Source organism: Sphingomonas sp. GW822-FHT03G08, assembly GCF_058801135.1.
In genome coordinates this window covers 1,026,579-1,080,895 of sequence record NZ_JBXAMZ010000002.1, presented here as the reverse complement: position 1 = coordinate 1,080,895, position 54,317 = coordinate 1,026,579, and the positions used below count along the sequence as shown (strand labels likewise).

Sequence of the window (54,317 nt, the reverse complement as noted above, 5' to 3'; positions counted from 1 at the left end):
GAAGGTGATCATCTGTCCGGAAAGCGTGAGGGGCAGAAGCCGGCTCATCCGGTTCCACAGCGCATTGCCGACGATCGAGGCGAACACCGCCACGCCGGCCGATACCGCGACGAACAGCGCCCAGTCACCCGCGCCATGGCCGCGCACGCCCAGCAGCAGTGCGAGCGGGATCAACGCCAGGCTCTGCACGCCGGTGGCGATGCCGATCAGCAGGCTCCAGTCGTGCGAGGACACGGTCTTCACCCGGGCCAGCATATGGTTGTTGTACACTGCATAGGCGCCCCAGGACGCGAGCGCGCCGATCGCGCAGAGCAGGCCGGCGAGCTGGGCGCTGACCGGGCGGGTCGAGGGCAGGAACAGCGCCTGCCAGCCGATGCAGACCGCGCCGGCGGCGCAAAGCAGCAGCGAAGGGGCGAGCCGGGCGAGCGGCACCGCGTCCTTCGCCCGGCTGCCGACGATGGTCACGACGACAGGAAGGAAGCCGATCACCAGCGCGGTGATCGCCGCACCGCCGAGCTGCACCGAGCTGGCAAGGAGGATATAGTAGAGCGTGTTGCCGGAGAGCGCGAGCCAGGCGAGCGCGCGCCACTCCCCTGCCCCCAGCATGGCGGCGAGGCCGCGCCAGCGCGGGGCGATCAGCGCGGCGGAGATCAGGCCATAGGCAAGGTAGCGGCCGATGGTCAGCTCGAGCGGGCCGAAGGCGCGGGCCAGTTCGGGCGCGAGGAACACCAGCCCCCAGAGCGCGCCGGCAGCGGCTCCGCACAGCACGCCCAGCACCAGTGATCCGCGTTCATTCGGCATGCGCATTCCCTTCGGGAACGGGGAATATCATCATCATAGCGGGCTGAGCGCTCTTGATTAGTCGTCCGGATGCAACAAAAACTCGCCATATGGCAGGCGAACAGGACAAATCCCCACGAGCGCTCGACTCGTTCGATCGGGCGATCCTTCGACTCGTGCAGGCGGACAACAAGATGCCGCAGCGCAGGATCGGCGAGGCGGTGAATCTGTCGGCGGCGGCGGTGCAGCGGCGGATCGCGGCGATGGAGACGTCGGGCGTGATCGCGCGCAACGTGGCGATCGTCGATCCCGACGCGGTACCGCTCACCATCACCTCGATCGTCGAGGTGCAGCTGATCAACGAGCATGCGCCGACGGTGGAACTGGCGCGGCGGATGTTCCTCGACACGCCCGAGGTGCAGCAATGCTATTACGTCACCGGCGGGGTGAGCTTCATGCTGGTGATCGTGACGTCGGACATGCGTGCCTATTCGGCGCTGACCAAAAGGCTGTTCGCGGAGAAGGAATTCATCGCCAGCTATCGCTCGCTGATCGCGCTCGACCGGGTGAAGGCGGATACGAGCATCATCATTCCGTGATTTCCTGGGCTGTTCCCCGACGAAAGCCGGGGAACAAGCAGGCTTCACGCCGCCTCGGCCTGGCCTTCCCCGCCGCCCAGCGCGACCGCCTCGATCCAGCAATCGACCTGGCCGGCGATCTTCCGGAGCAGGCCGGCATGGAGGTGGGTGACGTCGGCCATCTCGTCCGGTCCGGCGATGTCGGCGACATCGAGCACCCAGAGATGCTCCGGATTCTCGCGCGCGGCCTTGCGCCACAGCGCGTTGAGGCGGCGGCAGCGCTCAGGGCTGAGATTGTGGGTGAGACGATACTTGCCCTCGGGCGCGTCCTCGGGCGGCAGGACGACCAGCATCCGGCGCTCTTGCTCGATCAGCATGATCAGCATCCGGACGAGGCAGGTCTCGTACAGGCCGATATCGACCAGCGGCCAGCGATCGCCCCAACGGCCGCCCAGATAGTCGACCGCGGCGCCATAGACGAGGAAGGGCGGGAAATCCTGGTCGCGCCAACTGCCGTCGTCCATCATCGCCATCGCGAAGACGCGCGGGTGGTGATCGAACTCGATCGCCGGACGGAAGCGGCTGTAATGCGCGATACCGCCGGACTGGCAATCGAACATGACCCGCACCGCCGGCTCGGCCAGCAATTGCGGCGCCTGTTCGGCGAGGATCGCGGCGCGGACCTGCGGATCGTGGAAGTCGGCATCGGCGATCCAGTCCGGCTCGGTACGGTCGAAGCGGCCGTCCCAGGCGCTGGTGTCGATCGCCGGCCATTTCTCGCGGACCTTGGACAGCGCATAAGCTTCCAGGCCCATATGCATGATCCGGCACGAGAATGTGAAATGGGCGAGCTTCTCCGCGGCGCGATCGACCATGACGAAGCCGACCAGCCCGTGGCGGCCATAGGCATCCCAGGCGAAGATCGACCAGCTGTCGAAGCGGACGACATCGATGATGTCCGCCTCCAGCCGCGCCTGCTCGACGCGCGAGCCGGTATAGTTGAGCTGGTTCGAGCGGTTGATCAGGTCGGTGATGCGGGGCGCGAAATCGAGATTGTCCATGAGATAGGGCGCGCTCGCCTGGAGGCCGCAGCTGCGCAGGAACTCATGGTTGGAGAGCGCGGGCACCGCGGCGCGATCGGCCTTGCGGCGCTCCATCATCCGGTAACGCTCGACGCGGCTCTTGGAAGGCGGGGTGAGCGCGAGCAGGCCGGCGAGGTGATCATCGGCATCCGATAGCGTGATCTCGAGCAGCTGGATCTCGGGGATCGCATGGGCGACTTCGCGCAGGTTCGCCGGGTTGTCGTCGACGAACAGCACATCGGCGGGGCGCAGCTGCATGTCGGCGATGATCGCGCGGATCGCCTCCGGCTTGGGGGTGAAGGCGATATGGGGGAAGACGAACTCGTCCCACAGGCCGAGCTCGCGCAGTTTCGCCTCGGCGGTGGCGTGGTCGTTCTTCGAGCAGATCGAGGAGACGACGCCCCGCGCGTTGAAGGCGCGGACCAGCTCGGCACGGTGCCGGTGCAGCTGTACGGCGTCGCCATCGGCCAGCGTGCCGGACCAGAGCGTGTCGTCGAGGTCCCAGATGATGAGCTTGAGCATCCTTCATTTTAGGATGCTCGGAGGCTCAGCGGGTCACAGCAGCCCCTGCTCGCGATACCAGGCTGCGGTGGCGGCGAGGCCGGCGGGGGTTTCGACCTGCGGCATCCAGAGATTGGCGGGCGGGCGGCGGCTCGAATCGATCACCCAGTCCTGGTGGCAGAAATAGGCGACGCGGTCGGGGGTGAGCTTGGCGTTCTTGCCGCGCAGCAACCGGTCCAGATGCGCGCCGGCCATCAGCAGCGGACGCGGCAGGGCGAAGCTGGCGACGCGCTTGCCGAGCGCGGTGCCGATCGCCTGCGAGAATTGCTTGTGGCTCCAGCCGGTGGGCGTGCCGTCATCCGCGTCGAGGATCTGGTTGCAGCCATCGGTGGTGGCGAGCGCGAGCAGCAACCGGCCGAGATCACCGACCTCGATCAGCGAGATGCGGCCGCCGCGCGGCATGACGGCAAGGCCCTGTTTCGCCAGCTTGAACAGCTCGAGCATCTCGAGGTCGCCGGGGCCGTAGATGGCGGGCGGGCGGACCATCGCCCAGTCGAGGCCGGACTCCATGACGAGCTTGTCGCCTTCCGCCTTGGACCAGCCATAGGCGGAGAGCTCGGGCTCGCGCGCGGCGAGCGAGGAGACATGGACGAAGCGGCGGACGCCCCTGGCCTTGGCCGCCTCCAGCATGTTGCGGGTGCCGTCGATATTGCCGGCGGCGAAGCCGGCCTTGTCGGGCGCATTGACCACGCCGGCGACATGGATGACCGCGTCGGCGCCTTCGCACAGCTCGGCGAGGGCGGCGGTGTTGTTCAGGTCGCCCTGCACCCAGGCGATGCCGGCGCGCTCGGTCTGCGGGCGGCGCGTGAGGGCGCGGACCTGGTGGCCGGCTTCAAGGGCAAGGGCGATCAGGCGGGTGCCGACAAAGCCGGTGCCGCCGGTAAGGGCGATGGTGCTCACAGCAGCGCCATATGGCTGCGGTGGACGAGTGTCGAGCGCGGGGCATAGCCGAGCAGCTCGGCCTGATCCTCGTTGCGGCGGCCGAGGATGCGGGTGGCGTCGTCGCTCGGATATTCAGCGAGACCGCGGGCGAGCGGCCTGCCATCGGGCCCGGCGATCACGACCAGGTCGCCCCGCGCGAAATCGCCCTCGACGCGGGTAGCGCCGGCGGCGAGCAGGCTGCGGCCCTGCCCCAATGCCCTGGCCGCGCCGGCATCGACATGGATGGTGCCGTGCGCAGTGATGCCGCCGGCCAGCCAGGCCTTGCGGGCGGGGGCAGCCTTCTCGGCGACGAACAGCGTGTGCCTGGCCTCGGCCGAGAGCGGATGCGCGATCCGGCCAGAAGCGATGGCGAGATGCGCACCGGCGGCATTGGCGATGCGCGCGGCGGCGATCTTCGAGACCATGCCGCCCGATCCCATGCCCGAGGCCGAGCCCCTGTCGGCCATGTTCTCGATCGCACCGTCGATCCGCTCGACGCGCGGGATGTGGACGGCGCCGGGCAGCGCGGGATTGCGGTCGTACAGGCCATCGATGTCGGAGAGGAGCACCACGCCCCCTGCCCCGGCCGCCTGGGCGACGCGGGCGGCGAGCCGGTCATTGTCGCCGAAGCGGATCTCCTCGGTGGCGACGCTGTCATTCTCGTTGAGCACCGGCACGACGCCCAGGCCGAGCAGCCGGTCAAGCGTGGCGGCGGCATTGAGATAGCGGCGGCGATCCTCGAGGTCGCCCAGGGTGACGAGCATCTGCGCGGCGGTGAGGCCGTTCGCGCCAAGCACGTCCGCCCAGACGCGGCTCAGCTCGATCTGGCCGGTCGCCGCGGCGGCCTGCGCATCCTCGAGGCTGGCGCGCCCGCCCCGGGCAAGCTTGAGGCGCCGGGCGCCGAGCGCGATCGCGCCCGAGGAGACCACCGCGACCTGCTGCCCTTCGCGCACGCGGGCGGCGATGTCGGCGGCGATGCCCTCCAGCCATTCCCGGCGCACGCTGCCATCCGGATCGACCAGCAGGGCCGAACCGATCTTGACGACGATGCGCGGGCAGGAAGCAGGCGGGAAGAGCGACATGGGCGCCGCTATATGGCCCCCGATCCGCCACGACCAGACAGGAACGCTTGGGGCATCCGCCCCGCCAGCTATTCCTCGGTGCGCAGGAGGACCGCCTCGCCGATCATCAGGAACAGCAGGAACGGTGCCCAGGCGGCGAGGAACGGCGGATAGGCGCCGAGATTGCCCATCGCGAGCGCGAAATTGTCGGCGACGAAATAGAGGAAGCCGAGCGCCATGCCGATCACCGCGCGGACGAACAGCTTGCCCGAGCGCGCCAGGCCGAAGCCCGCGACGGCGCCGAGCAGCGGCATCAGGATCGCCGAGAGCGGGCCCGAGAGCTTGTGCCACAACGCGCCTTCCAGCGCCTCGGTCTGGCGGCCGGCGACCTGCAGGTCCCCGATCGCCTGGTAGAGCGTGCCGAACGACATGCTGTCTGCATCGACATGCGCCAGGGTGAACTGGTCCGGGCGGATATTATGGCCGATCACCACGCTGCCGACCTTGGCCTTCTGCCCGGTCGCGATGGTGAAGCGCTCGGCATTTTCGACGCGCCAGCCATCGCCATCGCGCACGCCGTGCGGCGCGGTGAGAATCCCGGTCAGCGAACGGTCCTGCCGCTCATAGACGGTGATGCCATAGAGCTGCGCGCCGTCGCCGCGCCCGCGGATCTGCTGGACCTGGATCAGGTTGTTGTCACCCTTCACCCAGACATTGCTGCGATCACCGCGATCGATCGGCAGCGGGGCGTAGTTGACCTTCTTCCACTGCTCGAGCGTGGAGGTGGCGCGCGTGACGATCCGGTCGTTGAAGGCGAAGGAGATCGCCGCCACCACCATGCCGGTGAGCAGCAGCGGCGCCAGCACCTGATGCGCCGAAAGCCCCGAGGCCTTCATCGCGATCACTTCGCTGTTCTGGTTGAGCTGGCTGAGCGTCAGGATCGAGCCGAGCAGCACCGAATAGGGCAGGAAGGTCGCGGCGATCTGCGGCACGCGCAGGCTGACATAGCGCCAGATCTCGGCATCGCCGTTGCCGGCATAGGCCAGGATCGTGTTGCTCTCGGTCAGCAGGTCGAGCGACTGGAGGATCAGCACCAGCGCACCGAGGATGGCGAAGGTGCGCGTGAGGAACATCTTCGCCATGTAGGTGGACATGGTCCGGGACGGGAAAAGGCTCAGGATCATGCCGCGGCCTCATCCCTGCGCAGCTTGCGCCGCCGCCCGGGCATGTAGCGCAGGACGAACTTGGTGAGCTTGGAGAACATCTTTTCGAGCCCGCCGATCGGCTGGCCGCCCGGCACATAGGCGATCTGATAGTACATCCACATCACCAGCGCGCAGAACAGCGAGAACGGGCCCCACAGCGCGATGATCGGATCGACGGCGCCGCTGGCCCCGAACGACTGCCCGAACTCGTTGATCTTGTGATAGGTCACGATCATCACGATCGACAGGAACACGCCGAGCGCCGAGGTCGAGCGCTTGGGGGGCACGCCGAGCGCCACCGCGAGGAACGGCAGCAGGAACATCGACACGACTTCCGCCAGGCGGAAGTGGAAGGCGGCGCGGCTGGTCTCGCGATCCTCCTCGCTCGACTGCGGATTGCGGCCGATCACCGCGAGCTCGGGCAGGGTCCGCTCGATATTCTTGCCGCCACGGGTGCGGAACTGCTCGTACTTGGGCAGCGGAATCGGCAGGTTGTGCGTGGTGAAGGTCAGCACGCGCGGCACCGGCGAGCCCTTGTCCTGATGGACGAGCGTACCGTTCTGCAGGCGGAAGATGATGACGTCGGGATCATCCGAGCGCAGGAACTGGCCGCTCTGCGCGGTGACCGCGACCGGCGTGCCGTCCTTCGTCATCATCTGCACGAAGATGCCCGAGAGCTTGCGGCCCTCGTCCTTGCTCTCCTCGATGCGCATGGTCATCTTGGCGCCGAAGCTGGTGAACTCGCCCACCTTGATCGAGGCACCGAGCGCGCCCGAGCGCAGCTCGAAGCGGAGCTGCTCGTAATTGTAGCGCGACCAGGGCTGGACGAAGCCGACGATCGCCAGGTTCAGCGCCGCCAGCGCCAGCGCATACATGAAAGGCACCTTGAGCAGGCGGGTATAGCTGATCCCCACCGCGCGCAGCACGTCGAGCTCCGACGAGGTGGCAAGGCGGCGGAAGGCGAGCAGACAGCCCAGCATCAGGCCGATCGGGATGCCGAGTCCGAGATATTCGGGAAGCAGGTTGGCGAGCATCCGCCAGACGACGCTGACCGGGCCGCCCTCGGTTGCGACGAACTCGAACAGCCGCAGCATGCGGTCGAGCACCAGCAGCATTGCCGAGATCAGCAATGTCGAGATCAGGGGCACCGCGATCAGCCGCGCCATGTACCGATCGATCGAGTTCATCTGCGCGCGACGGTTGCCTTGGTTTCTTCTCGCCGGCGCATGCGAGCGCCGCCTCCATGAACCGAAAGCCTATACCTCCGGTTCCCGGCAGCGCCAGCAGGAAAGTTGCGCGTCAGTAGCGCGAGGACGGATTCCTGGGCGTCACATCGGCACCTTTCGGATCGAGCTTGCCTCTGTCGGGATCGATCATCGGTGCGGCCGCCGCCGACTGGGCCTGGCGCTGGCGCATCTGCTCGACCTGGCGCTGCCCTTCGGCATAGCCCGGCCGGGCACGCAGCTGGCGATCGAAATCGAGGAAACGCTCGACCGAGCTCACTGCCCTGCCATTCTCGATCTGGACGATGAACTCGTCGAGCACCTTCTCCATCGCCGCGCGGACCTGCGGGTTGTAATTGGCCATGGCGGCCCTGCCCTTGAAGTCCGCATCGAAGGAAAGCTTCGTCTTGCGGCCGTCCTCCAGCGGCTCGAAGCGCAGCCTGAGGTGGATCGCCTCCGCCCCGTCATTGCTGACGCGATAATCGATCTCCTTCGAATCGACGCTTGTCACCTTGGGCCAGCTCACGCCCTTTTCCGGCGTCGCGCCGCCGGGGCCATAGCCGGTCCAGCTCTCCTTCGCGCCGTTCAGCACCAGGTCGAAGCCGCGCCAGGTATCGTGCGGCGTCGCATTCACCGTGCGGACGATGTCCGGCGCCTGATAGGCAGACACCGCATAATAGCCTCCGCCGCCCAGCAGCGCGCACCCGATCAACGCCTCACGGATCATTTGCCCCAATCCCCGGCCTGTTTCGGCGGCGATTGTCCCGCGCCAGCGTAAATAGTCCGTCACCATGGGGTGACGAATTTGCGACATTCGCCTATGGGCCTGCGATGCATTTCCTGGACCAGGCAAAGATCTTCGTCCGCTCCGGCGCGGGCGGCCCGGGCGCCGTCAGCTTCCGGCGCGAGAAGTTCATCGAATATGGCGGCCCCGACGGCGGCAATGGCGGCAAGGGCGGCGACATCGTGTTCGAGGCCGTTGCCGGCCTCAATACGCTGATCGACTTCCGCTACACCCAGCATTTCCGTGCGCCGCGCGGCCATGGCGGCGCGGGCTCGAACCGCACCGGCGCGGGCGGCGACGACCTTGTCATCAAGGTGCCGATCGGCACCCAGATCCTCGCCGATGACGAGGAGCGCTCGCTGCTGCTCGACCTGACCGAGGAGGGCCAGCGCGTCGTCTTCCTGCGCGGCGGCGACGGCGGCCGCGGCAATGCGAGCTACAAGACCTCGACCAACCGCGCCCCGCGCCAGCACGGCACCGGCTGGCCGAGCGAGGAAGCCTATGTCTGGCTGCGCCTGAAGCTGCTCGCCGATGCGGGTCTGGTCGGGCTGCCCAATGCCGGCAAGTCGACCTTCATCAATCAGGTGACCAACGCCCAGGCCAAGGTGGGCGCCTATGCCTTCACCACCACCCGCCCCCAGCTGGGCGTGGTGCGCCACAAGATGCAGGAATTCGTTGTCGCCGACATTCCCGGCCTGATCGAAGGCGCGGCGGAAGGCGCCGGCATCGGCGACCGGTTCCTCGGCCATATCGAGCGCTGCCGCGTACTGCTCCACCTGGTCGATGCCAATGACCCCGATGTCGCCGAGAGCTACCGGATCGTGCGCGGCGAACTCGAAGCCTATGGCGCGGGGCTGGTCGACAAGCCGGTGATCGTCGCGCTCAACAAGATCGACACGCTTGACGACGAGCTGATCGCGGCGCTTTCCGCCGAGCTGGAAGAAGCCAGCGGGAGCACGGTGATCCCGATCTCCGGCGCCAGCGGCGTCGGAGTCGACTGGGTGCTCGACAAGCTGCTCGAGGAAATCGGCGGCGAGCATGACAAGGTCGCCGAAGACGACGAGGGCGAGGAAGCGATCGAATGGTCGCCGATTTGAGGTTCTGACGCCGAAACCCTCGTCACCCCGGCCTTGAGCCGGAGTGAAATTGGAATGAATCCAAAAACGCAAAAAGGCCGGGCATCGCTGCCCGGCCTTTTCTGTTTCAGCCCGTCCGCTGGCTCAGCGGGCGCCCATCGTGCTGGCGGCGAGGCGGTGCATCAGCCCGCGCAGCGTGGGGTAGTTGGCCTTGTGATAGGCCGACGCCTCTTCCAGCGCGGTCGAGATGCGGCGGTGCGCCTCGTCCAGCGCGTGATAGGGCAGGCTCGGCAGCAGATGGTGCAGCGCGTGGTAGCGCAGGCCGACCGGCGCCCAGAGATAGGCCAGGAAACCCGGCGTCGGCACGTTGACGCTGTCGAGATACTGGGCCGTCACGGTGAGCGGCTCGCCGTCATTCTCCCAGAGATGCGCCACGAGGGTGCGGACCTGGTTGATCACCGCCACGCCGGCGACCACCGCGAGGTAGACGCCGAAGGCGTGCAGCGAGACAACACCCGTCGCCACCGCGGTGATCAGCGCGATCGAGAAGATGCACGCGCCGGCTTCCTGCCAGTACCACTGGGTGCGGAACTCGCCCTCGGGCGCACGGCGCGAGAATTTGGGGTTGATCTGCAGGCCCGAATATTTCGCGACGACGAGGCGGCGCAGCGGCGGGATCACCAGCGACAGCGGGGTGAGCACGCCGAAGCGGATCAGCATCGCCACCGGCAGCAGCATCGAGACGAGCAGGAACATCGGCAGCGTCCACGGCTTCATCAGCGCGAGCGGCAGATATTCGGGATCCTCGACCGTGCCATAGCGGGTGCGCGCATGGTGCATGGTGTGCACGCCTTCGTACATGAACGAAGGCACGAGCAGCGGCACGCCGAGGATAAGGTTCCACACCAGCCGGAAGTTCGGCAGCAGCGAATGCTTGAGGTGCGTGATCTCGTGGATGAACAGGCTGGCGCGATAGAGCGCGAGCACCGCCACCACGCCGGCGACCAGCGCCAGCGGCCAGGTCGGCGCCAGGATCGTCGCGGCGAAAGCGGCATAGCCGATGCCGGCCGAGACGAGCATGTCCGTCCAGTAGATGCGCTTGTTGGGCGTGTGCAGGTCGCGCGTCAGCTCGGCCGCCGCGCGCAGCATCGCGCGATCGTCGGGCACGCCGGAAAGCTTGATACGCGCCGATGCCGGGGCCGTTTCCAGCTCCGCATCGTCGATCTTCAGGGCAAGCGATTTCGTCATGATGTCTGCCATTTGGCGGGAGATAGTGGCTTTATGGTGGCATTCCAGGGGTCAGGTGGAGGCATCTCCCGCCCCGAAACGCCGCGCTTGACACTGGCCCCGTGGCGGAAGACTGCATTGCGCTGAATCAAACCAACAGAAGGGCTTTTCCCTTGCCCAGCGGCCCGCTCAGCATCCGTCCCGTCTCTTCCAAGCGCGACACCAAGCAGTTCATCGAGATCGCCTATCGCCTCAACGGCAACGACCCGCACTGGGTGCCGCCGCTGCGCGACGAAGTGGCGGCGACGATCAGCCCGAAGAAGAATGGCTGGTTCAGCCATGCCGAGGCGCAATATTTCCTCGCCGAGCGCGACGGGGAGACGGTGGGCCGCATCTCGGCGCACATCGACTTCCTGGCGCTGGAAATGCCGCCCGAACAGGGCTTTGGCCCGGGCACCGGCTTCTGGGGCCTGTTCGAGGCGGAAGACCAGAACGCCGCCAAGGCGCTGATCAACGCCGCCGAGGACTGGCTGCGCGGTAAGGGCATGACCAAGGCGCTCGGCCCGGTCAGCCTGTCGATCTGGGAGGAGCCCGGCCTGCTGGTGAAGGGGCATGACCACTCCCCCACCGTGCTGATGGGCCATCATCCGGCGCATTATCAGGCCTGGATCGAGGCGGCAGGCTACAAGGAAGCCAAGAAGCTGCTCACCTATGAGCTCGACGTCACTCAGCAGTTCCCGCCGCTCGTCCAGCGCATCGTCGCGGCCGGCGAGAAGAACGAGCGCATCAACGTGCGCATGGTCGACAAGTCGAAGTTCGACCAGGAAGCCGAGATCATCCTCGCCATCCTCAACGATGCATGGTCGGACAATTGGGGCTTCGTGCCGCTGACGCCGCCCGAAATCGCCGATGTGGGCAAGAAGCTGAAGCCGCTGGTGTTCAACGACCTGATCCGCATCGCCGAATATGACGGCGAGCCGGTGGCGTTCATGGTCACCCTGCCCGATCTCAACGAGCCGCTGAAACCGCTCAAGGGTTCGCTGCTCCCGTTCGGCTGGGCCAAGCTGCTGCTGTGGATGCGGCGCCCCAAGGCGCGTACCGCACGCGTGCCGCTGATGGGCGTGGTCAAGCGGCTGCAGAGCTCGCGCATGGCGAGCCAGCTGGCCTTCATGATGATCGAATATATCCGCCGCGCCGCGGTGGAGACCTATGGCGCGAGCCGGGGCGAGATCGGCTGGATCCTGGACGACAACCAGGGGATGAATGCGATCGCCAGCGCGATCGATTCCCGCATCAACCGCGAGTACGTCATTTACCAGAAGCCGCTCTGACGGCGCTGGTCCTGCACGGCCACGACCAGCCTGTTCCCGGTTGCAATGGGAACAGGCCGGTGCCGGCCTGGGGACCGGAAGAGCGCTACCCGCGGCGGCGAACGCTTACAAAGCCGCCGCGGGCGCCCTCCCTGGGCTTCAGCGCGCCTGCTTCTTCAGCTCGAGCGGGTCGACACCCTGGTCGAGCCAGTCGGCCCGGGTACGGCATTCCTGCTTCTGGATGCGCGTTCCGGTCGCAGCTTCAAGATAGATGCAGTATTTGCGGCTGTCGGCCTTCGCCGCAGCAACCTCCTGCTTTGACTTGACCGGATCATTCACGGCAGCGGCGGCGGGGGAGACGGCACCGGCGACGAGAGTTGCACCAGCCAGCAGGGCGGCTGCGGCGGAGAAAATGGACTTGCGGGTCATGATGGGGATTCCTTGGGATCGGGGGGCACGAGCGGGCGAACGGTTGAATGCGAGGGGGCGTCGCGAACCGTTCGCCGCACGGGGACGGCGGGGGCCGCTCAGTCCTTCTTGAGGGGATCCTTGCCGGTCAGCGCGATCCAGTCGGCGCGGGTGTGGCACTCGCGCTTCGGGAACATCGTGCCGGTCGACGGGCCCTGGACGCAGTACTTCTTCTGCATCGCCTTGTCGGACTGATCGTCGGACTTCTTCGGGGCTTCCTTGGCCGGATCATTGCTGCGCGCCATGGCGGGCGAAACCGCGCCGGCGACCAGGGTAACGGTGGCCGCGAAGGCCAAGCAGGCGGACTGGATGGGCTTGCTGATCATATCCTCAACTCCTCTACTTGCAGACATGACAGGCGCTCCTTCCCGCCTGTGCCCCATGCTTCGCAATCGGCGTGCCAGTTTTGAGAGTTTCGGAAATTCAATGACTTAGCCCATTATGACTAAGTGATGACGTGCTATAGCACGGTAATACACGCCAAATATTGGGATTTTCGCGGACCCGCCGTCCGGAAACGGACAATGGCACCGTCCGGAAGCGGACGCGGCGGACAGGCCGGCGTCGTCCGGAGCCGCTTGCAATGTAGGATTTCGCCTGTTTGGCTCATGCGGCCGGGCGCAGTATCGGCCGCTCTTTGACGCTGTTGGACGAATAGGATCCCGCGCACGTAACAAGGTTGCGTAGCGCGCCGTAATCCAAGGTATCCGGCCGGCCTGGAGCCGGCCAGAAACGCTTCCTGGCCTGTACTTCGTGTACTTTCGCGAGTCGGAGCCGAGCGCGTGTTGGAACTAGCGGAGCGAGACCCAGGTCGGCGCGTGGTCGCTGGCCTTTTCCCGGCCGCGATATTCCTTGTCGACACCGGCGCCCAGGAAGCGATCGGCGGCGATCGGGCTGAGCAACAGGTGATCGATGCGGAAGCCCGCATCACGCTGCCAGGCGCCCGCCTGATAGTCCCAGAAGGTCCAGATACCGCCGCTCGGATACCGGGTGCGCAGCGAATCGGTCCAGCCCTGGGCGAGCAGGGCGCGGTAGCGCTCGCGGCTCTCGGGCTGCATCAGTGCATCCTCCTGCATGGCGCGCACCGAGAAGGTGTCGTCGTCATTGGGGATGACGTTATAGTCCCCCGCCAGCACCACCGGTCGCTCCTCGGCGAGCAGCGCGCGGGCACGATCGGCCAGCCGCTCCATCCACTTGAGCTTGTAGTCGAACTTGGGACCCGGCTGGGGATTGCCGTTGGGCAAGTAGATCGAGGCGACGACCAGCTCGCCGATCTCGACTTCGATATAGCGGCTATGGACATCCTCGGGATCGCCCTCGAGCCCGCGCTGGCGCTCGATCGGCTGCTGCCCCTTGGCCAGCACCGCGACGCCGTTGAAACCTTTCTGGCCATGCCAGACCGCGCCGTAGCCGAGGGATTCGAAATCCCCCACCGGGAGCGTTTCGTCCGAGCTCTTCAGCTCCTGCAGACAGACCACATCGGGCTGCTGCTCGCGCAGATACTCGGTCAGGCGCTCCAGCCGCGCCTTGATGCCGTTGACATTGTAGGTGACGATCTTGGGCAAGGGTCTCTTCCGCCTCAGACCGAGAAGCTGGTGCCGCAGCCGCAACCGGACGCGGCATTGGGATTGATCACGGTGAAATGCGCGCCGCCGAGATTGTCGACGAAATCGACGCTCGACCCGCGCACCAGATCGAGGCTGATCGAATCGACGACCAGCTTCACCCCGTCGAGCTCCGCCACGCTGTCATCGCCTTCCACCGCATCGGCGAAGCCGAACTTGTACTGGAAGCCCGAACAGCCGCCCCCCTCGACCGAAAGGCGCAGGATCGCCGGCTTGCCCTGCTTCGTCGCGATCGCCGCGACACGGGCCGCGGCGGACGGGGTCAGGCCGATCTCGGGCTGGGTAAGCGTTGCCATGGCGTCGAGATAGGGTAGCGAGGCCCGCGAAGCAATGCATGCGGGCGGCAACCGGAGGGTCACCGCCCTGCCCGGCCTAAAGCACCCAGCCGCCATCGATGGTAAGGCTCTCGCCGGTCATGTAGCCGGCATCCGGCCCGGCCAGCCAGGCGATCAGCCCGGCAATCTCGGCCGGACGCCCCACCCGCCGCATCGGGCTCTTCTCGACGAGCATGTCGAGCGCATCGGCGGTCATGTCGGTCGCCGTCGGGCCCGGCTGGACATTGTTGACGCTGATCCCGCGCGGCGCGAGATCGAGCGCGATCCCCTTCACCATCGCCGCGACCGCTGCCTTGGTGAACTGATAGACGCTCGAGCCAGGGAAACCGGTGCGCACCGCGGTGTTGCTGCCGATCGTGATGATCCGCCCGCCCTCGGGCAGATGCGCCGCGGCAGCCTGGATCGCGAGGAAGACGCCGCGGATGTTGATCGCGATCATCTGGTCGAGCTCTTCCAGGCTGACCGTATCGACCGGGCCTAGCCGCAATATGCCGGCATTGACCACGACGGTATCGAGACCGCCGAAATGCGCCACCGCCTGCTCCACCGCCGAACGGATCGCGGCGGGATCGGCGCTGTCGGCCTGGATCGCCAGCGCCGCGCCGCCCGCTTCCCCGATCTTGCCGACCAGCGCCTCGGCCGCATCGGGCCGTGAGACATAGGTGAAGGCGACGGCATGCCCCTCCTGCGCCAGCCGCTCGACCGCGGCCGCGCCGATCCCGCGCGAGCCGCCGAACACCAGCGCGACCTTGCGCGCTGCACCTGCTTGAACGTTCATCTGGATTTCCTTTCTTGATAGATCAGTCAATAATTAGGCAAATGAAGATATTCCCGGGCGACGCGCCGCAGTCTCAGCCCTTGCGCAGGCGATCGACGGCGAACCGGGCCATGGCGGCGAGATCCTCCGAACCGGCGCCACCGCGCGCGGCGAGCTGGAGCCCGGTCATGGTCATCTGGATGAAGGTCGCGGTCTGGACAGAATCGAGACCGGGATCGATCTCCCCCGCCCCCTGCCCCTCGCGGATACGGTCGGCGATGCGCGTGCCGAGCAGGGAGCCGGCCTTGCCGCGCTGCTCGACCAGCGCCGGATCGCCGGTGCCGAACTCGCTCACCGAGCCGACGCCCATGCAGCCAAGCGCACGCTCGGCATCGTCCTGGGGCGTGAGGCCGTGCAGCAACTCGTACAGGCCCTCGATCGGCGATGCCCGGGAATCCAGCCGCCTCAGGTGCCCGCTTATCGTGCCGCGCTGATAGGCGGCCAGCGCCTCGCGATAGAGGTCCTGCTTGCCGCCAAAGGCGTTGTAGAGGCTCTGACGCCCGATCCCCATCGCCTGGATCAGATCGTCGGTGGAGGTTGCCGCAAAGCCCTTGGCCCAGAAGACGCGCATCGCCTTCTCCAGAGCCGCATCCCGATCGAATTCGCGTGGTCTCGCCATGGTCGCGACTTAAGAATTGTGGAACGATTAGTCAATAACAGATAATCGGAACCGCTATGGCGCGAAGCTGCCCCTCCGCATTGTCGCCTCGCCCTGCTCAAGCTAGCCTTCCAACCTGGGGGGCGCCGATCCGCAATCGGCCGCAAAAGGGGGAGCGTTGATGAGCGAGGCAGCCGAGCGGATCATAGACAAGTTGCTGGCCCGCTATCGCCGGGACGCCGTGCTGCTCCACCGCCCCTATCCGCCGCACACCGCGCCGCGGACCAACAGCAAGTTCGGCGGACTGCCCAGGCTGCCCGAGCATCATGAATGGCCGCGCATGCCATCGGGGGTACCGCTCCATTTCCTCGCCCAGATCGATTGCGCGGACATCGGCCATCCATCGCCGCTTCCGGAGCGCGGCGTGCTGTTCTTCTTCGGTCGAAGCGATGACGAGCAGGTCTGGTATGCGGATCGGCCGCACGAAGCCTGCCGGGTGCTATATGTCCAGGATGCGTTCGCGCTGACGCCGCCGCGTGCGGCCCCGGACGATCTTCCGCCCATCGGCGGCTTCTATCCGCCGCCCTTCGCCCGGCCCTTTCTCCGGGACGGCGAACCCGGCCCCAATCTCTATGTCGAATGGCCGATCCAGCCGCTCCGGTTCGACAGCTGGCCGGACGGCAGCGCGGTACACGAGGCGATCTCGCCTCCCTTCGACTGGGGACGGCTCAACCCGGCACGACTGTTCGGGAAGCCACGCTTTCCGGCATGGGTGGAGCGTGCCGGCGAAATCGAGGAGATTGTCGAGGAATATGACGAGGTGCTGGAGCGCAGGCGGGACGCCGAATATTACCGCGCGACGCAGGAGCCCCGGCCCGGGCAGGAATGGAACGGGCATTCGACCGCAGTCGCGCTGCAGCTCTACGGCGACGACGCTGCGCCCGATGCCTTTCCGCAGCTCTGGTCGCATGTCGATTTCTTCTGCCGGGCGCTCACCACGCAGATCGCGGCGGGCCGGACCGGTTTCGACGACCCAGCCGCTACGACCTCAGCTGCGCAGGACTGGATCGCACGGGCTCGCGGCAAGCCGGCGAGCGATACGGTGGCCGGCGCGGACCGTGCCGATTTCCGTGCCTGGATCGCATCGCTGCCCAGGCACCCAAGCTTTCCGTTCAATGGTATCGTCTCGAATTCCATCACCGAGGCGAGCGCCTCCGTCATCCGCGCCTTTGCCGGCAATCCCGAGCACGCGTCGCTGATTTCCCGGTCGACCTATGACATCATGGCGCCGCTGTTCTGCGGCGGATCCGTGTTCGGCGTCCAGTTCTCGCAGATGCTCGGCCATGCGCCTTCCGCCCAGGAAGCGCTATCCGTGAACGATCCGACCGTCTGCCTGTTGAGCCTGTCGACGGACGGCGGGCTCGGCTGGATGTTCGGTGATGTCGGCGAATGCACCTTCTGGATCACGCCCCAGGACCTGGCGCGCCGCGATTTCAGCCGAACCTGGGGGACGATCGAGGGACACTGAGATCCCCTGACCGCCTCAGAACGCCAGCCGCACCCGCCCCATCACCCGGTCTCCGCTATTGCCGAGGTCGGCAAAGGGCGAGCTGGTCGTCCGGCGGGCGAAGTCGGTGCCGACATAGTCGATACCGAGCGTGAAGGGGAACTTGTTGAACTCCAGCCCCAGCCGCCAGTCGGTATAGGTGCCGAGCGGACGCAGGCGAGCGGCGCGGAGCGGATCGTCGGTGGTACCCGAGCTGCGGCCGATCGAGGCCGAGGCGGAAAGCGGCGTCGCCGGGACGCCGGCATTGGCGGAGGCGAAGACGTAGAGATTGTCGCCGCCGATCGCGCGCTGGTCCGGCGCATAGACCGCCCCGGCACCGAGCTGGAGCGGCCCCAGCGTATAGCTGGCATGGCCGCCGAGCTCGACATAGTCCATCCGCTCGCGCGCGCCGGCGAAGACATGGGCGGTCACATGGCCGCGCAGCCGGAACGGGCCGGCGTCGGTTGCCGCGCCCAGTTCGAGATCCGCCACGGCGTCCGCACCGGCATGCCGGGTCGAATCGCGGGTGCTGACGATGCGCGCGGAGGCGTCGAGCGCGCCGAGTGCGACCAGCGCATCCGCCGATGCCGCCACGCGGCCCTCGCTCCAGCTGAGGCCGCGACGGCTCTCGTCGGTCGCGAGCTCGACGCCGCCGGACAGGTCCTGGGCATGCGCCGCACCGCCGGCCAGGGCCGGAAGCAGCGCGGCCAACGATATGAACTTGATACGCTTCACCATCATCCTCTTCAGCGGCCCGCGCCCTTCGGCTCGATCGCCGCCTTCAGCACATCCCGGTCCTCCCCGGCGACCGCCAGCAGATGCGTGCGGATCTCCTCGGCGCGGCGGGCGACTTCGCGGTTCACCGCGGTGTCACTGGCGCCGCACCAGCCGGGACGGCTGCCTGCGAGGATCGCCTTGCGATCGATACTCCGGCTCAAGCGCTGTGCCTCGCCGAAACGTGCCTCGCGATCGATGCGCAGATGCGCCCGCCAGCTGCAACGCAGTGTCGACGGAACGCCCGCCTTGGCGACCGAGCCGAGCTGGCGACGAACCAGCACGACGCGCGCGCGGTAATGCGTGTCGATGCTTTCGCCGGCATGATCGAAGCGGGCGCGATGCTCGAGGGTGGAATGGACAGGTTCCGTGGCTGCAAGCGCCAGCCCGAGCGCGAGAACGATGCTCATGGGTTCATCTCCTGCGGCGCACCGGCTCTTGGCGGCCGGCGTCTGTCAGGCGGATGGACAAGGCTTGGGGCGGGCGCAACCGGCGCGGTGCGGAGGAAACACTTCCTCACAATGCGGGGGAGGCATGCCCCCCGGGGGATGCCATTCCCTATCCTTTCGTCATTCCCGCGAAGGCGGGAATCCATTCTGGCGAGCAACAGTGAGTCTCGTTGCCACCAGCGGCAATGGATCCCCGCCTTCGCGGGGATGACGATAAGAAGGGCGAGGATGACGATGGGGAGGACAAGCAGGTCGACCGCCCCCAAAAAGAAAAGGGGGCCGCCTTCGCGGGCAGCCCCTCTTCCTCTCCTGAAATCAGGCTTACTTGTTCTTCGCCGGGCCGCCGACGCCGCCCTGGACGCGGTCCTGCACCGAGGCGAGATACTCGCCGGTCTGCAGGAAGGGGATCGGGTTCACGGCCTTGCCATCGACGCGCACCTCATAATGGAGGTGGCTGCCGGTCGAGCGGCCGGTCGAGCCCATCAGGCCGATCAGCTGACCGCGCTTCACGCGGGTGTTGTCGGCGACGAGGATCTTCGAGAGGTGGCCATAGCGCGTTTCGATGCCGCGGCCATGGTTGATCTGGACGAGGTTGCCATAACCGCCCTGGCGGCCGGCATGGCTGATGACGCCGTCGGCGGTCGCGTAGATCGGGGTACCGATCGCGCCGGGGATGTCGACGCCGGCGTGCATCGCCGCGGTGCCGCGGAACGGATCCGAGCGGACGCCATAGTTCGAGGTGAAGGTGAGCTTGTCGACCGGCTGCATCGACGGGACCGAGATCACCGTCTGCTCGAGCACGTCGAGCTTCTTCCAGGTGACGAACAGCGCGCGGAACTGGGCGTCGGCGGCTTCGGCCGAAGCGTCGCTGCCATTGGCGCCGTCATTGTCGATCGGCTCGTACGGGCCGCCCATCGCGGGGACCTTGACGTAGCGCTCGGGCGACAGGCCGAGGCGGCGGAGTTCGCCGGCGGTGCGCTGGTAGCGGGCTTCGCCGGCGGCGCGGGCCTTGCCGGCCATCGCGACCTGGCGGGCCTCGACCTGCTTGAGCGGGGCGAGGACTTCGCTGGCGACGGCGCTGGTGCGGGCCGAGGTATTGGGGAGCGGCTGCTCGATCACGGCACGATCGCCCTTGCCGGTGAGCGTGGCGCTGATCAGGGCCTGGTGCTGCTCGACGCGCGCGGCCTGGAGGCGGGCGGCCTCCTTGGCGGCGGCGACATCGGCCTGCATCTTCTCGACCTGATCGCGCATCTGGGCGACCTGCGCCTCGGGCGACGAGGGCGTGCCGGTCACGCCGCTGATCGCGATCGCGCCGACGGCGGCCTGGGCCACGCCATAGGCGGAGAACAGCACGGTGACGGTACCCACGCCTGCGAGCAGCGCCTGGGTGCGTCCGGCGATGCTGAAGCGCTTCAGGTCGCGGCCGTCATGGAAAATAAAATCGCGGGTAGTGAAGAAAGCACGGAACCGCTGAGCAGCAGTAGCGGTTTTGGTGTTCGACGCCTTGGCCATGATTCCCCGGCAAGTTCATGGAAGTCAGCACCGAAAAGCGACCCGGCGACCGTACTTCATTTATCCACTGTCGCAGCAAGCAGCCCCTCCGCCTTCTGGACGGATGGCTTTTGGCCAGATGGATCAGGTCGTCGCAAGAGGTTGGTAATATTCCCGGGACAAACCGGCTGAGTCGCGCGCCGAGTCGTTGAACGGAGGCTTAATCGCACCGCGAAAGTGACGTGCAACCAGCGCATGCCATGTTGCATGCGGGACACGGCCCAATTCGCGACAACGCGATTCGAACCAGGTGGTTCCCGCCCGGACATGGCGAATTTCATCGTTGACGATCCGTGTGAGGATGCGGGTGGTAACTGCATCATCCGCGGCGGAAAATCGCTCGATCGTGGCCGGCGTGACGTCTAGCCCGCGCGCTTCCAGCACCATCGGCACCACGGCGAGGCGGGCGAGCGAATCATGCGCGGTCTCGGCGGCGGCATCCCACAGCCCGTCATGCGCGGGCATGGCGCCGTAGAAGCTGCCGAGGCTTTTCAGCCGCCGATCGAGCAGGACGAAGTGCATCGCCTCGTCGGCGCCCACCCCCATCCAGTCATCGGTGAAGCCGCGCGGATATTCGCCGCCGAAGCGGCCTACCGCGTCGAACGCCAGGTCGATCGCGGAGAACTCGATATGGGCGAGCGCGTGGATAAGCGCGATGCGGCCGCGTTCGGAACCGCCCTTGCCGCGCTTGGGCATGCGGTTGGGCGGGAGCAACTCAGGCCGGTCCGGGCGCGCCGGGCGGTCGGGCATCGCCACATCGAAGGCGAAGGCGAGCCGGCCGAGCCGCCAGTCGCGCGCGGCGGCGCGGGCGGCCTTGACCTTGGCGGCCGGCGCCGCTGCGATGAGCACCGCGCGGCAGGCTTCGGCAACGCTGCGGGTCATGTCAGGCGCGGTCCGATCCGGGGGCACAACCCTGCGGCATCTCCGGCGCGGGAACGTCGCCGAACTGCACCGGCATCGGGAACCAGCGGTTGCGCCCCTCCCCATCGCCGGCCGGCCATTTGAGCCCGCGCACCCAGTCGAGCACCGCCTTGTCGCGCGCCGCATCGCCCTTCGAATCGAGCAGGAAGGCGTCCACCTTGCCCTCGCGGTCGATCCTCACGCAGACCAGCGCCGCCGTGTTGAGCAGCGCGCGCGGCACCGCCGGCAGGTCCTGTGCCTGGGCGGCGGTGGGCGCGAACGCCAGCGCCGCCAGCAGGGCGAGCAGCCAGCGCATCAGCGGGCCTGCATTTCCTTGATCGATTCGAGCACGTCCACGGCATGGCCAGGCACGCGCACCCGGCGCCAGGCGCGGAACAGCTTGCCTTCCTCGTCGAACAGGAAAGTCGAACGATCGATGCCCATGTAGCGCTTGCCGTAGAGCTGCTTCTCCACCCACACGCCGAACGACTCCATCGCCGCGCCCGAGGTGTCGGTGGCGAGCGGCACGGTGAGGTCGTACTTGTTGATGAACTTCTGGTGCTTGATCGGCGGATCCTTCGACACGCCCAGCACCTCGGCGCCGAGCGCGGTGAATTCCGGGATCAACGCCGAGAAGTCCTGCGCCTCGCGCGTGCAGCCCGAAGTATCGTCCTTGGGATAGAAATAGAGGACGAAGGGCTTCCCGATCTTGTCCGCCAGAGCGATCGCTTCGCCTTCGGTGCCATCGAGGCTGACCGCGGGGATCTTGTCGCCTTCTTCCAGTGCCATGTGAATCTCCTCAGGCCGCGCCGCTGACCGCAGCCCAGCAATGGCGGACCTCCTGCCGGGTCTGCTCCAGCTTCGCAACCACCTCGTCCCAGCTCTCGAGGCGGAGCGCGCGGGCGATCAGCGCCTGGGTGGGTGCGCGCGGCTCCTGCGCGTCGGGCGCGACGAGGCGCATCGTCACCAGCAACCGGGTGAGGAAATCATGCGCGGCCCGCATCGAAGGCGGCAGCAGCCCCTGCCCAGCCAGTTCGTCGATCGCCGGACCAAGGCGCGGCTCGAAGCCGGCGCGGTGGGCGAGTTGGGTGACATGGACCGCGAACTCGAGGTCGACCAGCCCGCCGGGCAGCAGCTTGGCGTCGAGCGGGCCCTGGGGCGGCTTGTGGCCGGCCATGTCGGCCCGCATCTTCGCGGCTTCGGCGGGAATGTCGCGCTCCGGCCGGGCACCGCCGAGCACTTCGTCGATGATCGCCTGAACCTTCGCCCTGGCCTGGGGTGAACCATAGACCGGCCGGGCGCGGGTGAGCGCCATATGCTCCCAGGTCCAGGCGTCCCCGCGCTGGTACTTCTCGAAACCTTCGAGCGACACGACAAGCGGGCCCTGCGCACCCGAGGGGCGCAGGCGGGTGTCGACTTCGTAGAGCGGGCCCGCAGGCGTCGGCACCGAGAGCGCGGCCGTCACGCGCTGGCCGAGCCGGTTGTAGTACATCACCGCGCCGAGCGGCTTGGCGCCGTCGCTCTCGGCCGCATAGTCGCCGGTGAAGAGATAGACGAGGTCGAGGTCCGAGGCATGGGTGAGCGCCTGCCCGCCCATCCGGCCGAGCGCGAGGATCACCAGCTCGCTCTCCGGTACCGCGCCGTGATTGCGCGCGAATTCCTCGACCGTCGCGGCAGCCAGCGTCCCGATCGCCGCCTCCGCGACGCGGGCATAGCCGGCCGAGACTTCGAGCGGATCGCTGGCCCCCGCGACGATCTGCGCGCCCAGGGCGAAGCGCTTCTCGTTGACGAAGCGGCGGACGAATTCGAGCTGGTACTGATAGTCCGAACCCGGCTCCCAGCCGCGCATGCCGGCGGCGAGCGCCTCGATGTCCGGCACGGGCTCGAGCGCGGTGGCGTCGATCAGGCCGTCGAGCAGCTCCGCGCGGCGGCCAAGCTGCTCGGCCAGCGTCGGCGCCAGCGAAAGGATCTGGCCGAGCAGCTGGGCCATGCCGGGCTGGGCTTCGAGCAGGCGGAAGAAGTTGATCGCGCTGGGCAGGCGCGAGAGCATCGCGTCGAAGCGGGTGATCGCATGGACGGTGTCGGGCGCGCGCGAGAAGGCCTGGATCAGGCCGGGCAGCACCGATTCCAGCGCCTCGCGCGCGGCGGGGGTACGCAGCGCCGGATAGGTGCCGGCGCGCCAGCCCTGGACGATCCGCGTGGCGCCGTCAGGGCGCTCGAAGCCGGCGGCGGTGAGCTGCGCCTCCAGCGGCGCGGCTTCGCTGGGCAGGCGCTGCTCCTCTTCGCCTGCCAGGCTGTCATAGATCGTGCCGACGCGCGTGACATAGGGTTTGAGCAGCGTCGTCAGCGCGCCGCCACCTTCCAGGCCGTGGAGCCGGGCGACGTTGTCGAGCGAGGTCAGGCTCTCGGGCAGCTCGTGGGTCTGGCGATCGTCGACCATCTGCAGGCGATGCTCGATCGTGCGCAGCTGGACATAGGCCGCAGTGAGGTCCGCCGCCTCGTCCGCGCCGATCCGCCCGGCCTCGGCCAGTGCGGCAAGCGCATCGCGGGTGGCGGGCGCGCGCAGCGCCGGCTCGCGGCCGCCATGGATGAGTTGGTGGATCTGGGCGAAGAACTCGACTTCGCGGATTCCGCCCCTGCCCCGCTTGAGGTCATAGCCGGGACCGAAGGCCTGGGCCTGGGAATAATGATCGCGGATGCGGCGGCTGATGTCGCGGATCTCGCGGATCGTGCCGAAATCGAGCGCGCGGCGCCACACGAACGGGCGGATCGCGTCGAGGAAATAACCGCCCAGGCCAAGATCGCCGGCGCAGGCACGAGCGCGGATGAAGGCGGCACGCTCCCACGGCAGCGCCTGGCTCTCATAATAGGAGATCGCCGCCTCGACCGGCAGCACGATCGGGGTGACTTCGGGCGAGGGCCGCAGGCGCAGGTCGACGCGCAGCACATAGCCATGCTCGTCGCGGGTCTGGAGCAGCTCGACTACGCGGCGGCCGATCCGCACCGCGGCTTCCTGCACGTCCTCACGCGGGCGGCAGGGCAAGGTCTCGGGATCGAAGATCAGGATCGGATCGATGTCCGAGGAATAGTTTAGCTCGCGGCTACCCTGTTTGCCCAGCGCGATCGCCGCGAAGCCACGCGGTTCGGCGTCCGGCGTGCGTTCGAGGATGGCCGCGCGGATCGCACGGTCCAGCGCATCATCGGCGAAATCGCTGAGCAAATGGGTGACACGGGTGAGGTCGAACCGGCCCGAGAGATCGCCCAGCGCGACGATAAGGGCCAGCCGACGACGCTCGATGCGCAGTCGCGCGCCCTCGCCCATCTCATCGGCGATGGCGGCCGCGGCAGCGCGGGGATCCGCGAGCGCGGACTCGAGGCCAGCCACCAGCGCGGCCTCACGCGTGAGCAGATGATCGAGGAACGGCGCATGCGCCCGGGCTCTCGAGATGGCGCAAAGAAGATCGGGAGGAAGATGCGTGTCAGTCACGAAATCGGTCACCTGCGAAACGGTGCGTTGCGAAAAGTCAAGCAACAAAAAGAGAACTGAATTGTTCTAGCAACATGAACCAGACGACTTCAGCCACGGCCGGCGACGCCCGCCAGCCCGCATATCGGGTCGAGGCGCCGCGCGCCAGCGACGCGATCGGGCTTGCGCTTCGCGATGCCTATGCGCGAGATCTGGGCCTGCCCGATGACATGGCGGCCATGCTCCGCCAGCTCAGCCGGGACGACCAGCGCTAGCCATCGCCCCTTTCCTCTTGGCATACCGAAAAGGCCGCGCTCCTCAGGGGAACGCGGCCTTTTCGTTGTGCTATCCCGGCGCCTGACCGTTCCCGGATTCGCCGGGGAACGGAGGGCCGAACTAGATACTGCTATTCCGACCGCGGCTCACGTTCGCGGCTGAGGTCCTCGACCTCGCCCATGATCGTATCGAGCGCGGTCTTGCCCTCGGCGGTGCCCGGCTCGATCCGCCGCGAGGGCAGCTGGCCCTCGCTCAGCAGATGCTCGAGCGCGACGCGGCCGCGCGCGACGCGGCTCTTGATGGTGCCGACCGCGACCTGGCAGATCTCGGCCGCTTCCTCATAGGCGAAGCCGCCCGCGCCGACCAGGATCAACGCCTCGCGCTGGGGCTGCGGCAGATGGAGCAGGGCGCGCTGCATGTCCGAAAGTTCGACATGGCGATCCTGACTGGCCGGTGCCGCAAGGATTCGATCCGCGACCAGATCATCCCACTCACCCTTGAACCGCGCGCGCCGCATCTGGCTCAAATAGAGGTTGCGCAGGATGATGAAGGTCCAGGCGCGCATATTCGTTCCGGCCTGGAAGCGCTTGCGCGCGGCCCATGCCTTGAGCAGCGTCTCCTGGACCAGATCGTCCGCGAGATCGCGGCTGCCCGACAGCGAGCGGCCAAAGGCGCGCAGGTGCGGGATGACCACGGCGAGCTGTTTCTTGAACTCGGGATCGGAGAGCGAGACATGCTCCTGCGGCGCCTCGGTCCCCTTGTCCTCGGGCTGTTCGGACTGGCTCATTCGTTCCCGCTTGTTTGCGTTGGTCGGCAGGCGACCGTTTCCAGAGATAGGCTTGGTGTCCGCGATTGCCAGCATATTCGCGCCGATCTTTCCGTCAGAGAAGAAGGATAATCGCGAACGCGACGATAACCAGCACCAGGCTGATGCCCAGTACATAGCGCGTCATGTGCGGCGTCGTGCCGGCGCGGGCTTCCTCGGTACTGAGGTGCACAGAGTCGTCGTTCTCAGCCATGCACCTAAAACCAACGAAAGCCGTTTTGGGTCCGTACCATATGGAACCCGCACCGGATTTTTCGTGGGACGGCTCAGGCCGGAACGGTCGCCTGGTCGAAGAACAGTGCCTGGCTGATCGTCGTCTTCACGGTTTCCCGCTGGAACGGCTTGGTGATCAGGAAGGTCGGCTCCGGACGCTCGCCGGTGAGCAGCCGCTCGGGGAAGGCGGTGATGAAGATCACCGGCACCGAGAATTCGGCGAGGATGTCCTTCACCGCATCGATGCCCGAGCTGTCATCGGCCAGCTGGATATCGGCGAGCACCAGGCCCGGACGATCCTCCATGGCCAGCGCGACGGCTTCATCGCGCGTGACCGCGACACCGGTAACGTCATGGCCAAGGTCGCGGACGATCTGCTCGAGATCCATCGCGATCAGCGGCTCGTCCTCGATGATCATCACGCGGGTGCGCGTCTGGCGCTCGATCTCGGCCACGGCTTCCGCAACGAGTTTCTGCACCTGTCCTGCTTCCTCTTCGATCAGATAGCCGGCGTCCTCGATGCTGAATCCCTCAACGGTGGTGAGCAGCAGCGCCTGGCGCGACAAGGGAGTGAGACGGGCGAGCCGCTTGCGGGCGATCGCTTCATTCTCATTGGTGGTATCCTCGATCACATCCTCTTCCTCGAGGTGCGTCGACTGCCAGATCGCCTGGAACGTGCGATACAGGCCGAGCCGCGGATCGACTTCGCGGGGGAACTGGTCCGGCGCGGCGACGATCGCCTCGAGCGCCGCGCGCACATAGCGATCGCCTTCAACCTGGCTGCCGGTGAGCGCGCGCGCATAACGGCGAAGCAGCGGAAGGTGCGGCGCGAGTTGCTGTCCAAGCGACATGGTCGAACTATTCTCCTACGGTGCGGAACGGCTTGTTTCGGCTCCGTTCCGAGCTATTGCAATCTCAATTCGTGCCACCCGAAGGAGCCCCTCCCCGGATATTGCATCGCCTGTGGAACAAACGACGGGGGAATTGGTTTCATGGCAGATGCTGCGTAGTGTCGTTGCAGGCCCACCGTGTCGATGCGACCGGTGGCATTCGTTCAGGTCCGGACGTTGCATCCGGAACAGGTCGCTTTTAGTCCGAGCCGTGACATGCGTCACGGCGCAGGGGGGAATTGGTGCATTCCGCGGATGAGAAGATGAAAAAGCCGCCCAAAAATGATGGCGGAAAGGAAACCGGTCGCCCCGGTCGCAATGTAGGCGTGGCGTTGCGCCAGGCCTATGACGAGGCCTTGGGCGAAGCCGTGCCCGACGATCTGCTCGACCTTCTGAAGAAGCTCGACTAGTCCGCAAGCATGGAGATTTCGGACGAAGAACCGCGCGCCAGGCTTCGCCCGGCCGCGGCGCTGGGGGCTATGCCGACCGGCGCCAAGGTGTTCCTCTACCTGATCCTCAGCCTGTTGCCGCTCGCGCTGATCGCGCTGTTCACGACCCTGCAGAGCACCCGTAGCGCCGATACCGACACCCGCGCCCGGCTGCGCATCGCCGCCAGCGAAGGCTCGGACGTGCTGCGCGACCTGCTGGTCAACCATGTCGGCCAGCTCTCCAATGCGCTGGAAACGCTGGAGGCGGATCCGCACGACGCTCCCGCCTGCACCCGCCTGGCCGGCACCTTCGCCACCACTTCCGGCGCGCGATTCGCGATCCGGGACGGCGAGGACCGCGTGATCTGCGGCCAGAATTTCGTTTCCGCCGCGCAGAACCAGCTCCAGCCGCGCCAAGTTCGCACCGGGCTGACCGAGGACGGGCTGACGTTGCGCATCGGCGGCCGGCGCGGTGGCAGCGCCATTGCATATTATCCCGCCGCGGCGCTCGCCTCGATCGCCCAGCCGAGCGGCTTCGTCCCCGAATATGGTGCCGCGCTGCTCCGGCACGGCGACCGGCTGGTGCTGCGCAAGCTCGAAGGCGCCGGACCGCTCGACCGGCGCGAGACGGTGGCCAACGACCTCGGGCTGGACGGGGTCGAGCTCCAGATGTCGATGCTCGGCACCCCGATCACCTCGCCGATGATCATCAACACGGTGGTGCTGGTGCTGATGTGGCTGGCGGCGGCCGCGATCAGCTGGCTGGTGGTCGATATCCTGCTGATCCGCCCGCTGCGGCGGCTGCGCGCCAGCGTGGGCACCTATCAGCCGGGCGAAGTGCTCGACATCAAGCGCTTCGGCGAGATGCCCGCCGCCGAGATCCGCGAGCTGGGCGACACGTTCCGCGAGATCAGCCGCACGGTGAAGGAGCATGAGGCGGGTCTCGCCGAGGGCCTGGTGCGCCAGACCAAGCTCACCCGCGAAGTCCATCACCGCGTCAAGAACAACCTCCAGGTGATCGCCAGCCTGATCAACTTCCACGCCCGCAGCGCGAAGAGCGACGAAGCGACCGAGGCCTATGCCTCGATCCAGCGCAGGGTCGATGCGCTCGCGGTGGTCCATCGCCACCATTATGCCGAGCTCGAGGAGAATCGCGGGCTCGACGTGCGATCGGTGATCGGCGAACTGGCGGCGAATATCCGCGCGACCGCGCCGGAACGGGCCCAGGGCCTGGGCGTGACGCTCGACATCTCCCCGGTGCTGGTCAACCAGGACGTGGCGATCGCGGTCGCCTTCCTGCTCACCGAGATCGTCGAGCTGGCGATGAACTGCCATCCCGCCGCGCAGATCCGCATCTCGATCAAGCCGATCCCCGATGACGAGCACCGGGCGCTGCTCCGGGTTTCGTCCCCGGCCCTGGTCGAGAGCCCGGCGCTCGAAACGCTGGTGGAGAGCCGCTATGGCCGGATCATCGGCGGCCTGGCCCGCCAGCTGCGCACCAAACTGCACCATGATCCGCTGACCGGCGCCTATGAGGCGGCGATCGCGATTACCGGGAAGCCTTGAGGGATTGGGGCATCTCTTCGGCTTAGCTGCGCCCCGGCGAAAGCCCGGGGGCCTGGGGTCACAGGCGATTTGGATGAGAAACCCTGGGCCCCGGCTTTCGCCGGGGAACCGAATGCGCTGGATGCCGATCAGACTGGCGTTCCGTCCCGAATCTTGATCTCGATAAATTTTTTCAAAAAAGATCGGGGGCCGTGGAACCGCTGACCGCCTGGTCCGTTTTGTACTTCGGATAGTGACCTTTTGCCCCCCCGCTCTCGCTATCCAAGACATGGGCCCGGAAGCGTCAACCCTCCCCCCCCGGTGACGCTTCCGGGCCTAAAACTTTTCGGGGCCCTTCCCTTTTTTCAGCATCTTCAACGCGTTGCTTCGCGAACGGAACGTTTGCGTGCGGATAAGCATTTCCCTTCCGACCCCAACGGGTTCGGTATCTGGAGAGTTAGGATGCGTAAGATCATCACCTGCCTCGCCCTTGCGGGCGCGGTGCTGGTTTCAGCCTGCAACACGATCGAAGGCGTTGGCCGCGACGTTTCGTCCGCCGGCGACACCGTCGCCAAGACGGCGGACGACGCCAAGTAATCCGGCAGGAAAAGAAAAGGCCCCTCCCGATCGGATCGGGAGGGGCCTTTTTTTTTGCGTCAGGCTTCGGCCGCTTCGGCCTTGTCCTCATCCTCCGTCGCGGCGGGGCGACGGCGGCGGGTGAACCAGATCGCGATCAGCGAGAGGAAATAGAGGCCGACCAGCGGGATCGCGAGCAGCAGCTGCGAGCCGACGTCCGGCGGGGTCAGCACCGCGGCGATCGCGAAGGCTGCGACCACGGCGTAGCGCCAGGCGCTCTTGAGCTGCTCATAGGAGACGATCCCCGAGCGCTCGAGCAGCATCAGCAGCACCGGCAGCAGGAAGGTGATGCCGAAGGCGAACAGGAACTGCATGACGAAATCGAGGTATTTCTCGGCGTCGGGCATCGCGGTCTGCCGCACGCCGCTGTCGCCCAGCTCGCCCTGATAGCCGAGCAGGAAGTGCAAAGCGGTGGGGATCGCGATGAAATAGGCCAGCGCCGCGCCGGCGATGAACAGCACCGGGGTGGCGAGCAGGAAGGGCAACAGCGCCCTCTTCTCCTGCCGGTACAGGCCCGGCGCGACGAACTGCCAGAGCTGGGAAGCGATCACCGGGAAGGACAGCATCATCGCCGCGAAGAAGGCGACCTTGAGCTGGACGAAGAACGCCCCGAAGATCTGGGTGAAGATCACCTGGTCCTGCCCCGCCACCGCGAGCGGATGGACGAGGAAGCCGTAGATCTCCTTCGAGAAATAGAAGGAGACGAAGAAGGTCACCAGCAGCGAGGCGACACAGTAGAACAGGCGGCGGCGCAGCTCGATCAGATGCTCGAGCAGCGGCTGCTGGGTGTCGTCGATGTCCTTCATTCGGCGGCCTCGGCAGGCGGCGCGGCCTTCTTGCGAGGCGCACGGGGCTTGGGAGCGGGCTTGGCGGCGGCTTCGTCCGCAACCTCGGGTGCAGCGGCAGCGGCCGGCTTGCGGGCGCGCTTCGGCTTGGGCGCGGGCGCCGAGACGGCGGGCGTTTCCTCGACGAACGCAGGCTGCTCGACCATCACCGGCGCGGCATCCTCCGCGACGTGATGCACTTCCGGAGCCTCAGGCGCGGGCAGCGCGGCGGGCGGATGCTCGGACATGATCCGGGCATTTTCCTCGGCCCATTGCTTCTCGAGCTCGGCGAGCTCCGCCTCGCGGACCATGTTGTCGAAGCCCGAGCGGAACTGGCGCGCGACCGCACGGGCCTTGCCGACCCATTTGCCCACGAAGCGCATCGCCTTCGGCAAGTCCTTGGGCCCGATGAAGATCAGGGCCACGATGGCGACCACGACAAACTCGGGCGCGTTGAAATCTAGCATCGATCAATTCGCCAGAAGCGGTCCCCGGCGCCCTGAGCCGGGGACGATAGGGTCAGAGCTTCTCTTCGCGCGCCGTCTCGGCTTCGCGCTGCACGGTCGGCTCGGGAGCCGCCTTGCCTTCGATGCGGGTCGCCGGCTTGTCGTCGGCGTCGTCCTCGCTCATGCCCTTCTTGAACTGCTTGATGCCCTTGGCCACGTCGCCCATCATGTTCGAGAAACGACCGCCACCGAGCAGCAGGATCGCGATCAAGCCCAGCACGAGCCAGTGCCAGATGCTACCCATACCCATAACAAATCTCCTTGATTCAGGCCCTATCTAGGCCTCGCACGCACGAGCGGCAATGGCCTACGCGGGGTCGCCCCTATTCGTCGTCTGTGACAGTTTCACTTTCGGGCTCGTCGGCGCCCTCGCTTTCGCCAAGCGCCTCGAAGGCGAGGTCGACCGGATCGAGCAGGCCGGCGGCCTTGAGATCGTCGATTCCGGGCAGATCACGCCGGCTGGCCAGGCCGAAATGGGTAAGAAAACCCTGGGTGGTGGCGTACATCAGCGGCCGCCCCGGCACTTCGCGGCGGCCGGCCGGGCGCACCCAGTTCGCTTCCATCAGCACGTCGATCGTGCCCTTGGAAATCTGCACGCCGCGGATCGCCTCGATCTCGGCGCGGGTGACCGGCTCGTGATAGGCGATGATCGCCAGCGTCTCGATGCCGGCGCGGCTGAGCTTGCGGCTCTCCTCGCGGTTGCGGCGGAGCAGATGGGCGAGATCGGCCGCGGTCTGGAAATGCCAGCGGTCGCCGCGGCGAACCAGCTCGACCCCGCGCCCGGCATAGAGCGCCTCGAGGGCCGCGAGCGCGGCGCGCACGTCCATCTCGGTGCCGACATGAGCGCGGATCTCGTCGAGGTTCATCGGGTTCTCGGAGGCGAACAGCACGGCCTCCACCGCGCGCGTGGCGGCATCTTCAGGGGTCATGCGGTCGCCTTGAGATAGAGCGGCGCGAAGGCCGATTTCTGCTTGAGTTCCACCCTGCCCTGCTTGGCGAGCTCAAGCGCGGCGACGAAGGACGAGGCCAGCGCCGACTTGGCATAGGCGCCGCTCGCGCCCTCGGGCAGGAAGGACTGGAGCGTGCTCCATTCGATCCGCGTGCCGATCAGCGAGGAGACGCGCGCGATCGCCGCTTCCAGCGTCATCACGTCGCGCTGCTGGACGACGTGCATCACCGGGCGGGTGCGCGCGCTGATCCGGCCATAGGCGGCGATCAGGTCGTAGATCTCGGCTTCGTAACGGGCCTTGCGCAGCACGCGCAGTCCTTCGGGGGCGCCGCGGAAGAAATTGTCGCGGCCGGTGCGGTCGCGCGCCATCAGCCGGGCGCCGGCCTCGCGCATAGCGTTGAGCCGCTCGAGGCGCAGCTGCAGGCGCAGCGCTAGGTCCTCGGGGCTCGGCGTCTCCTCCGGGTTGCGGGGAAGCAGCAGCGCCGACTTGAGATAGGCCAGCCAGGCGGCCATCACGAGATAGTCGGCGGCCAGCTCCAGCCGGAGCTCGCGCGCCTCGTTCACGAAGCCGAGATATTGCTCGACGAGCTGGAGGATCGAGATCTGGCGCAGATCGACCTTCTGCGTGCGGGCCAGCGCCAGCAGCAGGTCGAGCGGCCCTTCCCAGCCGTCGATATCGATCTTGAGGGTCTCGGGCGCTTCCTCGGACATGTCCCGAGCTAAGCAGAGCGCCGCGGGAAAGTCACTTCCCGATGGCCGAAGCCGGATACGCGCCGTTTCGGACCCTGTTCCGATTGACGGGCGCCGCCGCGCCGATCAGGTTCGCGGCATTCAAGAAAGATAATCGCACAGGGTCGCCCTCGTTTGTCCGGCATGGCGTTTCACGCCTTGGTTTGGGGGAAATCTGATGTCGCACGTCCGCTTCTCGCGCGCCGTGAAGGTGCTGCTGTGCCTGTCCGCCGTCGCGCTGCCCGCCTCCACGGTGAACAGCCAGGCGCTCGATCCGTCGCCGCTGGTCTATCTCAACCAGGGCACCAGCTGGAACGCCTCCACCCGCGAGGACTTCTACTGGCAGGACCAGGGATCGCAGCTGATCCCCTATAGCTGGCTCCAAGGCCTCACCACGCCCGACGGCAAGCCGTTCCTCGCCGACAAGCTGCAGCGCTATGGCTATCTCGCCGATCGCTCCGGCACGCCCGGCAACCTGCCGATCGGCTTCACCCTCACCGGCACCACCGGCAACGAAGTGGTCGGGATGAACTGCGCCGCCTGCCACACGCGCGAAATCGACGTGTCCGGCACCAGCTACCGCGTCGATGGCGGCCCGGCGCTCAGCGACTTCCAGGGCCTGCTGACCGACATGATCGATGCGGTCGGCCGCGTGCTGGAAAGCGACGCGACCTTCCGGCCCTTTGCGGTCAGCGTGCTTGGCCCCGATCCCGATCCCGCGCTGGTCAGCGAGCTCAAGGCGACGGTGCAGCTCTGGTACACGCGCGAGGACACACTGCGAGACCGCGCCTATGGCACCCCCGATATCTGGGGCCTGGGCCGGCTCGACGCGGTCAGCATGATCTTCAACCGGCTGACCGGGCTCGATATCGGCAAGGCGCCGACCTATCTGATCCCCGGCAATATCCAGCCCGCGGATGCGCCGGTACGCTATCCTTTCCTGTGGAACGCCGCGAAGCAGGACATGACGCAGTGGCCGGGTTTCGCCGACAATGGCAACGACCTGCTCGGCCTCGCCCGCAACCTGGGCGAAGTCTACGGCGTGTTCGGCACCTTCCACCCGGTCAACAAGGGCAGAGGCCGGATCGATTTCCTCGCCAACAATTCGGCCAACTTCAACGGCCTGGGCAAGCTGGAGGGATCGATCAAGCTGATCGGCGCGCCCGTCTGGCCCTGGCCGGTCGACCAGAAGCTGGCGGCGCGCGGGCAGCAGGTCTGGGCGATGTCGACCCCGGACAGCCCGAGCTGCGGCAGCTGCCACGATCAGAAGAAGGGCCAGTTCCGCTTCACCTTCTCGGAAACCTGGGCAACGCCGATCCAGAATGTCGGCACCGATACCCGCGAATGGGATATCCTGGCCCGCACCGCCGACTCAGGCTCTCTGGCTGGCGGCAAGCTGGTGCCGCCCTTCGGCACCGCGATCCCGCAAAAGACCACTTCGTTCAGCCTGCTCGGCTTCTCGGTGGTCGGCTCGATCCTGCAGAATGCCGATCCGTTCAAGGCGAGCCTGGCCGAAACGGGCGCGCTGAAGACGAGCGGGAAGCTCCCCAAGTCGCTGCAGGATCTCGCCGGTGCGTTCGGCGAGAAGCCGATGGCGGCGTCGCCCGCGGCTGCGACGGCGGTGAAGCCGGGTTCGTATGAATCGCGGGTGATGTATGGGATCTGGGCCGCCGCGCCCTATCTCCATAACGGATCGGTCCCGACGCTGGAGGACCTGCTCAAGCCCGCGGCCGAGCGGCCGGCGAGCTTCAAGATGGGCCGCGCCTATGACATCAAGCGCGTCGGCATCGCCGCCGACCAGACCGGCAGCCATGTGGTCACCACCACCGGCTGCGACCAGCTCAACTCGGGCAACAGCCGGTGCGGCCACGAATTCGGCACCAAGTTCAGCGCCGAGGATAAGGCGGCGCTGCTCGAATATCTCAAGATGCTCTGAGGTGGTGAAGACGTTCGGAACGATACTCTAGCTGTTCCCCGGCGAAGGCCGGGGCCCAGTCGCAATCTCGTTCGTGAGGCTCCTGCGCCGTCGATAGTGCGCCGAGACTGGACCCCGGCCTTCGCCGGGGAACGAAAAAAGCCAGGCCTCGGTGCCATCCAAGCCCCCTCAGGCAGACACAAGCGCCAGCAGTTCGTCCCGCTTCGCGATAAGCTCGGCGAAGTCCGTTTCCGGCTCATCCGCACCCGTCGTCGCCATCGCGCGGTCGAGCCGTTCGATGCACTCGGGCGTCGCGTCGGGGAGCAGGCCGATGATCTCGACCATCTCGTCCATCCGCGCCCAGCAATCGAGCACCACATCGCAGCCCGCCGCGAGCGCCTGGGTGGCCTTCTCGCCCGGCGTGCCGCTCAGCGCCTTCATGTCGATATCGTCGGTCATCAGCAGCCCGTCGAACCCGATGCGGCCGCGGATGATGTCGCGGATCACCGTCGGCGAGAGCGTGGCCGGGCGCTCGGCATCCCAGGCTTCGAACACGACATGGCAGGTCATGCCCATCGGCGCATCCTTGAGCGCATGGAACGGCGCGATGTCCTGCTCCAGCGCCTCGGCGCCCACCTTGACCCGCGGCAGCTCGAGATGGCTGTCGACCAGCGCGCGGCCATGCCCCGGCATGTGCTTGACGACGCCGACAACGCCGCCCCGGCGCAGCCCCTCGACACAGGCCTGGCCGAGCGCGGCGACGCGCATCGGCTCGCCGCCGAACGCGCGGTCGCCGATCGCCTTGGTCACTTCCGGCGTCACGACGTCGAGCAACGGCGCGCAATCGACGGTGACGCCGACATCGGCGAGCATCATGCCCAGCGCGTGATAATTGGCCCGTGCCGCCTCGATCGCGGAGATCGGCGCGATATCGTAGAGCTTGCCGAACACCTCGCCCGCCGGGAAGGCCGGCCATTCGGGCGGCACCATCCGGCTGACCCGGCCGCCTTCCTGGTCGATCAGGATCGGCAGATCGGCGCGGCCACTCAGTTCGCGCAGCTCCTCGGTGAGCGCGCGCATCTGCGCGCGGCTCTCGCAATTGCGCTTGAAGAAGATGTAGCCGAGCGGATCGGCATCACGGAAGAAATCGCGCTCCTCGGCCGTGAGCGACAGGCCGGAGACACCGAAGATTACTGGCTTCATGCCCCCGTCTTAGCGAAGCGCGGCGCGCCGGATAACCCCCTGTGCGGCGATCGGCCATGCCTGCGCGGCATGGCTGGGACTTAGTGATTCAGCTTCCTCGTTCCCCGGCGAAAGCCGGGGCCCCGGGTTTCTCTGCCAACTCACTTTGTTACCCTGGGCCCCGGCTTTCGCCGGGGAGCAGCTAAAGCAACGAAGTCCTTACTCCGCCCCCAGGAATCAATTCGCCACGTAGCAGCTCTCGCCCGCCACCTTGAGTTTGCCGCACAGCTCCTTGGCCTGGCTGTTCGAACCGGCGTTCACCCGCAGGCGGAACAGCGCCTTGCCGTCCTTCTCACCGCGCTCGACCGATTTGCCGAGCGGCGCGAGATAGGAGAAGCGCTTGGAAAGCCGCGCCCAGGCGACATTGGCCCCCGCTTCGTCCGGAAAGGCGCCGAGCTGGATCAGCGCGCCCGAGCCCGTGGCCTGGGGCGCGATCACCGGCACGCGCTTCGGCTGGGCGTCGGCCGCCGTCGCGCTCGAGGGGATCGCCACCTTGGCATTGCGCTCGCCGGCAAGCGTCGGTGCCTTCTCGGCGACCTTCTTGCCGTCGACCGGCGCCTCGGGCAGCGCGCTCACGTCGATGCTCGAATTGCCGCTATTGCCCTGGCTGGTGGCGAAGACGGTATCGCCCTCGCCATCCACCTTCATGCCGCCGGGCTCGTCGGGCTTGACCTTGTAGTCGCCCGCGGGCGCGGCGATCAGCTCGCCATTGCCGACCAGGCTCTTCTGCTTCTGATACCAGTAATAGCCGAACGCCCCCGCGCCGAGCACGGCGAGAAGCAGCAAGACCAGCAAAAGAATACGGCCGAAGGAAACGCCTTCGCGATAGTCTTCCTCGACCGTCTCCAGCCAGGGGAGACGGTCATCCTCGCCGAATCCGGCCTCCCCCCCACGCATGTTCATTCCCTCACATCTCCTGGACGGCCTCTACGCCCATGATGCGGAGGCCATTTCGGATAATCTGCCCGATCGAGCGCGCCAGATAAAGCCGCGCGCACGTCAGCTCTACCTGATCGACGAGAAGGAAGCGACGGCTCGCATCGTCCTTGCCGAGATTCCACAGCGAATGGAGTTCGGCGGCCAAGTCGTAGAGATAGAACGCAATTCGATGCGGCTCGCGCGCCGAGGCGGCAGCCTCGACGATACGCGGGAACTGCGCGGCGGCCTTAACCAGCTTCAACTCATTTGTATCAAGCAGAGACAGGTCGACGGTGCCGCAGGTGATCCCGGCCTCCGCGGTGCGGCGACCGAGCGACGCCACGCGGGCATGCGCATACTGGACGTAGAACACCGGATTGTCCTTCGACGCCTCGACCACCTTGGCGAAATCGAAGTCCATCTGGGCATCGGCCTTGCGGGTCAGCATGGTGAAGCGGACCACGTCCTTGCCGACTTCGTTGACCACATCGGCCAGCGTCACGAAGTTGCCGGCGCGCTTCGACATCTTCACCGGCTCGCCGTCGCGCAGCAGCCGGACCATCTGGACCAGCTTGACGTCGAACTTGGTCTCGCCGCCAGTCAGCGCCTGCACCGCGGCGACGATGCGCTTGACCGTACCCGCATGATCCGCGCCCCAGATGTCGATCAGCTGGTCGGCCGACTGCGCCTTCTGGAAGTGATAGGCGAGATCCGCGCCGAAATAGGTCCAGGCTCCGTTCGACTTCTTGATCGGGCGATCCTGATCATCGCCGAACTGCGTCGAGCGGAACAGCGGCAGCTCTACCGGCTCCCAATCCTCGGGCGTCTCGCCCTTGGGGGCCTCGAGCACGCCGTCATAGATCAGCCCGCGCTCGCGCAGCCAGGCTTCGGCCTGCTCGGGCTTGCCCGCGGCCTGCAGCTCGGCTTCCGACGAGAAGAGATCGTGATGGATGCCGAGCAGCGCGAGATCGGCGCGGATCATGTCCATCATCGCGGCGACGGCGATCTGGCGGAACAGCACCAGCCACTCGCTCTCGGGCGCGGAGACATATTTGTCGCCATAATCGGCGGCGAGCTTCGCGCCGACCGGCTTCAGATACTCGCCCGGATAGAGGCCTTCGGGGATCTCGATCGTCTCGCCCAGCGCTTCGCGGTAGCGCAGGTGCGCCGAGCGGGCGAGCACGTCGACCTGGCCGCCGGCATCGTTGACATAATATTCGCGGATCACCTTGTGCCCGGCGAATTCGAGCAGGCTGGCAAGCGCATCGCCCACGACCGCGCCGCGGCAATGGCCCATGTGCATCGGGCCGGTCGGGTTGGCCGAGACATATTCGACATTGACGGTGGTGCCGGCACCCACATGCGAGCGGCCATAATCGTCGCCCGCCTCGAGGATCGCGTTCAGCTCGCCACGCCAGGTGACGTCGGTCAGCGTCAGGTTGATGAAGCCCGGGCCCGCGATCGAGACCGCGGACACTTCATCGAGCTTCTCCAGCTCGGCGCCGATCTTCTCGGCCAGCGCGCGAGGATTGGTGCCCGCCGGCTTGGCGAGGACCATCGCGGCGTTGGTCGCCAGGTCACCATGGCTGGCATCGCGCGGCGGCTCGACGGTGATCGCACGTCGCTCCAGCCCCGCAGGCAGGTCGCCGGCGAGGACAAGCGCATCAAGGGCAAGGTTCAGATGCGCGGCGAAGCGTGCGTAAAGCGTCATTCACGGTTCCAGTGGTTGCGGAAGCGCGCGCCTTAGCGGATGCGGAGCCACGACGCCACTGTGGTGAGATGGGGTGCGCCACGGAAGTTTGCACGCCCGCGAGTTGACGGACCTTCTTCCGACCCGCCAAATGGATCGAGGCGGCGCTTCCCGTCGCCGGGACATGGTTTGGAAGAACGTGGCGGAAGCAGCCCCGGCCAGGAAGCGGCGGACACAGGCGGAGCGCACGGCGGAGACGCGGGAGGCGCTGCTCGATGCCGCGATCCGGCTGCTCTACCGCAAGGGCTATAGCGGCACATCGACCGAGGCGATCTCCGAGGAAGCCGGGGTGACGCGCGGCGCGCTGCACCATCATTTCGGCACGCGCGCCCAGCTGATGGCCGATGTGATCGGCACCGTCTACGAGCGCGAACGCCGGGCCTATGAAGAGATTGCGGCGGATACCGGCCGCGGCGCGCATATCTCCGACTGGCCGGAGATGCTCTGGGAAGTGCTGAGCCGTCCCTCGGGCCTTGCCGTGCTCGAGATTCTCCAGGCCTCGCGCAGCGATGCGGAATTGGCCGCGCTGGTCACGCCGATGCAGGCCAGGGTCGAGCAGATGTCGCTCGAAACGATCAAGCAGCAATTCGGCAACGGCGACGATGCCGGGATGCTCGCCGGGATCCGCCTGTTCGTCTGGGCCGTGCGCGGGCTGTCGATCGCGCAGGTGCTGGCGCCCAACCCGGAGGAGATGCGCAGCTCGATCGATTTCCTCAAGCGGCTGATCGACGGCGCGATCAGCGCCGGCACGATCGATTCCCGCGGCCGCCCGCTCCCGGGCTGAGCGATCAGGGCACGGGCTGCCCTTCCCGGCAGACCGCGAGGATATTGCCGAAATCCTGCGAGCCATCGTCGGTCGCGAGCATCTTCAGATGCCCAAGCCAGACGAAGCGCCGGAACACCGGGTCGCGCGAGGTGCGCTTTTCGCCGCAGGCGATCTGCGGCGCATCCCGGCGCGTGACGACATCGCGCAGCTCGGCACGCGGATCGGCCATGGAATCGAGGATAGCCGCCTCGATCGCCGATCGCGTCGGGGATGGGGAAGGAACGGGCGTGGGGACGGGCGCGGCCTCGCGCGGTGCGAGCGGCTGGATCACGACCGCGCCGGCATCCGGTGCCCTGGGCGCGCTTCTCGGCCAGGCGAAGAAGGCCCCCGCCGCTACAGCAGCCAGGATCAGAAACGCGACAATCAAGGATATCCGAGCCATGTCCCTGCCCTTGCGTGGATATGCGGGTCGGTCGCGCGCCGCCCGGACGGCGGCCCGCGACCAGGGCGATCAGGGAATGTTGGAGACCCGTCCCTGCCAGGCATTCGCGGTGAAAAACTCACCCGTCCCGGACTTGAACGCGGCCCCCGCCACGGCATCCCCCTTCAGCTGCCAGGCAAGCCAGGCCGTCGGATAGCCCAGATAGCCGTACACGCCATTGGCGCAGGCCTTGAGGAAACCGAGCAGGCCGCAACCCGGCGTGCCGGTGATGTCGTTATGGTTGGCGCCCTTCAGCAGCCCCTTGGCCTTGAGCATCGTGGAAGGCGTGGCGTTGTACCAGGCGGTCTGCGAGTTGAGCTGGGTGCCGCCGCTCTGCGTATCCGGCGCGATCAGGCTGTCGGCGGTGCCGCTGACATAGAAGATCGACCCCGATCCGCCGGTCAGCGTCGGCGTGAGCAGGCAATTGTCCGCCGGATTGCACCAGTTCTGGTTCGGCAGCTCGAACGTCACCGTGGTCTTGATCACGCCGCCCGAGTGGAACATCGCATTGGCGGCGCCGGACGCCCCCTGCGAATGCCCCGCCGCGCCGACATGCGCGAAATCGATGCGCTGGTAGAAGGGGCTGGCCGGGTTGGTATCCTGCGCCTGCATATAGGCGAGCGAATCCAGGACGGTGTTGCCATAGCCGGTCTGCTGGTCGCGTGTCGCCACCACGACGAAGCCCCAGCTCGCGAGATGCTTCAGCCAGTTGGGATAATTGTCCGCGGTGGAGCCGGTGCCGTTGGCCCACAGCACCAGCGGCAGGCGGGTGTTCAGCGAGGCGATGTTGGTCGGATAGAAGACATCGCACTGGTTGCCCTTGGAATCGCAGGCGACGGTGGAGCGCGTCTGGGTCGTCGCATAGGCGCCATTGGCGTAATATTGCGTCTCGACCGGACCGGTCGGCGCGTTGGGGACGGACTGCGCGGCCGCGGGCATGGCCGCCGCCAATGCGGTGGCCGAAACCAGCGTGATGCATATCGCTCGGGATAGTCGCTTCATCTGCCTCTCCTTGCGTTTATCGTTTTCTCCTTCGAACCGTATCGGTGGTGGCGAATGGTGCCGGGCCGAAGGGTTCGGCCGCGCGGAGTGGCGAGCAAAAGCTGGTTTTCGCGTATGGCGCACCGGCCCCCTGGGCTTCGATGCAGTGATATCCTCTCCCGATCCAGGTCTCCGCCGGTGACCAAAGGCTAGCCGCACATTTACATGCAATCAAGAATGTATGTAAGTTAAAGCGCTGCCAGACAGCCGCTAGCCCGCTCGGCCGTAGCCGACCGAACCCAAAGCACTTCATGCGAGAGAAGAGCGCCCGCCGGATCTCCGGCGAGCCGCCGGTTCAGGCGCGCAGCAGGTCCTGCAACGGCCTGGCCATCTGCACATCGGGAAACAGCTTGCGCGCCGCGGTCTGCGGCGACAGGTCGAAATGGGTGGCCAGCGTCGAGCCGATCACCGCGTCTAGCCCCAGCGTCGGCTTGAGGTCGCGGCTTTCATAGAGCGCCGCATCCGCCAGGCCCGGCCAGTCGGCAAGCACCCTGCCCCCGTTGACCGCGCCGCCCATCAGCATCGCGACCGAACCGGTGCCGTGATCGGTACCCTGGGTGCCGTTGACCTTCACCGTGCGGCCGAACTCGGTGGCGACCAGCACCACCGTGTTGCTCCACAGCGGCCCCAGCCCCGTCCTGAGCGCGCCGATCATCTGGTCGAGCCCGTTGAGCTGGCCCTGCAGCCGCCCCTTCTGCCCGGCATGGGTGTCCCAGCCGCCGGTCTCGATCATCGCGATGCGCGACCCGCCCGGCGCCGCGAGCATCTTCGCGGTGAGCGTGCCGGTGTCGGCAGCGTTCTTGCCGTTGTTCGAAGCCAGGTCGCCGGTCAGCATGCGAGTGGCGGTCGCCTGCTCCCAGATGCCGTGAAGCTGGGCGTCGCCCTGGTACATCTGGCTCACCCGGGCGAGCAGATCGTCCGAAGCGTCGGGCAGTGACGAGGGCGCATAGCTCGCCACCTCCACCGGCCCGCGCAGCGCCATCGGCACGGTCGCGGCCAACGCGATCGCCTTGTCGTCGGCGGGCAGCATGGTCAGCAGCCGGTTCAGCCAGCCGTCCTTGAGCTGATAGGCCGAGGTACCGCCGGTCTCGAGCACGTTCTGCCCATCGAAATGCGAGCGGTCGCGATAGGGCGAGGCGACGGCATGGAGGAACAGCGCCTGCTTGGCGCCGTACAGGCCCATCACATTCTTCATCGCCGGATGCAGCGCGAACATGTCGTTGAGCTTCGGCGCCGCCGCGAACTCCTCCGCCAGCGCCCCACGCTGCCCGGCATAGGCAGGATCGCCCACCGGCGCGACGGTATGCAGGCCATCCGCCGCACCGCGCTGGATGATGAAGACGAAGCGCCGGTCGGTCGCCGCGCGGGCAAAGGCGATGCGCGAGCCGAAGGCGGTGGCGAGCATGGCGGAAGCGCCCAGGCCCACGAAGTTGCGACGGGAAAGTGCGGTCATCGGATCACCTCCGCATGAATTCGGGCGAGACGAGCATCAGGGCGAGGCCCTGGCCCGGGCTCTCGGCACGCGCGATCGACTGCGTGGTCGAGGGGGTAAGCGTGCCGGGGAACAGTTCGGCGGCGCGGGCGCGGGCGTCGATCGTATCCTTGGCGCGGGCGGCCATGCGCTCGGCCGCCTCGACCCGGCGCATCACCGCGTCCGGCCCGGCCCAGGCACCGGCGACATCGTCCCAGCCCGCCGGCGATCCCGGCTTCCAGGTCGGCTGGCCGAGCTGGCCCATCAGGCCGTTCACCGCCTGGGGCTGGACCTGCTGCGTGCCGAGCGCGCGCATCGCCGAAATCGACCATTCCCAGGGCGACTTGAACTTGGCCGGCGTCGGCGACCAGCACTCCGGCGAGGCGATCAGCGCGCGGTACACGGTCGGCAGGTCGCCGCCCGAGGACAGGAAAGCCTTTTGCAGCCGCGCGACCAGCGGCGCAGGCGGATCGTCGCTGGCGAAATGGCGGGCGAGCTTGGTGGCGATATGCTTCGCCGTCGCCGGATGGGTGGCGAGATAGTCGAGCACTTCGCTCGCCTGCTCTTCGCCTTGCGCGCTCCATTGCCTGCCCAGGATCGTGCGGGTGCCCGGCTCGTGCATCCGGTCGGCGAACAGGAAGCTGCCCGGCTGGCCATCTACGGCACCGACATAGCGCGCGCCGGGCCCACGCCCGATACCCGCCACGGTGAAGCCGGTCATCGCCCGGGCAAATTCGGTGACGTCCGCCTGGGTGTAGACGCTGCGCACGCCGAGCGTGTGGAGCTCCATGATCTCCCGCGCCAGATTCTCGTTGAGGCCGCTGCGCCGCCCGCGCTGGCGCTGCGCCACTGCGCTGTTGGGGCCGACCGACACCGCCTGGTCGAGATAGAGCAGCATCGCCGGATGGCGCTCGACCGCGTTGAGCATGTCACCGAACTTGCCCATCACATGCGGGCGGATCGCCTCGAACTCCATCGTGCCCGAAAGACCGACCAGCTCGAGCTTGTCGGCGGAGACGGCGAAATGGTTCGCCCAGAAATGGACGAGCCGCTCGGCGAAGGGCGTCGGCGAGGTGATTGCGGTCAGCGCCCGGGCCGAGACCATGCCGACATAGGCCTGTTGCTGCACCCGCCGCGCTTCGCGCCGGGCGATCATCGCGGCATCCTCGCCCTGATAGACGGGCTTGGCTGCCGGGCCGCCCTGCATCGCCGGTGCCGCCGCCTGCATGTCCTGCATCGCCATGCCCTCGGCCATCGCCGGCTGCGCGCCGGCTGGTTTGGCGGGCGCCGCGGCAGCGGGTCTCGGCTTGGGGTTTTCCAGCCGGAGGAGCCGCTGGCGCTCATAGAAATCGGCAAGCTCGCTTGCGACCTGCGCGCTGGAAGCCTGGGCGGCGATCGCCTGGGGTCGCGGGTCGAAGGCTGCGATCTGCCCGGCGAGCCATTTGCGGGGATCGCTCCCTACATCCTCGCCCGGCCTGGCGCCGAGCCCGAAGCGGTTTCGCGCGATACTGGCGTCCGACATGCGACTCCCCTGTAACGGTATTTCTCCGGAATACGTCCCAAGTGTCGCAGAAGTTTGCCAGGCTTTCGGCTCGTCGCCTGCATGCACCGTTTCATCGGTTGCGTTTTCTGCAACTGGGCCCAACTTCCTTTGCGATTGATGCTTTTGCTGCGTCGCAACATAACTCGGCGCAAGAACAGAACATATTGGATGCTGATCTGGCTTCTTTATCAATAAGGAGAAAGATCGTGACGAAGTTCCTTTTCGCGGCTGTCGCCGCCACTCTCGCCTTCACCGCCCCCGCCGCGATCGCCGGCGAGCGCAGCTTCACCCATGAAGGCGTGACCTACACCTATTCGGTCACCAGCAAGGACAAGGTCCAGGTGCTCGAAGGCCGCACCAACAAGGGTGGCGAATTCCGCCTGAACGTGAAGAACGGCTGGGTCGACGGTTACGTCAACGACACCCGCGTCTCGTTCCGCGCGCCGAAGGACAAGAGCGGCGCGGTCCTGGCCGCACGCTGAGCTAGCCCCCTCCCTCTGGGGCTGAAGAAAGGCCGGGGCGGCAACGCTCCGGCCTTTTCTTGTGTTCAGAACCCTTCGGGCAGGTCGATCGTGCCGACCAGCTGCTTGTAGCGGGCGATGGCGTAGCGATCGGTCATGCCGGCGATGAAGTCGGCGATGTGGCGGCTGCGCGCGGGTTCCGCCTCGGGCAGCGCCCCGGCCCATTCGGCCGGCATCAGCGCGGGATCGTCGCGATAGGTGGCGAACAGCCCTGCCACCACTTTATGCGCCGCGTCCGCCGCGGCGAGCTGGCTCGGATGGTGGTAGAGATTGGCGTACATGAAGCGCTTCAGCCCGCGCTCCGCCTCTCGCATCCCGTCGGAGAAATGGGCGAGCACCCGCCCCGCCGCGCGCACGTCCGCCACCGTCTCGACACCGCTCTCGGCGATGCGCTTGCGGGTCGCGTCGATCAGGTCGTTGACCATCAGCCCGATCTGCGCGCGGATCAGCTCGCTGATCAGCCGCCGCCGCTCGCAGCCGGGGAACTTGGCTTCCACCTGCCGCCAGCCCTCGGCGACCATCGGCAGCTCGAACAGCTGGTCGAGCTGGAGCAGCCCGGCCCGCAGCCCATCATCGATGTCGTGATTGTCATAGGCGATATCGTCGGCGATCGCGGCGACCTGCGCCTCGAGCGAGGCCCAGCTCTCCAGCTCGAGCGGGAACGCCGCATCCGCCTCTGCCAGCGCCCACTCCGGGTGCGCGATCGGGCCGTTATGCTTGGCCAGCCCCTCCAGCGTGTCCCAGGTCAGGTTGAGCCCGTCCCAGGCCGGATAGGGCCGTTCGATCGTGGTCAGGGTGCGCAGTGTGTTGCCGTTATGGTCGAACCCGCCCTGCCCGGCCAGCGCCTCGCCCAGCGCCTTCTCGCCGGCATGGCCGAAGGGCGGATGGCCGATGTCGTGCGCCAGGCACAAAGCCTCGGTCAGGTCCTCGTTGAGCCCGAGCGTCCGCGCGATCGCCCGGCCGATCTGCGCGACCTCCAGGCTATGGGTGAGCCGCACCCGGAAATGGTCGCCGTCGGGCGCCATGAACACCTGGGTCTTGTGGCGCAGCCGCCGGAAGCTGATCGAGTGGATGATCCGGTCGCGGTCGCGCTGAAAGGCGTCGCGCGGGCCCCGGGCGGTGCCGCCGGGCTCGGGATGGAGACGGCCGCGGCTGGCTTCAGGCGTGGAGGCCCAGGAGGAAATCGCTTTCACGCGGGTGCCCTAACAGTCCAGATCTCTCCCGTCATGCTGAACTTGTTTCAGCATCCAAATCTCCCCACGCGATACCGCTTGAGGCACGTTGGACCCTGAAACAGGTTCAGGGTGACGAAGTATTGGAGCAAGCCGAACGTCCGATCACAGCGCCAATTTCGTCACCTTCTGCCCGGCCTCGCTGGTGAAGACGAAGCCCGAGACGCCTTCCTTGCCCAGCGCGTTGACAAAGGCCTGTGCCTCGGCGCTGGTCTTGAACGGGCCGGCGAGCACGCGGTTGGTGGCGCGCAGCGGCGTCGTCCAGGCGCCCTTGCCCTTCATCAGCGCCGGCGCCTTGGCGACCACGCCCTTCCACGCCTTGGCCAGCGTATCCGGGTTGGCGCCGCCGGCGACCTGCACCCAGATGCGGCTCGGATCGGTCTTGGCCGGATCCGGCTTCTTGGGTTCGGGCTTCTTCGCCTTGGCGTCCTTGGGATCGGGCTTGCCGCCCTTCTTCGCGTCCTCGGGCGACGTCTTGGCCTTGGGATCGGGCTTGGCCTTGGGGTCCGGCTTCTTGGGATCGGGCTTGGCAACGACCGGCTCGGGCTTGGGCTTCACCGGCGGCACCGGCTTCGCCTCGGCAACGCGCACCGGAGCGGGTTCGGGCGCGGCGGCGGGCACCGGATCGGTCGGCGTCGCGGTGACGGTCGCGAGTTCCTCGGCCGGAATGGTGATCCCGCCGACGATCGCGGCGAGCACCGAATCCTCCTGCCCCACCTTGGCCGGGCCCGGCGGCGTGGGCTCGGGGCGCGGCGGCTGCCGCACGGGCTGCACCACCGGCTCGGCTTTGGCGAGCGTGACCGGGGCGGGCGCCGGTGTCGGCGTGGGCACCGCGGGGGTCGGCGCAGGCGCCGGGCGGACAGGCGCCGGCGAGGCAGCAGCCATCCGCACCGGCGCAGGCGTGGGCGTGGGACGAACCGGCGCCGGCACCGGCCGCTCGCTGGTCTCGCTCGGCTCCTCCTCGCGCTTCGGCTGCGGGATCGGCTGCACGATCTCGGCCGGCGGCGCCACGAAGCGCGGCGGCGGCGGCAGGTTCTCGTCCGCCACCGGCTGCTGCACCGGCGCGGGCACCGGACGCGCCGCGGCGACGGCGGCAAGCTTCTCATCACGCTCGCGATCCCTGCGCGAGCGGCGGTCCCTGCCCTTGGGCTCGGGCGCGGGCGCCACCGGCTGGGCGACCGCGGCCATCTGCACCGGGCGCGGCGCCGGCACATAGCGCGGCAGGTCAGGCGCCATCCGGGCATCGGCAAGCCGCGCCTGGGTCGGCGAAAGCTCGCCGAAATGCACGGCAAAGGCACGGTCCGCCGGGTTCAACCCGCCAAGCCGGCGGAAGAACGGGATCAGCGACTGGCCCATGGTGCCCGGCATCATGCTCGAGGCGATCTTCTCCGCCCCCGCCGTGTCGCCGTTCATCGCCAGGATGAAGGCGCGCGCACGCCAGGCGGCACGATCGCTGCGGCGGAGCAGCGGATCGAGCACGCGCATCGCCTCGTCCTTATCGCCGGTGATACCCAGCGACAGCGCATAGCGGCGGATCGTCTCGGCATCGTCGCGGTTGCCGGCGAGCGCGAGCTTGTAGTCGCGCTGGGCGAGCAGCGGCTGGCCGAGCAGGTCATAGGCGAAGCCGCGATCACTGGCGTAGCTGCGCGGCTCCAGCCCGTGCGCCTCGGCCGCCTGGAACAGGCGCAGCGCCTCGCCCGGCCGCTCGAGCCGGACCAGCACCATCGCACGGCCCGCCGAAATGCGCGGATCAGTGGGGCTGATCACTTCGGCCCGCTGGAAAAAGGCAAGCGCAGCGGAGGTATCGCCCAGCCGCGCGCTGGTCATGCCGGCATCGACCAGCGTCGTCAGGTCGCGCGGATCGCTGGCGAGCATGCGGATGTCATTGGCCAGCCGGTCCGCATCGGGATTGGCCTGGGCGACGACTTCGGTCTGGGCGAAGGCGGGCATGGCCTGCGCGGCCGCAAAGGCCAGCGCAGCGATGCCGATAAAGCGATTCCGGTTCATGTCCCCGCCACCTGCGCGCAATTGCGCTGAACCGCCAATGACGGCGCCGGCACGGTTCGCCGAAGCGAGACCGGCCGGCGACGAATGGCTTACTGGTTGTTCTGGCTGCGCAGGAAGCGCGGAATGTCGAGCGGATCCTTGTCCGCATCGTCATCCGACTTGGAGGCACCGCGCGAGGCCATCGCCATGCGCTCGAACAGCGTGCCGCCGCTCTTCTTCGCCGGCTTCTCGACCAGCGGCGAGGCTTCTTCCTCGTCCCCGCCGGTCAGCCAGCGGCGGCGCGTGGTCGGCGTCGCGGCAGGCTCGTCGATCGGGGCGACGGGCGCTTCGGGCACCAGGCTGTCGGCACCGAGGACCAGTTCGTCCTCATCCTTGCCGTCATCGACCCAGTTAGACTGGACCGGCGCGGCCGGCTGCGGCTCGGGCTCATAGGCTTCGGGCACCGGCGGCGAGAGCGACACGGGCTCCTCGGCGACGGGCTCATAGGCCTCGGGAACCGGCGGTGCGAGCGGTGCTTCCTCGGCGACCGGCTCTGGCGCAGCTTCGGGCTCCGGCGCGGCGGCAGGCGCCGGGTCGGCCGTGGTGCGGCGCGGAGTCGAGAAGGAGAAGACGCGCGGCTGCTCGGCGGCGCGCGGCGCGGCCACCGGCTGCGCTTCCGCATCGATGCCGGTCGCGACGACCGAGACGCGGATCTTGCCCTCGAGCTCCGGATTGAAGGCCGAGCCCCAGATGATGTTCGCGTCCGGATCGACCAGCTCGCGGATATGATTGGCGGCTTCGTCGACTTCGAGCAGGCGCATGTCCTCGCCGCCGGTGATAGAGACGATCACGCCCTTGGCGCCGTTCATGCTCACGCCGTCCAGCAGCGGATTGGCGATCGCCTTCTGCGCGGCGATGAGCGCGCGGTCGTCGCCCTCGGCCTCGCCGGTGCCCATCATCGCCTTGCCCATCTCCTGCATCACCGAACGGACGTCGGCGAAGTCGAGGTTGATGAGGCCCGGCATGACCATCAGGTCGGTGATGCCGCGCACGCCCTGCTGCAGCACCTCGTCGGCCATCTCGAACGCTTCCTTGAAGGTCGTGTTCGCATTGGCGATCAGGAAGAGGTTCTGGTTCGGGATGACGATCAGGGTATCGACGTACTTCTGCAGTTCGTTGATGCCCGCCTCGGCCGAAGCCGCACGGCGCTTGCCCTCGAAGGCGAACGGCCGGGTGACCACGCCCACCGTCAGGATGCCCATGTCGCGGGCCGCCTTGGCGATGACCGGCGCGGCGCCGGTACCGGTGCCGCCGCCCATACCGGCAGCGATGAACACCATGTGGGCGCCCTCAAGCGCCTTCTGGACGTTGTCGATCGTCTCTTCGGCGGCGGCGCGGCCGATCTCGGGACGGCTGCCGGCACCCAGGCCCTGGGTGATCTTGGCGCCGAGCTGGATGCGGTGGCCCGCGCTCGACTGCTTGAGCGCCTGCGCATCGGTGTTGGCGACAATGAAGTCGACGCCCTGCACGTCCGCGCGGATCATGTTCGCGATCGCGTTGCCGCCCGCGCCGCCCACACCGACTACGGTGATCTTGGGGGTCAGCTCGTCCACGTCGGGCGGAAGGAAATCGATACTCATCGCCTTAGTCTCCCTGCGTCCGGGTGGCCTGTCACGAACGCGTAATCTGTCGCCCGTTCTGCACGAACGCGGAGGGCGACTCTAGAGGGAACGCGAAGTTACCAACGCATTTCTTCTAATAATTTGCCCGGAATGCCGCGATTAGCCGCTGGAACAGGGCTCCCGGGTTGGTCCGGGTGACCATCTGGTGCCGACTGGGCTCCAGCGTGCGCAGGTCGATCGGGTTGGCCGCGGCGAAGCGCGCCAGGCCCGCCAGCGTGGCGAAGGCCGGGCCGGCATGCGCTTCCGGCAGCGCCACCAGCCCCTTGGGCCGGCCGACGCGCACCGCGCTGCCCAGGAACTGCTGGGCGTAATCGGCGACGCCCTTCAGCTCGGCACCGCCGCCGGTCAGGACGATCTGGCGGCCGGCCGGATCCTCGAAGCTCAGCTTCTTCAGCTCCTTCTGGATCTCGCCCATCAGCCGCTCCAGCCGCTTGCGGATGATCGCGTTGAGCTGCGCCTTGGTGATGCGCGGGCCTTCGGTGCCGTCATCGGGGATCGCCGGCACGACATCGATCATCTCGTGATTGTCGCGCGGGCTCAGGTTCGCCGAGCCATGGAAGCACTTGGTGCGCTCGGCCCAGGCACGCGCGGTACCGAAGGACGAGGCGATATCGTCGGTGATGTCGGCCGAGCCCATCGGGATCGAGGCGAGGCCCGAAAGCACGCCCTGCGAGAAGACCGAGACATTGGTCACGCCCGCGCCGATCTCGACCAGCGCGACACCGAGCTCGCGCTCCTCGTCGGTCAGGCAGGCCAGCCCCGTCGCCACCGGCGCGGCGATGATCGAGCGGACTTCGAGATGCGCCGAGCGGACGCAGTGATCGAGATTGCGCACCGGCGCGCCGTCGGTCGCGACGACATGGATGTCGACGCCCAGGCGCTCGGCATGCAGCCCGAGGGGACGGCGCACGCCGGCAAGGCCGTCGACCGTGTAGCGGGTCGGCTGGGCGTGGAGCACCATCTTGCCCTGCGGGTCGATCGCGTCGCGGCCGGCGCGGAGCAGCTCGTCGATGTCGTTCTGCTCGATGCGGTGGCCGCCGAGATCCGATTCAAGCCGGACGATGTCCGAGATCAGGCCACCGGCGGAGAAGCTCACCCACACGTCTTCGATGTTCTGGCCGGCGATGCGCTCGGCCTGCTCCACCGCTTCGCGGATGGCGAGTTCGGTCGCGTGCATGTCGGCGACATAGCCGCGCTTGACGCCTCGGCTCTCGCGCTGGCCGGTGCCGAGCACCACCAAAGTGCCGTCGTCGGACCGCTGCGCGATCAGCGCCGAGACCTTGGACGACCCCACGTCCAATGCCGTGATCAGCCCTTCCGGTGCTACCTTCGCCATCTGCCCCTCATTCGAAAAAACGCTTAATACTCAATTCACCATATGAATCAGGATTTTGCCCTGATTACAACTACGGTGTTACTCATAATCCCGTCGCGGGCGGCGCGCCGATCGCGGCGGGCCGGCGGACGACCAGATTATCGGGGTCGCGCATGTCGAACCCCAGGTTTCCGCGGCCGAGCAGCCGATACGCCCCATCCTTCTCGGCGAAGGTCTTGAGCGCGTCCTTCGCTTCCTTGTCGCCCTCGGGCAGCTGGAGCTTCTCGCCGGTATCGAAGATGATATCCCAGCGGCGATTGCCCACCCAGGTGGCGGCGCGGACCAGCGGCTTGAGCGCCGGCGCGCTGTCCATCAGGTCGCGGCGCGCGGGCTCCTGGTTGTTGGCGCCGTCGCCGATCAGCAGCGGCAGGTCCGGCATCGCTTCGCGCGACACCGGCTCCAGCGGCACGCCGGTCGGGTCGATCAGCATCAGCTGGCCATGGTTCTGCCAGATCGCCGCGGGCTCGCGCTCGACGATGTCGATCAGCAGCTTGTCGGGCAGCCGACGTGAAACACGCGCATCCTTGATCCAGGGATAGGCAAGCAGCTTGGCACGGACCTGGCCAAGGTCGACCAGCGGCATCGCGCGCGAATTCTGGTCGAGCACCTGCTGGTACACGGTCATGCGGTTCATCCGCTTGAGCCCGTTGATCTGGATCGTGTCCACCCGCAGCCCGGCATCGCCCACAGCCTGCGCGGCCCCCGTGCCGATGATCTGCGGGATGCCGAACCAGGTCGCGACGGTGATCGCGCCGATCCCGAAGATGCCGACAATCCCCCAGGTCGCCATGCGCGTGAGCGTCGCCTGGTCGAACGGCAGCGCGGCCAGCGCCTGGTCCATCAGGCCCGGCTGCTTCTTGCGCGGCTGCTGCTTGCGTTTCGCTACCGGCTTCGCCCCGCGACGGGTGGCCGTCCGCTTGGCGGGCTGCCGGCTCATCCGCTCAAGGCCTCGTCGACGATGCGCTGGCACAGCTCGGGATAGGAGATGCCCAGGTGGCGCGCCTGCTCGGGCACCAGGCTCAGCGGCGTCATGCCCGGCTGGGTATTCACCTCGAGCAGGAACAGCCCCTCGATCCCCATGCTGTCGTCCCAGCGGAAATCCGAGCGCGAGGTGCCCTTGCAGCCGAGCAGCTTATGCGCCTCGAGCGCGATGCGCTTGCACGCCTCGGTGATCTCGTCGGGGATCTGCGCCGGATAGACATGCTCGGTCAGCCCGTCGGTGTACTTGGCGTCGTAATCATAGAAGCCGCTCTTGGGCTTGAGCTCGGTCACGCCCAGCGCCTCGCCCGCGAGCACCGCCGTGGTCAGCTCGCGCCCGCGGATGAACGGCTCGGCGAGCAGCTCGTCGAACTCCTGCCACGGCCCCCGCGCGTCCGGCGCGATCGGGTTGCCGTAATTGCCTTCCTGGGTGACGATCGCCACGCCCACCGACGAACCCTCGTTCACCGGCTTCAGCACATAGGGGCGCGGCAGCGGGTCCTCGCGGTGGAGGTCCTCGGTCTTGACCATCCGTCCGCCGGGCATCGGGATGCCGTGCGGCACCAGCGCCTGCTTGGTAAGCTGCTTGTCGATCGCGATCACCGAGGTGACCAGCCCGGAATGCGTGTAGCGCACGCCCATCAGGTCGAGCATGCCCTGCACCGTGCCGTCCTCGCCCGGCGTGCCATGCAGCGCGTTGAACACCACATCGGGCTTCGCCTCGGCGATCTTCAGGGCGACGTCGCGATCCATGTCGATCCGCGTGACCTTGTGGCCCAGCCCCTCCAGCGCGTCGGCGATGCCCGCGCCGGACATCAGCGACACCTCGCGCTCGGCCGACCAGCCCCCCATCAATACGGCAATGTGAAGGGTGGTCACGAATTCATGCTCCGTTCGTAAAGTGCAGGCTGCAGGTCGCGCGTCTCCTGGCTGCAACCTTCATCCCAGGGGAAGAGTCCGTCCTGCGCCCCAGGCCAGACGATCTGCACGGCGCGATCGAGCATGCGGCCGCTCCGGCGCTTCTCATACCATATCGCCGAATTGAAATGTTCGCGGGTGATGCGATCCGGGAGAACCTCACGGGCAATCACGCGATGCCCCGCCAGCACCCCCTCGATCGCGGCGCCATCACTCAGCACCAGACCCCGACGACACAGGTCAAGCAGGATGTTGATCATCGGGTGACACAGGTCTCCGCCGAGGCCGAACACGATCACCTCGGGCTGGTTCACGGTCTCGATGAAGCCCGTCGAATAGGTGAACGGCGGCTCCCACACCTCATTCGCAGGCGAGAAAACCGAAGTGTTATGGCACCCATGATCGCGCACGTTCGCGATGATCCTGCGCTCATAGTCGGTGAGGCGGCGCAGCTTGTCGAAGATCACTCCGCCCTCCCTATCCGCTGGATTTCCCATTCCAACTCCACACCCGACTGCGCCTTCACCCTGGCGCGGACGTCCTCGCCCAGCGCCTCGATGTCGGCCGACGAAGCATTGCCCAGATTGAGCAGGAAATTGCAGTGTTTTTCGCTGACCTGCGCATCGCCGCGCATCAGGCCTCGGCAACCGGCCGCGTCGATCAGCGCCCAGGCCTTGTGCCCGTCCGGGTTCTTGAAGGTCGAGCCGCCGGTCTTGGAGCGCAGCGGCTGCGACTCCTCGCGCGCCGCCGCGATGCGGTCCATCTCTGCCTGGATCACCGCCGGTTCCTCGCCATGCCCGCGGAAGGTCGCCGAGATCACGATCGCGCCCTCGGGCAGCGCGCTGTGCCGATAGGTATAGCCGAGATCCGCCAGCGCCAGCACCCGGCGCTCGCCCGATCGCAGCACGACCTCGCATTCGACCAGCACGTCCTTGACCTCGCGGCCATAGGCGCCGCCGTTCATCCGCACGAACCCGCCGACCGTGCCGGGGATCGAGCGCAGGAACTCCACCCCGCCGATCCCGGCATCGCGCGCCTTCGAAGAAACCAGAATGCCCGAAGCCCCGCCGCCGCAGCGCAGGGTCGTCGCATCGAGCTGTTCGACCCCGGCAAAGGCCTTGCCCAGCCGCACGACCACGCCCGGCACGCCGCCGTCGCGCACGATCATGTTCGAGCCCAGCCCGAGCCCCATCACCGGCACGTCGGAATCGAGCCCGGCGAGGAAATCGGCCAGATCCCCGGCATCGGCCGGCTCGAACAGCCACTCGGCCGCGCCGCCGCTCTTGAACCAGACGAGCGGCGCCAGCGGCGCATCCGCAGTCAGTTTTCCGCGCACGGGAGGGAGCGCGGCAGCCGCCTGGTTCACGCCCGCGCTTCCTCGATCGCGCCGGCCAGGTTCGCCGCCCATTTCGTGATGTCGCCCGCGCCCAGGCAGATCACCATGTCCTTGGGCTGCACCACGCCCGCAAGCGCCTGCGCCAGCCCGTCCTCATTCTCCACCGCCGCGACCGAGCGATGCCCGCGCCGCTGGACATTCTCGACCAGCGCCTCGGCGCTCACGCCCTCGAGCGGCAGCTCGCCCGCCGCATAGACCGGGGTGACATAGACCATGTCGGCGTCGTTGAACGCCTGGGCGAACTCGTCCATCAGGTTCTTGAGGCGCGTGAAGCGATGCGGCTGGACGACCGCGATCACCCTGCCCTCGGCGCTCTCGCGCGCCGCCGCCAGCACCGCGCGGATCTCCACCGGGTGATGGCCGTAATCATCGATGATCGTCGCCCCGTTCACTTCGCCGACCTTGGTGAAGCGGCGCTTCACCCCGCCGAACTTGGCGAAGCCCTGCTGGATCGTCGCATCGGGAATGCCCAGCTCGAGCGCCACGCCGATCGCGGCCAGCGCGTTCTGGACGTTGTGGCGGCCCGGCATCGGCAGCTCGATCCCCTCGATCGAGCGGGTGGTGCCGTCGCGGTTGCGGATGATCGCCTCGAAGCGGTTGCCACCATGATGCGGCGTCACATTGACGCCGCGCACATCGGCCGAAGCCGCGAAACCATAGGTCACGATCCGCCGGTCGCGCACGCGCGGGATGATCGCCTGCACTTCGGGATGATCGAGGCACAGCAGGGCCGCGCCGTAGAAGGGCACATTCTCGACGAACTCGACGAACGCATCCTTCACCGCATCGAACGAGCCATAATGGTCGAGATGCTCGGGATCGATATTGGTGACGATCGCATAGGTGCCGTCGAGCCGCAGGAAGCTGCCGTCGCTCTCATCGGCCTCGACCACCATCCACTCGCTGTCGCCCAGCCGCGCGTTCGAGCCGTACTGGTTGATGA

The 54,317-nt window shown here is 67.3% G+C and carries 55 protein-coding genes (2 of these 55 cut by a window edge); 11 read left to right on the top strand and 44 right to left on the bottom strand.

The window, feature by feature from the left end:
* Nucleotides 1-807 carry the 5' portion of a DMT family transporter gene (locus tag AC1RJ5_RS22160; protein WP_493115757.1) on the bottom strand. 165 nt of this gene lie to the left of the window's left edge, so only the first 807 of its 972 coding nucleotides appear in the window; the start codon lies at nucleotides 805-807; the stop codon falls past the left edge of the window.
* 83 nt (nucleotides 808-890) lie between these two features.
* Here AC1RJ5_RS22160 and AC1RJ5_RS22155 point away from each other — a divergent pair, with 83 nt between their 5' ends.
* On the top strand, nucleotides 891-1,379 hold the full coding sequence (locus AC1RJ5_RS22155; protein WP_493115755.1) for an Lrp/AsnC family transcriptional regulator: 489 nt from the start codon (nucleotides 891-893) through the stop codon (nucleotides 1,377-1,379).
* Between the two features lie 44 nt (nucleotides 1,380-1,423).
* Here AC1RJ5_RS22155 and AC1RJ5_RS22150 read toward each other — a convergent pair whose 3' ends face one another.
* The 6 genes from AC1RJ5_RS22150 to AC1RJ5_RS22125 form a co-directional block, all read right to left on the bottom strand.
* Complete coding sequence (locus AC1RJ5_RS22150; RefSeq protein WP_493115753.1) at nucleotides 1,424-2,962, bottom strand: HAD-IIIC family phosphatase; 1,539 nt, start codon at nucleotides 2,960-2,962, stop codon at nucleotides 1,424-1,426.
* Between the two features lie 33 nt (nucleotides 2,963-2,995).
* A complete protein-coding gene (locus tag AC1RJ5_RS22145) occupies nucleotides 2,996-3,901 on the bottom strand; it encodes an NAD-dependent epimerase/dehydratase family protein (protein WP_493115751.1) in 906 nt (301 codons plus the stop codon).
* Nucleotides 3,898-5,004: a glutamate 5-kinase gene (gene proB, locus AC1RJ5_RS22140; RefSeq protein WP_269575846.1), complete on the bottom strand. Its 1,107-nt coding sequence runs from the start codon at nucleotides 5,002-5,004 to the stop codon at nucleotides 3,898-3,900. The genes AC1RJ5_RS22145 and proB overlap by 4 nt, the downstream gene beginning before the upstream one ends.
* A 68-nt stretch (nucleotides 5,005-5,072) precedes the next feature.
* Nucleotides 5,073-6,167, bottom strand: coding sequence for an LPS export ABC transporter permease LptG (gene lptG / locus AC1RJ5_RS22135; RefSeq protein WP_269575847.1), 1,095 nt, complete (start codon nucleotides 6,165-6,167; stop codon nucleotides 5,073-5,075).
* Nucleotides 6,164-7,375, bottom strand: coding sequence for an LPS export ABC transporter permease LptF (gene lptF, locus AC1RJ5_RS22130; RefSeq protein WP_269575848.1), 1,212 nt, complete (start codon nucleotides 7,373-7,375; stop codon nucleotides 6,164-6,166). The genes lptG and lptF overlap by 4 nt, the downstream gene beginning before the upstream one ends.
* Before the next feature lie 112 nt (nucleotides 7,376-7,487).
* Nucleotides 7,488-8,138 (bottom strand): hypothetical protein, encoded by a 651-nt coding sequence (locus tag AC1RJ5_RS22125; protein WP_269575849.1) that lies wholly within the window; start codon nucleotides 8,136-8,138, stop codon nucleotides 7,488-7,490.
* Between the two features lie 104 nt (nucleotides 8,139-8,242).
* Between AC1RJ5_RS22125 and obgE the strand changes: the two genes are divergently transcribed.
* A complete protein-coding gene (obgE, locus tag AC1RJ5_RS22120; protein WP_269575850.1) occupies nucleotides 8,243-9,292 on the top strand; it encodes a GTPase ObgE in 1,050 nt (349 codons plus the stop codon).
* A 123-nt stretch (nucleotides 9,293-9,415) separates the two neighbouring features.
* Here the strand turns inward: obgE and AC1RJ5_RS22115 are convergent, their stop codons facing one another.
* Nucleotides 9,416-10,519: a fatty acid desaturase family protein gene (locus AC1RJ5_RS22115; protein WP_184171325.1), complete on the bottom strand. Its 1,104-nt coding sequence runs from the start codon at nucleotides 10,517-10,519 to the stop codon at nucleotides 9,416-9,418.
* A 152-nt stretch (nucleotides 10,520-10,671) separates the two neighbouring features.
* Here AC1RJ5_RS22115 and AC1RJ5_RS22110 point away from each other — a divergent pair, with 152 nt between their 5' ends.
* Nucleotides 10,672-11,829 carry a GNAT family N-acetyltransferase gene (locus tag AC1RJ5_RS22110; RefSeq protein ID WP_493115748.1) on the top strand — a complete coding sequence of 386 codons (1,158 nt, stop codon included), beginning with the start codon at nucleotides 10,672-10,674 and terminating at the stop codon, nucleotides 11,827-11,829.
* A 138-nt stretch (nucleotides 11,830-11,967) separates the two neighbouring features.
* Here AC1RJ5_RS22110 and AC1RJ5_RS22105 read toward each other — a convergent pair whose 3' ends face one another.
* The 6 genes from AC1RJ5_RS22105 to AC1RJ5_RS22080 form a co-directional block, all read right to left on the bottom strand.
* Nucleotides 11,968-12,237, bottom strand: a complete 270-nt coding sequence (locus AC1RJ5_RS22105) for a hypothetical protein (protein ID WP_184171157.1) — start codon at nucleotides 12,235-12,237, stop codon at nucleotides 11,968-11,970.
* A 98-nt stretch (nucleotides 12,238-12,335) separates the two neighbouring features.
* On the bottom strand, nucleotides 12,336-12,602 hold the full coding sequence (locus AC1RJ5_RS22100) for a hypothetical protein (RefSeq protein WP_184171154.1): 267 nt from the start codon (nucleotides 12,600-12,602) through the stop codon (nucleotides 12,336-12,338).
* Between the two features lie 465 nt (nucleotides 12,603-13,067).
* A complete protein-coding gene (gene xth / locus AC1RJ5_RS22095) occupies nucleotides 13,068-13,841 on the bottom strand; it encodes an exodeoxyribonuclease III (protein WP_493115745.1) in 774 nt (257 codons plus the stop codon).
* A gap of 14 nt (nucleotides 13,842-13,855) precedes the next feature.
* Nucleotides 13,856-14,197, bottom strand: a complete 342-nt coding sequence (erpA, locus tag AC1RJ5_RS22090) for an iron-sulfur cluster insertion protein ErpA (protein ID WP_184171147.1) — start codon at nucleotides 14,195-14,197, stop codon at nucleotides 13,856-13,858.
* Nucleotides 14,198-14,273: 76 nt separating this feature from the next.
* The gene (locus AC1RJ5_RS22085) at nucleotides 14,274-15,014 is read right to left on the bottom strand and encodes a 3-oxoacyl-ACP reductase family protein (RefSeq protein WP_493115743.1); all 741 of its coding nucleotides are present in this window, start codon (nucleotides 15,012-15,014) and stop codon (nucleotides 14,274-14,276) included.
* Between the two features lie 73 nt (nucleotides 15,015-15,087).
* The gene (locus tag AC1RJ5_RS22080; RefSeq protein WP_493115741.1) at nucleotides 15,088-15,672 is read right to left on the bottom strand and encodes a TetR/AcrR family transcriptional regulator; all 585 of its coding nucleotides are present in this window, start codon (nucleotides 15,670-15,672) and stop codon (nucleotides 15,088-15,090) included.
* 160 nt (nucleotides 15,673-15,832) lie between these two features.
* On the opposite strand from AC1RJ5_RS22080, the gene AC1RJ5_RS22075 reads away from it, so the two are divergent.
* Nucleotides 15,833-17,179: a DUF1963 domain-containing protein gene (locus tag AC1RJ5_RS22075; RefSeq protein WP_493115739.1), complete on the top strand. Its 1,347-nt coding sequence runs from the start codon at nucleotides 15,833-15,835 to the stop codon at nucleotides 17,177-17,179.
* A gap of 15 nt (nucleotides 17,180-17,194) precedes the next feature.
* Here AC1RJ5_RS22075 and AC1RJ5_RS22070 read toward each other — a convergent pair whose 3' ends face one another.
* The 7 genes from AC1RJ5_RS22070 to AC1RJ5_RS22040 form a co-directional block, all read right to left on the bottom strand.
* The gene (locus tag AC1RJ5_RS22070; protein WP_493115737.1) at nucleotides 17,195-17,908 is read right to left on the bottom strand and encodes a TorF family putative porin; all 714 of its coding nucleotides are present in this window, start codon (nucleotides 17,906-17,908) and stop codon (nucleotides 17,195-17,197) included.
* Nucleotides 17,909-17,943: 35 nt separating this feature from the next.
* Complete coding sequence (locus tag AC1RJ5_RS22065) at nucleotides 17,944-18,381, bottom strand: hypothetical protein (RefSeq protein WP_493115735.1); 438 nt, start codon at nucleotides 18,379-18,381, stop codon at nucleotides 17,944-17,946.
* 360 nt (nucleotides 18,382-18,741) lie between these two features.
* Nucleotides 18,742-19,932: a M23 family metallopeptidase gene (locus tag AC1RJ5_RS22060; RefSeq protein ID WP_342249748.1), complete on the bottom strand. Its 1,191-nt coding sequence runs from the start codon at nucleotides 19,930-19,932 to the stop codon at nucleotides 18,742-18,744.
* A gap of 123 nt (nucleotides 19,933-20,055) precedes the next feature.
* Nucleotides 20,056-20,853, bottom strand: a complete 798-nt coding sequence (locus AC1RJ5_RS22055) for a ferritin-like domain-containing protein (protein ID WP_493115732.1) — start codon at nucleotides 20,851-20,853, stop codon at nucleotides 20,056-20,058.
* A gap of 1 nt (nucleotide 20,854) precedes the next feature.
* A complete protein-coding gene (locus AC1RJ5_RS22050) occupies nucleotides 20,855-21,187 on the bottom strand; it encodes an energy transducer TonB (protein ID WP_269575860.1) in 333 nt (110 codons plus the stop codon).
* Nucleotides 21,187-21,660: a peroxiredoxin gene (locus AC1RJ5_RS22045; RefSeq protein ID WP_184171121.1), complete on the bottom strand. Its 474-nt coding sequence runs from the start codon at nucleotides 21,658-21,660 to the stop codon at nucleotides 21,187-21,189. The genes AC1RJ5_RS22050 and AC1RJ5_RS22045 overlap by 1 nt, the downstream gene beginning before the upstream one ends.
* A 10-nt stretch (nucleotides 21,661-21,670) precedes the next feature.
* Nucleotides 21,671-24,358 carry a bifunctional [glutamine synthetase] adenylyltransferase/[glutamine synthetase]-adenylyl-L-tyrosine phosphorylase gene (locus tag AC1RJ5_RS22040; RefSeq protein WP_493115729.1) on the bottom strand — a complete coding sequence of 896 codons (2,688 nt, stop codon included), beginning with the start codon at nucleotides 24,356-24,358 and terminating at the stop codon, nucleotides 21,671-21,673.
* A 74-nt stretch (nucleotides 24,359-24,432) separates the two neighbouring features.
* Here AC1RJ5_RS22040 and AC1RJ5_RS22035 point away from each other — a divergent pair, with 74 nt between their 5' ends.
* Nucleotides 24,433-24,612, top strand: a complete 180-nt coding sequence (locus tag AC1RJ5_RS22035; RefSeq protein ID WP_269575862.1) for a hypothetical protein — start codon at nucleotides 24,433-24,435, stop codon at nucleotides 24,610-24,612.
* Nucleotides 24,613-24,743: 131 nt separating this feature from the next.
* On the opposite strand, the gene AC1RJ5_RS22030 is transcribed toward AC1RJ5_RS22035, so the two are convergent.
* Both AC1RJ5_RS22030 and AC1RJ5_RS22025 read right to left on the bottom strand, forming a co-directional pair.
* The gene (locus AC1RJ5_RS22030; RefSeq protein ID WP_184171112.1) at nucleotides 24,744-25,400 is read right to left on the bottom strand and encodes a sigma-70 family RNA polymerase sigma factor; all 657 of its coding nucleotides are present in this window, start codon (nucleotides 25,398-25,400) and stop codon (nucleotides 24,744-24,746) included.
* A 305-nt stretch (nucleotides 25,401-25,705) separates the two neighbouring features.
* Nucleotides 25,706-26,503: a response regulator gene (locus tag AC1RJ5_RS22025; protein WP_269575863.1), complete on the bottom strand. Its 798-nt coding sequence runs from the start codon at nucleotides 26,501-26,503 to the stop codon at nucleotides 25,706-25,708.
* A gap of 302 nt (nucleotides 26,504-26,805) precedes the next feature.
* On the opposite strand from AC1RJ5_RS22025, the gene AC1RJ5_RS22020 reads away from it, so the two are divergent.
* The 3 genes from AC1RJ5_RS22020 (at nucleotide 26,806) to AC1RJ5_RS22010 (ending at nucleotide 29,112) form a co-directional block, all read left to right on the top strand.
* Complete coding sequence (locus AC1RJ5_RS22020) at nucleotides 26,806-26,952, top strand: NepR family anti-sigma factor (protein ID WP_184171107.1); 147 nt, start codon at nucleotides 26,806-26,808, stop codon at nucleotides 26,950-26,952.
* Between the two features lie 9 nt (nucleotides 26,953-26,961).
* Nucleotides 26,962-28,536 carry a sensor histidine kinase gene (locus AC1RJ5_RS22015; RefSeq protein ID WP_260396330.1) on the top strand — a complete coding sequence of 525 codons (1,575 nt, stop codon included), beginning with the start codon at nucleotides 26,962-26,964 and terminating at the stop codon, nucleotides 28,534-28,536.
* Nucleotides 28,537-28,977: 441 nt separating this feature from the next.
* Nucleotides 28,978-29,112 (top strand): entericidin A/B family lipoprotein, encoded by a 135-nt coding sequence (locus AC1RJ5_RS22010; protein WP_184171104.1) that lies wholly within the window; start codon nucleotides 28,978-28,980, stop codon nucleotides 29,110-29,112.
* 59 nt (nucleotides 29,113-29,171) lie between these two features.
* On the opposite strand, the gene tatC is transcribed toward AC1RJ5_RS22010, so the two are convergent.
* The 5 genes from tatC to AC1RJ5_RS21985 form a co-directional block, all read right to left on the bottom strand.
* A complete protein-coding gene (tatC, locus tag AC1RJ5_RS22005) occupies nucleotides 29,172-29,957 on the bottom strand; it encodes a twin-arginine translocase subunit TatC (RefSeq protein WP_269575865.1) in 786 nt (261 codons plus the stop codon).
* The gene (gene tatB, locus AC1RJ5_RS22000) at nucleotides 29,954-30,442 is read right to left on the bottom strand and encodes a Sec-independent protein translocase protein TatB (RefSeq protein ID WP_493115725.1); all 489 of its coding nucleotides are present in this window, start codon (nucleotides 30,440-30,442) and stop codon (nucleotides 29,954-29,956) included. Before tatB ends, tatC begins: the two co-directional genes overlap by 4 nt.
* A 52-nt stretch (nucleotides 30,443-30,494) precedes the next feature.
* A complete protein-coding gene (locus tag AC1RJ5_RS21995; RefSeq protein WP_184171096.1) occupies nucleotides 30,495-30,731 on the bottom strand; it encodes a twin-arginine translocase TatA/TatE family subunit in 237 nt (78 codons plus the stop codon).
* Between the two features lie 73 nt (nucleotides 30,732-30,804).
* Nucleotides 30,805-31,410: an SMC-Scp complex subunit ScpB gene (scpB, locus tag AC1RJ5_RS21990; protein WP_184171093.1), complete on the bottom strand. Its 606-nt coding sequence runs from the start codon at nucleotides 31,408-31,410 to the stop codon at nucleotides 30,805-30,807.
* Nucleotides 31,407-32,141 carry a segregation and condensation protein A gene (locus AC1RJ5_RS21985; RefSeq protein WP_269575867.1) on the bottom strand — a complete coding sequence of 245 codons (735 nt, stop codon included), beginning with the start codon at nucleotides 32,139-32,141 and terminating at the stop codon, nucleotides 31,407-31,409. Before AC1RJ5_RS21985 ends, scpB begins: the two co-directional genes overlap by 4 nt.
* A 196-nt stretch (nucleotides 32,142-32,337) precedes the next feature.
* Between AC1RJ5_RS21985 and AC1RJ5_RS21980 the strand changes: the two genes are divergently transcribed.
* Nucleotides 32,338-34,095, top strand: a complete 1,758-nt coding sequence (locus AC1RJ5_RS21980) for a di-heme-cytochrome C peroxidase (protein ID WP_269575868.1) — start codon at nucleotides 32,338-32,340, stop codon at nucleotides 34,093-34,095.
* A 168-nt stretch (nucleotides 34,096-34,263) separates the two neighbouring features.
* On the opposite strand, the gene nagZ is transcribed toward AC1RJ5_RS21980, so the two are convergent.
* From nagZ to argS, 3 genes are all read right to left on the bottom strand, one after another.
* On the bottom strand, nucleotides 34,264-35,277 hold the full coding sequence (nagZ, locus tag AC1RJ5_RS21975; protein WP_493115721.1) for a beta-N-acetylhexosaminidase: 1,014 nt from the start codon (nucleotides 35,275-35,277) through the stop codon (nucleotides 34,264-34,266).
* 216 nt (nucleotides 35,278-35,493) lie between these two features.
* On the bottom strand, nucleotides 35,494-36,213 hold the full coding sequence (locus AC1RJ5_RS21970; protein ID WP_260396328.1) for an SPOR domain-containing protein: 720 nt from the start codon (nucleotides 36,211-36,213) through the stop codon (nucleotides 35,494-35,496).
* A gap of 10 nt (nucleotides 36,214-36,223) precedes the next feature.
* Nucleotides 36,224-37,945: an arginine--tRNA ligase gene (gene argS / locus AC1RJ5_RS21965; protein WP_269575870.1), complete on the bottom strand. Its 1,722-nt coding sequence runs from the start codon at nucleotides 37,943-37,945 to the stop codon at nucleotides 36,224-36,226.
* A gap of 163 nt (nucleotides 37,946-38,108) precedes the next feature.
* Between argS and AC1RJ5_RS21960 the strand changes: the two genes are divergently transcribed.
* Entirely contained in the window at nucleotides 38,109-38,768 is a 660-nt protein-coding gene (locus tag AC1RJ5_RS21960) for a TetR/AcrR family transcriptional regulator (protein ID WP_269575871.1), read from the top strand.
* 4 nt (nucleotides 38,769-38,772) lie between these two features.
* Here the strand turns inward: AC1RJ5_RS21960 and AC1RJ5_RS21955 are convergent, their stop codons facing one another.
* From AC1RJ5_RS21955 to AC1RJ5_RS21940, 4 genes are all read right to left on the bottom strand, one after another.
* On the bottom strand, nucleotides 38,773-39,192 hold the full coding sequence (locus AC1RJ5_RS21955) for a hypothetical protein (RefSeq protein ID WP_493115718.1): 420 nt from the start codon (nucleotides 39,190-39,192) through the stop codon (nucleotides 38,773-38,775).
* Between the two features lie 69 nt (nucleotides 39,193-39,261).
* A complete protein-coding gene (locus AC1RJ5_RS21950) occupies nucleotides 39,262-40,233 on the bottom strand; it encodes a poly(ethylene terephthalate) hydrolase family protein (RefSeq protein ID WP_493115716.1) in 972 nt (323 codons plus the stop codon).
* A gap of 334 nt (nucleotides 40,234-40,567) precedes the next feature.
* Entirely contained in the window at nucleotides 40,568-41,725 is a 1,158-nt protein-coding gene (locus tag AC1RJ5_RS21945; protein ID WP_269575874.1) for a DUF1501 domain-containing protein, read from the bottom strand.
* A 4-nt stretch (nucleotides 41,726-41,729) separates the two neighbouring features.
* Nucleotides 41,730-43,265 carry a DUF1800 domain-containing protein gene (locus tag AC1RJ5_RS21940; protein WP_493115715.1) on the bottom strand — a complete coding sequence of 512 codons (1,536 nt, stop codon included), beginning with the start codon at nucleotides 43,263-43,265 and terminating at the stop codon, nucleotides 41,730-41,732.
* A gap of 227 nt (nucleotides 43,266-43,492) precedes the next feature.
* Between AC1RJ5_RS21940 and AC1RJ5_RS21935 the strand changes: the two genes are divergently transcribed.
* The gene (locus AC1RJ5_RS21935) at nucleotides 43,493-43,768 is read left to right on the top strand and encodes a hypothetical protein (protein WP_493115713.1); all 276 of its coding nucleotides are present in this window, start codon (nucleotides 43,493-43,495) and stop codon (nucleotides 43,766-43,768) included.
* Nucleotides 43,769-43,833: 65 nt separating this feature from the next.
* On the opposite strand, the gene AC1RJ5_RS21930 is transcribed toward AC1RJ5_RS21935, so the two are convergent.
* The 9 genes from AC1RJ5_RS21930 to murC all read right to left on the bottom strand — a co-directional run.
* Nucleotides 43,834-45,000 carry a deoxyguanosinetriphosphate triphosphohydrolase gene (locus AC1RJ5_RS21930; RefSeq protein WP_342250587.1) on the bottom strand — a complete coding sequence of 389 codons (1,167 nt, stop codon included), beginning with the start codon at nucleotides 44,998-45,000 and terminating at the stop codon, nucleotides 43,834-43,836.
* Between the two features lie 144 nt (nucleotides 45,001-45,144).
* On the bottom strand, nucleotides 45,145-47,046 hold the full coding sequence (locus tag AC1RJ5_RS21925; RefSeq protein ID WP_493115710.1) for an SPOR domain-containing protein: 1,902 nt from the start codon (nucleotides 47,044-47,046) through the stop codon (nucleotides 45,145-45,147).
* 89 nt (nucleotides 47,047-47,135) lie between these two features.
* Complete coding sequence (ftsZ, locus tag AC1RJ5_RS21920) at nucleotides 47,136-48,665, bottom strand: cell division protein FtsZ (RefSeq protein ID WP_269575878.1); 1,530 nt, start codon at nucleotides 48,663-48,665, stop codon at nucleotides 47,136-47,138.
* Between the two features lie 115 nt (nucleotides 48,666-48,780).
* Nucleotides 48,781-50,043, bottom strand: a complete 1,263-nt coding sequence (gene ftsA, locus AC1RJ5_RS21915) for a cell division protein FtsA (RefSeq protein WP_184171050.1) — start codon at nucleotides 50,041-50,043, stop codon at nucleotides 48,781-48,783.
* Between the two features lie 82 nt (nucleotides 50,044-50,125).
* Nucleotides 50,126-51,019 (bottom strand): cell division protein FtsQ/DivIB, encoded by an 894-nt coding sequence (locus tag AC1RJ5_RS21910; RefSeq protein WP_184171047.1) that lies wholly within the window; start codon nucleotides 51,017-51,019, stop codon nucleotides 50,126-50,128.
* Complete coding sequence (locus AC1RJ5_RS21905) at nucleotides 51,016-51,939, bottom strand: D-alanine--D-alanine ligase (protein WP_493115707.1); 924 nt, start codon at nucleotides 51,937-51,939, stop codon at nucleotides 51,016-51,018. The genes AC1RJ5_RS21910 and AC1RJ5_RS21905 overlap by 4 nt, the downstream gene beginning before the upstream one ends.
* On the bottom strand, nucleotides 51,936-52,445 hold the full coding sequence (locus AC1RJ5_RS21900) for a DUF4262 domain-containing protein (RefSeq protein ID WP_269575881.1): 510 nt from the start codon (nucleotides 52,443-52,445) through the stop codon (nucleotides 51,936-51,938). The genes AC1RJ5_RS21905 and AC1RJ5_RS21900 overlap by 4 nt, the downstream gene beginning before the upstream one ends.
* Entirely contained in the window at nucleotides 52,442-53,386 is a 945-nt protein-coding gene (gene murB / locus AC1RJ5_RS21895; protein WP_493115705.1) for a UDP-N-acetylmuramate dehydrogenase, read from the bottom strand. Before murB ends, AC1RJ5_RS21900 begins: the two co-directional genes overlap by 4 nt.
* Nucleotides 53,341-54,317, bottom strand: partial view of a UDP-N-acetylmuramate--L-alanine ligase gene (gene murC, locus AC1RJ5_RS21890; RefSeq protein ID WP_493115703.1) — the 3' portion only. Its footprint extends 430 nt past the window's final position; the window shows 977 of its 1,407 coding nt (coding positions 431-1,407); its start codon lies beyond the right edge, outside the window; the stop codon is at nucleotides 53,341-53,343. The genes murB and murC overlap by 46 nt, the downstream gene beginning before the upstream one ends.

What these genes read in the sequence shown, in the direction of transcription:
- AC1RJ5_RS22080 (WP_493115741.1), bottom strand. Translation starts at nt 15,672, where the DNA reads ATGGCGAGACCACGCGAATTCGATCGGGATGCGGCTCTGGAGAAGGCG.
- AC1RJ5_RS22105 (WP_184171157.1), bottom strand. Translation starts at nt 12,237, where the DNA reads ATGACCCGCAAGTCCATTTTCTCCGCCGCAGCCGCCCTGCTGGCTGGT.
- argS (WP_269575870.1), bottom strand. Translation starts at nt 37,945, where the DNA reads ATGACGCTTTACGCACGCTTCGCCGCGCATCTGAACCTTGCCCTTGAT.
- AC1RJ5_RS21950 (WP_493115716.1), bottom strand. Translation starts at nt 40,233, where the DNA reads ATGAAGCGACTATCCCGAGCGATATGCATCACGCTGGTTTCGGCCACC.
- nagZ (WP_493115721.1), bottom strand. Translation starts at nt 35,277, where the DNA reads ATGAAGCCAGTAATCTTCGGTGTCTCCGGCCTGTCGCTCACGGCCGAG.
- proB (WP_269575846.1), bottom strand. Translation starts at nt 5,004, where the DNA reads ATGTCGCTCTTCCCGCCTGCTTCCTGCCCGCGCATCGTCGTCAAGATC.
- AC1RJ5_RS22100 (WP_184171154.1), bottom strand. Translation starts at nt 12,602, where the DNA reads ATGATCAGCAAGCCCATCCAGTCCGCCTGCTTGGCCTTCGCGGCCACC.
- lptF (WP_269575848.1), bottom strand. Translation starts at nt 7,375, where the DNA reads ATGAACTCGATCGATCGGTACATGGCGCGGCTGATCGCGGTGCCCCTG.
- AC1RJ5_RS22030 (WP_184171112.1), bottom strand. Translation starts at nt 25,400, where the DNA reads ATGAGCCAGTCCGAACAGCCCGAGGACAAGGGGACCGAGGCGCCGCAG.
- AC1RJ5_RS22150 (WP_493115753.1), bottom strand. Translation starts at nt 2,962, where the DNA reads ATGCTCAAGCTCATCATCTGGGACCTCGACGACACGCTCTGGTCCGGC.
- ftsA (WP_184171050.1), bottom strand. Translation starts at nt 50,043, where the DNA reads ATGGCGAAGGTAGCACCGGAAGGGCTGATCACGGCATTGGACGTGGGG.
- AC1RJ5_RS22125 (WP_269575849.1), bottom strand. Translation starts at nt 8,138, where the DNA reads ATGATCCGTGAGGCGTTGATCGGGTGCGCGCTGCTGGGCGGCGGAGGC.
- AC1RJ5_RS21945 (WP_269575874.1), bottom strand. Translation starts at nt 41,725, where the DNA reads ATGACCGCACTTTCCCGTCGCAACTTCGTGGGCCTGGGCGCTTCCGCC.
- AC1RJ5_RS21925 (WP_493115710.1), bottom strand. Translation starts at nt 47,046, where the DNA reads ATGAACCGGAATCGCTTTATCGGCATCGCTGCGCTGGCCTTTGCGGCC.
- AC1RJ5_RS22075 (WP_493115739.1), top strand. Translation starts at nt 15,833, where the DNA reads ATGAGCGAGGCAGCCGAGCGGATCATAGACAAGTTGCTGGCCCGCTAT.
- AC1RJ5_RS22115 (WP_184171325.1), bottom strand. Translation starts at nt 10,519, where the DNA reads ATGACGAAATCGCTTGCCCTGAAGATCGACGATGCGGAGCTGGAAACG.
- AC1RJ5_RS21955 (WP_493115718.1), bottom strand. Translation starts at nt 39,192, where the DNA reads ATGGCTCGGATATCCTTGATTGTCGCGTTTCTGATCCTGGCTGCTGTA.
- obgE (WP_269575850.1), top strand. Translation starts at nt 8,243, where the DNA reads ATGCATTTCCTGGACCAGGCAAAGATCTTCGTCCGCTCCGGCGCGGGC.
- ftsZ (WP_269575878.1), bottom strand. Translation starts at nt 48,665, where the DNA reads ATGAGTATCGATTTCCTTCCGCCCGACGTGGACGAGCTGACCCCCAAG.
- AC1RJ5_RS22060 (WP_342249748.1), bottom strand. Translation starts at nt 19,932, where the DNA reads ATGGCCAAGGCGTCGAACACCAAAACCGCTACTGCTGCTCAGCGGTTC.
- AC1RJ5_RS22065 (WP_493115735.1), bottom strand. Translation starts at nt 18,381, where the DNA reads ATGAGCATCGTTCTCGCGCTCGGGCTGGCGCTTGCAGCCACGGAACCT.
- AC1RJ5_RS21985 (WP_269575867.1), bottom strand. Translation starts at nt 32,141, where the DNA reads ATGTCCGAGGAAGCGCCCGAGACCCTCAAGATCGATATCGACGGCTGG.
- AC1RJ5_RS21960 (WP_269575871.1), top strand. Translation starts at nt 38,109, where the DNA reads ATGGTTTGGAAGAACGTGGCGGAAGCAGCCCCGGCCAGGAAGCGGCGG.
- tatC (WP_269575865.1), bottom strand. Translation starts at nt 29,957, where the DNA reads ATGAAGGACATCGACGACACCCAGCAGCCGCTGCTCGAGCATCTGATC.
- murB (WP_493115705.1), bottom strand. Translation starts at nt 53,386, where the DNA reads ATGGGCGGCGAACCTGGCCGGCGCGATCGAGGAAGCGCGGGCGTGAAC.
- AC1RJ5_RS22045 (WP_184171121.1), bottom strand. Translation starts at nt 21,660, where the DNA reads ATGGCACTGGAAGAAGGCGACAAGATCCCCGCGGTCAGCCTCGATGGC.
- scpB (WP_184171093.1), bottom strand. Translation starts at nt 31,410, where the DNA reads ATGACCCCTGAAGATGCCGCCACGCGCGCGGTGGAGGCCGTGCTGTTC.
- AC1RJ5_RS22010 (WP_184171104.1), top strand. Translation starts at nt 28,978, where the DNA reads ATGCGTAAGATCATCACCTGCCTCGCCCTTGCGGGCGCGGTGCTGGTT.
- erpA (WP_184171147.1), bottom strand. Translation starts at nt 14,197, where the DNA reads ATGGCAACGCTTACCCAGCCCGAGATCGGCCTGACCCCGTCCGCCGCG.
- AC1RJ5_RS22155 (WP_493115755.1), top strand. Translation starts at nt 891, where the DNA reads ATGGCAGGCGAACAGGACAAATCCCCACGAGCGCTCGACTCGTTCGAT.
- AC1RJ5_RS22015 (WP_260396330.1), top strand. Translation starts at nt 26,962, where the DNA reads ATGGAGATTTCGGACGAAGAACCGCGCGCCAGGCTTCGCCCGGCCGCG.
- AC1RJ5_RS21995 (WP_184171096.1), bottom strand. Translation starts at nt 30,731, where the DNA reads ATGGGTATGGGTAGCATCTGGCACTGGCTCGTGCTGGGCTTGATCGCG.
- AC1RJ5_RS22035 (WP_269575862.1), top strand. Translation starts at nt 24,433, where the DNA reads ATGAACCAGACGACTTCAGCCACGGCCGGCGACGCCCGCCAGCCCGCA.
- AC1RJ5_RS22025 (WP_269575863.1), bottom strand. Translation starts at nt 26,503, where the DNA reads ATGTCGCTTGGACAGCAACTCGCGCCGCACCTTCCGCTGCTTCGCCGT.
- AC1RJ5_RS22055 (WP_493115732.1), bottom strand. Translation starts at nt 20,853, where the DNA reads ATGACCCGCAGCGTTGCCGAAGCCTGCCGCGCGGTGCTCATCGCAGCG.
- AC1RJ5_RS21910 (WP_184171047.1), bottom strand. Translation starts at nt 51,019, where the DNA reads ATGAGCCGGCAGCCCGCCAAGCGGACGGCCACCCGTCGCGGGGCGAAG.
- tatB (WP_493115725.1), bottom strand. Translation starts at nt 30,442, where the DNA reads ATGCTAGATTTCAACGCGCCCGAGTTTGTCGTGGTCGCCATCGTGGCC.
- AC1RJ5_RS22050 (WP_269575860.1), bottom strand. Translation starts at nt 21,187, where the DNA reads ATGCGCTGGCTGCTCGCCCTGCTGGCGGCGCTGGCGTTCGCGCCCACC.
- AC1RJ5_RS21970 (WP_260396328.1), bottom strand. Translation starts at nt 36,213, where the DNA reads ATGCGTGGGGGGGAGGCCGGATTCGGCGAGGATGACCGTCTCCCCTGG.
- AC1RJ5_RS21940 (WP_493115715.1), bottom strand. Translation starts at nt 43,265, where the DNA reads ATGTCGGACGCCAGTATCGCGCGAAACCGCTTCGGGCTCGGCGCCAGG.
- AC1RJ5_RS22085 (WP_493115743.1), bottom strand. Translation starts at nt 15,014, where the DNA reads ATGAACGTTCAAGCAGGTGCAGCGCGCAAGGTCGCGCTGGTGTTCGGC.
- AC1RJ5_RS22020 (WP_184171107.1), top strand. Translation starts at nt 26,806, where the DNA reads ATGAAAAAGCCGCCCAAAAATGATGGCGGAAAGGAAACCGGTCGCCCC.
- lptG (WP_269575847.1), bottom strand. Translation starts at nt 6,167, where the DNA reads ATGATCCTGAGCCTTTTCCCGTCCCGGACCATGTCCACCTACATGGCG.
- AC1RJ5_RS21980 (WP_269575868.1), top strand. Translation starts at nt 32,338, where the DNA reads ATGTCGCACGTCCGCTTCTCGCGCGCCGTGAAGGTGCTGCTGTGCCTG.